At 67.7% G+C, this 53,854-nt stretch carries 62 protein-coding genes (2 of these 62 running past the window's edge); 46 read left to right on the top strand and 16 right to left on the bottom strand.

The genetic code is table 11. The annotated features are described in order from the left end of the window. Positions 1 to 358: the 5' portion of an SET domain-containing protein gene (locus VG556_RS04540; RefSeq protein ID WP_012479369.1), read on the bottom strand. It extends 110 nt beyond the left edge of the window; only the first 358 of its 468 coding nucleotides appear in the window; the start codon lies at positions 356 to 358; its stop codon lies off the left edge, out of view. A 209-nt stretch (positions 359 to 567) separates the two neighbouring features. Between VG556_RS04540 and VG556_RS04535 the strand changes: the two genes are divergently transcribed. From VG556_RS04535 to VG556_RS04515, 5 genes are all read left to right on the top strand, one after another. Beyond that, a complete protein-coding gene (locus VG556_RS04535; RefSeq protein ID WP_005408436.1) occupies positions 568 to 1,023 on the top strand; it encodes an SUF system Fe-S cluster assembly regulator in 456 nt (151 codons plus the stop codon). A 16-nt stretch (positions 1,024 to 1,039) separates the two neighbouring features. Further along, the gene (gene sufB / locus VG556_RS04530; RefSeq protein WP_014646271.1) at positions 1,040 to 2,515 is read left to right on the top strand and encodes a Fe-S cluster assembly protein SufB; all 1,476 of its coding nucleotides are present in this window, start codon (positions 1,040 to 1,042) and stop codon (positions 2,513 to 2,515) included. A gap of 74 nt (positions 2,516 to 2,589) precedes the next feature. Further along, entirely contained in the window at positions 2,590 to 3,354 is a 765-nt protein-coding gene (gene sufC, locus VG556_RS04525) for a Fe-S cluster assembly ATPase SufC (protein WP_014646270.1), read from the top strand. Continuing rightward, a complete protein-coding gene (sufD, locus tag VG556_RS04520) occupies positions 3,354 to 4,616 on the top strand; it encodes a Fe-S cluster assembly protein SufD (RefSeq protein ID WP_049405940.1) in 1,263 nt (420 codons plus the stop codon). The genes sufC and sufD overlap by 1 nt, the downstream gene beginning before the upstream one ends. After that, a complete protein-coding gene (locus VG556_RS04515; protein ID WP_032957821.1) occupies positions 4,613 to 5,869 on the top strand; it encodes a cysteine desulfurase in 1,257 nt (418 codons plus the stop codon). Before sufD ends, VG556_RS04515 begins: the two co-directional genes overlap by 4 nt. 269 nt (positions 5,870 to 6,138) lie before the next feature. Here the strand turns inward: VG556_RS04515 and VG556_RS04510 are convergent, their stop codons facing one another. Together VG556_RS04510 and VG556_RS04505 are read right to left on the bottom strand one after the other, a co-directional pair. Next, entirely contained in the window at positions 6,139 to 6,303 is a 165-nt protein-coding gene (locus tag VG556_RS04510) for a hypothetical protein (RefSeq protein ID WP_238381419.1), read from the bottom strand. Then, a complete protein-coding gene (locus VG556_RS04505; protein ID WP_238381418.1) occupies positions 6,303 to 6,788 on the bottom strand; it encodes a transposase in 486 nt (161 codons plus the stop codon). The genes VG556_RS04510 and VG556_RS04505 overlap by 1 nt, the downstream gene beginning before the upstream one ends. Before the next feature lie 208 nt (positions 6,789 to 6,996). Between VG556_RS04505 and VG556_RS04500 the strand changes: the two genes are divergently transcribed. The 13 genes from VG556_RS04500 (at position 6,997) to VG556_RS04440 (ending at position 20,446) form a co-directional block, all read left to right on the top strand. Continuing rightward, complete coding sequence (locus VG556_RS04500; protein WP_014646266.1) at positions 6,997 to 7,536, top strand: GNAT family N-acetyltransferase; 540 nt, start codon at positions 6,997 to 6,999, stop codon at positions 7,534 to 7,536. Continuing rightward, on the top strand, positions 7,533 to 7,865 hold the full coding sequence (locus VG556_RS04495) for a non-heme iron oxygenase ferredoxin subunit (RefSeq protein ID WP_100449580.1): 333 nt from the start codon (positions 7,533 to 7,535) through the stop codon (positions 7,863 to 7,865). Before VG556_RS04500 ends, VG556_RS04495 begins: the two co-directional genes overlap by 4 nt. A gap of 202 nt (positions 7,866 to 8,067) precedes the next feature. Next, positions 8,068 to 8,469: a hypothetical protein gene (locus tag VG556_RS04490; RefSeq protein WP_100449579.1), complete on the top strand. Its 402-nt coding sequence runs from the start codon at positions 8,068 to 8,070 to the stop codon at positions 8,467 to 8,469. Positions 8,470 to 8,620: 151 nt separating this feature from the next. Beyond that, complete coding sequence (locus VG556_RS04485; RefSeq protein WP_423179978.1) at positions 8,621 to 10,915, top strand: TonB-dependent receptor; 2,295 nt, start codon at positions 8,621 to 8,623, stop codon at positions 10,913 to 10,915. Between the two features lie 68 nt (positions 10,916 to 10,983). After that, entirely contained in the window at positions 10,984 to 11,703 is a 720-nt protein-coding gene (locus tag VG556_RS04480; RefSeq protein ID WP_014646262.1) for a tetratricopeptide repeat protein, read from the top strand. 10 nt (positions 11,704 to 11,713) lie between these two features. Further along, positions 11,714 to 12,391, top strand: coding sequence for a Fe2+-dependent dioxygenase (locus tag VG556_RS04475; RefSeq protein ID WP_100449577.1), 678 nt, complete (start codon positions 11,714 to 11,716; stop codon positions 12,389 to 12,391). Between the two features lie 161 nt (positions 12,392 to 12,552). Next, positions 12,553 to 12,954: a hypothetical protein gene (locus VG556_RS04470; RefSeq protein ID WP_100449576.1), complete on the top strand. Its 402-nt coding sequence runs from the start codon at positions 12,553 to 12,555 to the stop codon at positions 12,952 to 12,954. A 145-nt stretch (positions 12,955 to 13,099) separates the two neighbouring features. Then, positions 13,100 to 15,520, top strand: coding sequence for a TonB-dependent receptor domain-containing protein (locus VG556_RS04465; RefSeq protein WP_100449575.1), 2,421 nt, complete (start codon positions 13,100 to 13,102; stop codon positions 15,518 to 15,520). Between the two features lie 191 nt (positions 15,521 to 15,711). Then, positions 15,712 to 16,350: a PepSY-associated TM helix domain-containing protein gene (locus VG556_RS04460; RefSeq protein ID WP_014646258.1), complete on the top strand. Its 639-nt coding sequence runs from the start codon at positions 15,712 to 15,714 to the stop codon at positions 16,348 to 16,350. 26 nt (positions 16,351 to 16,376) lie between these two features. After that, positions 16,377 to 16,895: a DUF2271 domain-containing protein gene (locus VG556_RS04455; protein ID WP_100449574.1), complete on the top strand. Its 519-nt coding sequence runs from the start codon at positions 16,377 to 16,379 to the stop codon at positions 16,893 to 16,895. A gap of 122 nt (positions 16,896 to 17,017) precedes the next feature. After that, positions 17,018 to 17,821 (top strand): DUF4198 domain-containing protein, encoded by an 804-nt coding sequence (locus tag VG556_RS04450; RefSeq protein ID WP_014646257.1) that lies wholly within the window; start codon positions 17,018 to 17,020, stop codon positions 17,819 to 17,821. Positions 17,822 to 17,873: 52 nt separating this feature from the next. Next, positions 17,874 to 18,845: an FAD:protein FMN transferase gene (locus tag VG556_RS04445; RefSeq protein WP_049405604.1), complete on the top strand. Its 972-nt coding sequence runs from the start codon at positions 17,874 to 17,876 to the stop codon at positions 18,843 to 18,845. Further along, on the top strand, positions 18,842 to 20,446 hold the full coding sequence (locus VG556_RS04440) for a sulfite reductase subunit alpha (RefSeq protein WP_100449573.1): 1,605 nt from the start codon (positions 18,842 to 18,844) through the stop codon (positions 20,444 to 20,446). The genes VG556_RS04445 and VG556_RS04440 overlap by 4 nt, the downstream gene beginning before the upstream one ends. 147 nt (positions 20,447 to 20,593) lie before the next feature. Here the strand turns inward: VG556_RS04440 and VG556_RS04435 are convergent, their stop codons facing one another. From VG556_RS04435 to VG556_RS04420, 4 genes are all read right to left on the bottom strand, one after another. Then, positions 20,594 to 21,202, bottom strand: coding sequence for a HutD family protein (locus VG556_RS04435; protein WP_100449572.1), 609 nt, complete (start codon positions 21,200 to 21,202; stop codon positions 20,594 to 20,596). A 34-nt stretch (positions 21,203 to 21,236) separates the two neighbouring features. Beyond that, on the bottom strand, positions 21,237 to 21,962 hold the full coding sequence (locus VG556_RS04430; protein WP_032957373.1) for a murein L,D-transpeptidase catalytic domain family protein: 726 nt from the start codon (positions 21,960 to 21,962) through the stop codon (positions 21,237 to 21,239). A 17-nt stretch (positions 21,963 to 21,979) separates the two neighbouring features. Next, on the bottom strand, positions 21,980 to 23,062 hold the full coding sequence (locus VG556_RS04425) for a L,D-transpeptidase (protein ID WP_041863141.1): 1,083 nt from the start codon (positions 23,060 to 23,062) through the stop codon (positions 21,980 to 21,982). Between the two features lie 351 nt (positions 23,063 to 23,413). Continuing rightward, positions 23,414 to 23,740 (bottom strand): ComEA family DNA-binding protein, encoded by a 327-nt coding sequence (locus VG556_RS04420; protein WP_024958219.1) that lies wholly within the window; start codon positions 23,738 to 23,740, stop codon positions 23,414 to 23,416. Between the two features lie 199 nt (positions 23,741 to 23,939). On the opposite strand from VG556_RS04420, the gene VG556_RS04415 reads away from it, so the two are divergent. The 4 genes from VG556_RS04415 (at position 23,940) to murU (ending at position 27,569) form a co-directional block, all read left to right on the top strand. Beyond that, positions 23,940 to 25,433, top strand: a complete 1,494-nt coding sequence (locus VG556_RS04415; RefSeq protein WP_032957377.1) for a M20 family metallopeptidase — start codon at positions 23,940 to 23,942, stop codon at positions 25,431 to 25,433. Between the two features lie 69 nt (positions 25,434 to 25,502). Further along, positions 25,503 to 25,772, top strand: coding sequence for a GlsB/YeaQ/YmgE family stress response membrane protein (locus VG556_RS04410; RefSeq protein WP_005415577.1), 270 nt, complete (start codon positions 25,503 to 25,505; stop codon positions 25,770 to 25,772). Between the two features lie 64 nt (positions 25,773 to 25,836). Then, the gene (locus VG556_RS04405) at positions 25,837 to 26,862 is read left to right on the top strand and encodes an aminoglycoside phosphotransferase family protein (RefSeq protein WP_014646249.1); all 1,026 of its coding nucleotides are present in this window, start codon (positions 25,837 to 25,839) and stop codon (positions 26,860 to 26,862) included. Further along, a complete protein-coding gene (gene murU / locus VG556_RS04400) occupies positions 26,859 to 27,569 on the top strand; it encodes an N-acetylmuramate alpha-1-phosphate uridylyltransferase MurU (RefSeq protein ID WP_049408158.1) in 711 nt (236 codons plus the stop codon). The genes VG556_RS04405 and murU overlap by 4 nt, the downstream gene beginning before the upstream one ends. A gap of 528 nt (positions 27,570 to 28,097) precedes the next feature. Here murU and hda read toward each other — a convergent pair. From hda to VG556_RS04385, 3 genes are read right to left on the bottom strand one after another with little or no spacing between them, the layout of a single operon-like run. Beyond that, the gene (gene hda, locus VG556_RS04395) at positions 28,098 to 28,805 is read right to left on the bottom strand and encodes a DnaA regulatory inactivator Hda (protein ID WP_014646247.1); all 708 of its coding nucleotides are present in this window, start codon (positions 28,803 to 28,805) and stop codon (positions 28,098 to 28,100) included. Beyond that, on the bottom strand, positions 28,805 to 29,974 hold the full coding sequence (locus tag VG556_RS04390) for an AI-2E family transporter (protein ID WP_053496371.1): 1,170 nt from the start codon (positions 29,972 to 29,974) through the stop codon (positions 28,805 to 28,807). Before VG556_RS04390 ends, hda begins: the two co-directional genes overlap by 1 nt. After that, positions 29,971 to 31,110, bottom strand: coding sequence for a DUF2066 domain-containing protein (locus VG556_RS04385; RefSeq protein ID WP_100449571.1), 1,140 nt, complete (start codon positions 31,108 to 31,110; stop codon positions 29,971 to 29,973). The genes VG556_RS04390 and VG556_RS04385 overlap by 4 nt, the downstream gene beginning before the upstream one ends. Before the next feature lie 99 nt (positions 31,111 to 31,209). Here VG556_RS04385 and purM point away from each other — a divergent pair, with 99 nt between their 5' ends. From purM to VG556_RS04350, 7 genes are all read left to right on the top strand, one after another. Further along, positions 31,210 to 32,268, top strand: coding sequence for a phosphoribosylformylglycinamidine cyclo-ligase (gene purM / locus VG556_RS04380; RefSeq protein ID WP_057495024.1), 1,059 nt, complete (start codon positions 31,210 to 31,212; stop codon positions 32,266 to 32,268). Between the two features lie 21 nt (positions 32,269 to 32,289). Then, positions 32,290 to 32,778, top strand: coding sequence for a hypothetical protein (locus VG556_RS04375; RefSeq protein WP_032957615.1), 489 nt, complete (start codon positions 32,290 to 32,292; stop codon positions 32,776 to 32,778). After that, positions 32,775 to 33,197, top strand: coding sequence for a hypothetical protein (locus tag VG556_RS04370; protein ID WP_049405380.1), 423 nt, complete (start codon positions 32,775 to 32,777; stop codon positions 33,195 to 33,197). The genes VG556_RS04375 and VG556_RS04370 overlap by 4 nt, the downstream gene beginning before the upstream one ends. Before the next feature lie 41 nt (positions 33,198 to 33,238). Further along, positions 33,239 to 33,901, top strand: coding sequence for a DUF2238 domain-containing protein (locus tag VG556_RS04365; protein ID WP_100449570.1), 663 nt, complete (start codon positions 33,239 to 33,241; stop codon positions 33,899 to 33,901). Further along, positions 33,898 to 34,557, top strand: a complete 660-nt coding sequence (purN, locus tag VG556_RS04360; RefSeq protein WP_014646240.1) for a phosphoribosylglycinamide formyltransferase — start codon at positions 33,898 to 33,900, stop codon at positions 34,555 to 34,557. Before VG556_RS04365 ends, purN begins: the two co-directional genes overlap by 4 nt. A 68-nt stretch (positions 34,558 to 34,625) precedes the next feature. Next, positions 34,626 to 35,459 (top strand): DUF3108 domain-containing protein, encoded by an 834-nt coding sequence (locus VG556_RS04355; protein ID WP_100449569.1) that lies wholly within the window; start codon positions 34,626 to 34,628, stop codon positions 35,457 to 35,459. Between the two features lie 2 nt (positions 35,460 to 35,461). Beyond that, complete coding sequence (locus VG556_RS04350) at positions 35,462 to 36,145, top strand: DUF3108 domain-containing protein (RefSeq protein ID WP_014036249.1); 684 nt, start codon at positions 35,462 to 35,464, stop codon at positions 36,143 to 36,145. 139 nt (positions 36,146 to 36,284) lie between these two features. Here VG556_RS04350 and VG556_RS04345 read toward each other — a convergent pair whose 3' ends face one another. From VG556_RS04345 to VG556_RS04335, 3 genes are read right to left on the bottom strand one after another with little or no spacing between them, the layout of a single operon-like run. Then, entirely contained in the window at positions 36,285 to 36,602 is a 318-nt protein-coding gene (locus VG556_RS04345; RefSeq protein ID WP_032957609.1) for a hypothetical protein, read from the bottom strand. Beyond that, entirely contained in the window at positions 36,599 to 37,870 is a 1,272-nt protein-coding gene (gene murA, locus VG556_RS04340) for a UDP-N-acetylglucosamine 1-carboxyvinyltransferase (protein WP_423179977.1), read from the bottom strand. The genes VG556_RS04345 and murA overlap by 4 nt, the downstream gene beginning before the upstream one ends. A gap of 21 nt (positions 37,871 to 37,891) precedes the next feature. Beyond that, positions 37,892 to 38,122 (bottom strand): BolA family protein, encoded by a 231-nt coding sequence (locus VG556_RS04335; protein ID WP_005408396.1) that lies wholly within the window; start codon positions 38,120 to 38,122, stop codon positions 37,892 to 37,894. 54 nt (positions 38,123 to 38,176) lie between these two features. On the opposite strand from VG556_RS04335, the gene VG556_RS04330 reads away from it, so the two are divergent. From VG556_RS04330 to VG556_RS04250, 17 genes are all read left to right on the top strand, one after another. Further along, positions 38,177 to 39,178, top strand: coding sequence for a KpsF/GutQ family sugar-phosphate isomerase (locus VG556_RS04330; RefSeq protein ID WP_014646236.1), 1,002 nt, complete (start codon positions 38,177 to 38,179; stop codon positions 39,176 to 39,178). A gap of 67 nt (positions 39,179 to 39,245) precedes the next feature. Beyond that, a complete protein-coding gene (locus VG556_RS04325; protein ID WP_014036245.1) occupies positions 39,246 to 39,794 on the top strand; it encodes a KdsC family phosphatase in 549 nt (182 codons plus the stop codon). Next, a complete protein-coding gene (gene lptC / locus VG556_RS04320) occupies positions 39,791 to 40,366 on the top strand; it encodes an LPS export ABC transporter periplasmic protein LptC (RefSeq protein ID WP_100449568.1) in 576 nt (191 codons plus the stop codon). Before VG556_RS04325 ends, lptC begins: the two co-directional genes overlap by 4 nt. A 101-nt stretch (positions 40,367 to 40,467) precedes the next feature. Continuing rightward, positions 40,468 to 41,034 carry a lipopolysaccharide transport periplasmic protein LptA gene (gene lptA / locus VG556_RS04315; RefSeq protein ID WP_032959333.1) on the top strand — a complete coding sequence of 189 codons (567 nt, stop codon included), beginning with the start codon at positions 40,468 to 40,470 and terminating at the stop codon, positions 41,032 to 41,034. Further along, positions 41,034 to 41,753 (top strand): LPS export ABC transporter ATP-binding protein, encoded by a 720-nt coding sequence (gene lptB / locus VG556_RS04310; protein WP_005415558.1) that lies wholly within the window; start codon positions 41,034 to 41,036, stop codon positions 41,751 to 41,753. Before lptA ends, lptB begins: the two co-directional genes overlap by 1 nt. A 40-nt stretch (positions 41,754 to 41,793) precedes the next feature. After that, a complete protein-coding gene (locus tag VG556_RS04305) occupies positions 41,794 to 43,215 on the top strand; it encodes an RNA polymerase factor sigma-54 (RefSeq protein ID WP_100449567.1) in 1,422 nt (473 codons plus the stop codon). 58 nt (positions 43,216 to 43,273) lie between these two features. Next, entirely contained in the window at positions 43,274 to 43,591 is a 318-nt protein-coding gene (hpf, locus tag VG556_RS04300) for a ribosome hibernation-promoting factor, HPF/YfiA family (RefSeq protein ID WP_005415556.1), read from the top strand. Positions 43,592 to 43,612: 21 nt separating this feature from the next. Then, the gene (locus VG556_RS04295) at positions 43,613 to 44,065 is read left to right on the top strand and encodes a PTS sugar transporter subunit IIA (RefSeq protein ID WP_032130191.1); all 453 of its coding nucleotides are present in this window, start codon (positions 43,613 to 43,615) and stop codon (positions 44,063 to 44,065) included. Continuing rightward, the gene (gene hprK, locus VG556_RS04290) at positions 44,062 to 45,012 is read left to right on the top strand and encodes an HPr(Ser) kinase/phosphatase (protein ID WP_005408388.1); all 951 of its coding nucleotides are present in this window, start codon (positions 44,062 to 44,064) and stop codon (positions 45,010 to 45,012) included. Before VG556_RS04295 ends, hprK begins: the two co-directional genes overlap by 4 nt. Positions 45,013 to 45,039: 27 nt before the next feature. Then, the gene (rapZ, locus tag VG556_RS04285) at positions 45,040 to 45,924 is read left to right on the top strand and encodes an RNase adapter RapZ (RefSeq protein WP_014646231.1); all 885 of its coding nucleotides are present in this window, start codon (positions 45,040 to 45,042) and stop codon (positions 45,922 to 45,924) included. Positions 45,925 to 46,229: 305 nt separating this feature from the next. Then, positions 46,230 to 46,622, top strand: coding sequence for a PTS sugar transporter subunit IIA (locus VG556_RS04280; RefSeq protein WP_032958481.1), 393 nt, complete (start codon positions 46,230 to 46,232; stop codon positions 46,620 to 46,622). Beyond that, on the top strand, positions 46,615 to 46,884 hold the full coding sequence (locus tag VG556_RS04275) for an HPr family phosphocarrier protein (RefSeq protein ID WP_005408385.1): 270 nt from the start codon (positions 46,615 to 46,617) through the stop codon (positions 46,882 to 46,884). The genes VG556_RS04280 and VG556_RS04275 overlap by 8 nt, the downstream gene beginning before the upstream one ends. Before the next feature lie 2 nt (positions 46,885 to 46,886). After that, complete coding sequence (gene ptsP, locus VG556_RS04270) at positions 46,887 to 48,656, top strand: phosphoenolpyruvate--protein phosphotransferase (protein ID WP_100449566.1); 1,770 nt, start codon at positions 46,887 to 46,889, stop codon at positions 48,654 to 48,656. Positions 48,657 to 48,884: 228 nt separating this feature from the next. Beyond that, positions 48,885 to 50,246, top strand: coding sequence for a magnesium transporter (gene mgtE / locus VG556_RS04265; RefSeq protein ID WP_008266103.1), 1,362 nt, complete (start codon positions 48,885 to 48,887; stop codon positions 50,244 to 50,246). A gap of 105 nt (positions 50,247 to 50,351) precedes the next feature. Next, complete coding sequence (locus tag VG556_RS04260) at positions 50,352 to 50,618, top strand: hypothetical protein (RefSeq protein ID WP_049405333.1); 267 nt, start codon at positions 50,352 to 50,354, stop codon at positions 50,616 to 50,618. A gap of 71 nt (positions 50,619 to 50,689) precedes the next feature. Continuing rightward, positions 50,690 to 51,490, top strand: coding sequence for a prolyl oligopeptidase family serine peptidase (locus VG556_RS04255; protein ID WP_080354503.1), 801 nt, complete (start codon positions 50,690 to 50,692; stop codon positions 51,488 to 51,490). A 171-nt stretch (positions 51,491 to 51,661) separates the two neighbouring features. Beyond that, the gene (locus VG556_RS04250) at positions 51,662 to 52,153 is read left to right on the top strand and encodes an REP-associated tyrosine transposase (RefSeq protein ID WP_423179976.1); all 492 of its coding nucleotides are present in this window, start codon (positions 51,662 to 51,664) and stop codon (positions 52,151 to 52,153) included. 92 nt (positions 52,154 to 52,245) lie between these two features. Here VG556_RS04250 and VG556_RS04245 read toward each other — a convergent pair whose 3' ends face one another. The 3 genes in view from VG556_RS04245 to VG556_RS04235 are tightly spaced (at most 15 nt apart) and all read right to left on the bottom strand, a layout consistent with a single transcriptional unit that may run on beyond the window. Then, positions 52,246 to 53,196: an aspartate carbamoyltransferase catalytic subunit gene (locus VG556_RS04245; protein WP_014646226.1), complete on the bottom strand. Its 951-nt coding sequence runs from the start codon at positions 53,194 to 53,196 to the stop codon at positions 52,246 to 52,248. Between the two features lie 15 nt (positions 53,197 to 53,211). Then, positions 53,212 to 53,706: a Holliday junction resolvase RuvX gene (gene ruvX, locus VG556_RS04240; protein ID WP_046429259.1), complete on the bottom strand. Its 495-nt coding sequence runs from the start codon at positions 53,704 to 53,706 to the stop codon at positions 53,212 to 53,214. Then, a protein-coding gene (locus tag VG556_RS04235) for a YqgE/AlgH family protein (RefSeq protein WP_014646224.1) crosses the window boundary here: on the bottom strand, positions 53,699 to 53,854 show its 3' portion. Its footprint extends 411 nt past the window's final position; 156 of the gene's 567 nt are visible here — the last part of the coding sequence; its start codon lies beyond the right edge, outside the window — the gene reads right to left on this strand; its stop codon occupies positions 53,699 to 53,701. The genes ruvX and VG556_RS04235 overlap by 8 nt, the downstream gene beginning before the upstream one ends.

Below are 53,854 nucleotides of genomic sequence, written 5' to 3'. Positions count from 1 at the left end.
TGTAGGTCAGCTCCTCGCCGGCCTTGATATCACGCAGTGCCTCGATGAACACCTTGTCGCCCCGGCTGTCGCCGTCCTCGTCCTCCTCGATCACCGCCTCGCAGTTCGGGTCGCAGCTGTGGTTTATCCACCGCGCGTCGTTGCCCTTGTAGTTGGCGTCGATCACCCAGTCATCGTTGAGGGTGAACAGGAAGGTATGGCCACTTTCGACGTCGCCGCTGTCATCGGCATCGACATCACCGTGGCTGCGCAGCAGGCCCTTGTACTGGATCACGCGCTCGCCCTGCTTGATCGGGGCCACGGCGAACACGCCGTTGCCATGGATGGCGGACTTGCGGGCTTGGATCTTCTTCGGCATCGGCGCGGGCTGTTTGCAGCGAATGGAATGGGGATTCTCGCCCATTCCGGGTGATTGCGAAAATCACCCCGTTGGCGCAGCATTGCGCCCCGGCAACGGCCGCGGTGTGTCCTCCCGGCCTGGCCCAAGCGCCGGCTGAATGCCCGGGTTGGATGGTGGCGAATAAAAGCGTACAATTTCAGTCCGCTTTAAGAACCACTCGCATCCCCATGTTGCGCGTCACCAAACTCACCGATTACGCCACCGTCGTGCTGACCGTGCTCGCCGCCCGTCCGGGCGAAGTGCTCAGTGCCACCGAGCTGGCCGAATTCACCGGTCTGGAGCCGCCCACCGTCAGCAAGGTGCTCAAGCCACTGGCCCAGGCCGGCCTGGTCGAAGGCCTGCGTGGCGTCCGTGGCGGCTACCGCCTGACCCGCCCGGCCATCGAGATCTCGCTGTTCGAAGTGGTCGAAGCGATGGAAGGGCCACTGGCCCTGACCGAATGCAGCCACGACCACCACCAGTGCGGCATGGCGCCCAAGTGCGGCGCGCGCAGCAGCTGGCGGCTGATCAACGACGTGGTCTCCGAGGCCCTGCGCGATGTCACCCTCGCGCAGATCCTGCCCCCTCTCCCCCTTGCCGATGACGAACAGCGCCGCACCATCGCTGTCGACGTCGTCTCCTGATCCGTAGGCAGCCCCCATGGCCACCGAAACCATCGAAAACGTCGCCCACGACGACACCCCCAACCGCGAGATCCACGAGCAGCTCGGCCGCAAGTATTCGGCCGGCTTCATCACCGAGATCGAGTCGGACTCCCTGCCGCCGGGCCTGGACGAGGACACCATCCGTGCCCTGTCGGCCAAGAAGGACGAGCCGGAGTGGATGACGCAGTGGCGCCTGGATGCCTACCGCCACTTCCTGACCCTGCCGATGCCGGACTGGGCCAAGCTGGAGATCGCGCCGATCGACCTGCAGGCGCTCAGCTACTACTCCGCGCCGAAGGGCCCGAAGTACGCCTCGCTGGATGATGTGCCGAAGGAACTGCTCGACACCTACGACAAGCTGGGCGTGCCGCTGCACGAGCGCGCCAAGCTGGCCGGCGTGGCGGTGGATGCGGTGTTCGACTCGGTATCCGTGGGCACCACCTTCCGCAAGGAACTGGCCGAGAAGGGCGTGATCTTCTGCTCGATGTCCGAGGCCATCAAGGAACACCCGGCGCTGGTGCGCCAGTACCTGGGCACCGTGGTGCCGGTCGGTGACAACTACTTCGCCGCGCTCAACTCGGCGGTGTTCTCCGATGGCAGCTTCGTGTTCATTCCCAAGGGCGTGCGCTGCCCGATGGAACTGAGCACCTATTTCCGCATCAACGCCGGCCACACCGGCCAGTTCGAGCGCACCCTGATCGTGTGCGAGGACAAGGCCTACGTCTCCTACCTGGAAGGCTGCACCGCGCCGATGCGCGATGAGAACCAGCTGCACGCCGCGGTGGTCGAGCTGGTCGCGCTGGAAGATGCGGAGATCAAGTACTCCACGGTGCAGAACTGGTACCCGGGCGACGAGAACGGCGTCGGTGGCATCTACAACTTCGTGACCAAGCGTGCCGAATGCCGTGGCGCGCGCAGCAAGGTCACCTGGACCCAGGTCGAGACCGGCTCGGCGATCACCTGGAAGTACCCGTCCTGCGTGCTGCTGGGCGACGATTCGGTCGGTGAGTTCCACTCGGTCGCGCTGACCCATCACCGCCAGCAGGCCGACACCGGCACCAAGATGATCCATGTCGGCAAGCGCACCAAGAGCAAGATCGTCAGCAAGGGCATCAGCGCCGGCCGTGGCCAGAACACCTACCGCGGCCTGGTGCGGGTGGACCGCAACGCCGAGGGCGCGCGCAACTACACCCAGTGCGACTCGCTGCTGATCGGCAAGCAGTGCGGCGCGCACACCTTCCCCTACATCGAGGTGAAGAACCCGGGCGCCACCGTCGAGCACGAGGCGACCACTTCCAAGATCTCCGATGACCAGCTGTTCTACTGCCGCGCCCGTGGCATCAGCCAGGAAGACGCGGTGTCGATGATCGTCGACGGCTTCTGCAAGCAGGTGTTCCGCGAACTGCCGATGGAGTTCGCGGTGGAAGCCAAGAAGCTGCTGGAAGTCTCGCTGGAAGGTTCGGTGGGCTGACCGCCCGCCCCTGCCCCTCGCAAACGCATTCTCTTTACCGGCGGGCCCTGGCCCGCCCCACGGAAACCCCCACCATGCTGAAGATCGAAAACCTCCACGCCCGCATCGGCGACAAGGAAATCCTCAAGGGCCTGTCGCTGGATGTGAAGCCCGGCCAGGTGCACGCCATCATGGGCCCGAACGGCGCCGGCAAGTCCACCCTGGGTAACGTCCTGGCCGGCCGCGACGGCTACGAAGTGACCGAAGGCAGCGTGCAGTTCGACGGCGTCGACCTGCTGGAGCAGGACCCGGAAGCACGTGCCGCCGCCGGCCTGTTCCTGGCGTTCCAGTACCCGGTGGAAATCCCGGGCGTGAACAACACCTACTTCCTGCGCGCGGCACTGAACGCCCAGCGCAAGGCGCGCGGCGAAGAAGAACTCGATTCCATGCAGTTCCTCAAGCTGGTGCGGCAGAAGCTGGCCGTGCTGCACCTGAAGGACGAACTGCTGCACCGTGGCGTCAACGAAGGCTTCTCCGGCGGCGAGAAGAAGCGCAACGAGATCTTCCAGCTGGCCGTGCTGGAACCGAAGCTGGCGATCCTGGACGAGACCGACTCGGGCCTGGACATCGACGCGCTGAAGAGCGTGGCCGACGGCGTCAACGCACTGCGCGGCGCCGAGCGTTCGTTCCTGGTCATCACCCACTACCAGCGCCTGCTGGACTACATCAAGCCGGACGTGGTGCACGTGCTGGCCGATGGTCGCATCGTCAAGAGCGGCGGCCCCGAGCTGGCGCTGGAGCTGGAAGCGCACGGCTACGATTTCCTGAAGGACCGGGTCGTGCCCGAGGCGGCGGTCTGATGAGCGCCCTGCTTGACTCCATGGCCCAGGCCTTCTGTGGCAGCGATGCGCGCCGCGAAGTGCTGGATGCGGCCCTGCGCGACGGCCTGCCCGCCGCCCGCAATGAAGCCTGGAAGTACACCTCGCTGCGCCAGCTGGAACGCCGTGCGTTCGCTGCAGCGCCGCTGCAGGGCCCGGCGCTGGACGCCGCGCTGCTGGACGACATCCCGGCGCCGCGCCTGGTGTTCGTCAACGGCCGCCTGGATGCCGCGCTGAGCGATGTGCAGGCCCTGCCGTCCGGCGTGCAGCTGCAGCCGCTGTCGGCCGCGCTGGCCGCTGGCGAAGACGCCGTGCGTTTCCTTGGCCGTCGCTACGAGCGCAGCGAAGAGATCTTCGCCCGGCTCAACGCCGCGCTGGCCGATGAAGGCGTGGTGCTGCGCGTGGATGAAGGCGTGCAGGTCGAAACGCCGCTGCAGCTGGTATTCGCCAGCGTCGCCGGGGAAGCCGACCTGGCCTGGCACCATCGCCACCTGATCGAACTGCGCGCCGGCGCCAGCCTCGGCGTGGTCGAGCATCGCTTCAGCGTGGGTGACTCCGCCCACCTGGACAACACCGTGCTGCATGCCCACGTCGCCCGCGATGGCGTACTCAAGCACGCCCGCGTGCAGGCCGGCAGCGCCCGCCAGACCAGCTTCCTGCGTACGGACGCGGTGCTGGCCCGCGACGCGCAGTACCACCGCGTGGACCTGGAACTGGGCGCCGCGCTCAGCCGCCACGAACTGAACGTGCGCCTGGAAGGCGACAACGCCCGGCTGACCGCCAACGGCGTGCTGCTCGGCAATGGCCGCCGCCACGTCGAGACCCGCCTGGGCATCGACCACATCGCGCGCGATACCGCCTGCGAGCTGCTGTGGCGCGGCGTTGCCGCCAACCGCAGCCGCGTGGTGTTCCATGGCGGCATCCAGATCCGCGAAGGCGCCGACGGCACCGACGCGAACCTGTCCAACAAGAACCTGCTGCTGTCGGCCGATGCCGAGATCGATACCCAGCCGACGCTGGTGATCGACGCCGATGAAGTGAAGGCCGCGCACGGCGCGACCGTCGGCCAGCTCGATGCCAATGCGCTGTTCTACCTGCGCTCGCGTGGCCTGCCCCAGGTCCAGGCGCAGGCACTGCTGAGCGCTGCGTTCTGCCATGAACCGCTGAAGATCCTGCCGGACGCGTTGCGCGAGCAGCTGGCACGCCGCCTGGACAAGGCCCTGGCCGAGGCGGGTGTGGCATGAACCTGTCCACGCCACGCCCGATCGAAGAACGCACCGGCGCCCCGGACTGGGATCGCGTCCGCCTCGACTTCCCGCTGCTGATGCGTGAAGTGCACGGCAAGCCGCTGGTCTATTTCGACAACGCCAACACCGGCCAGAAGCCGGTACAGGTGATCGGCGCGGTGGATGAGTTCTACCGCCGCTACAACGCCAACGTCAGCCGCGCGGTGCATGCACTGGGCAGCGAAGCGACCGACGCCTACGAAGGCGCACGCAACAAGCTGGCACGCTTCCTCAACGTGCGCGCCAGCGACCTGGTGCTGTGCAGCGGCACCACCTTCGCCATCAACCTGGTGGCCTACTCGTGGGCGCTGCCGCGATTGAAGGCCGGCGACGTGATCCTGATCACGCGCATGGAACACCATGCCAACATCGTGCCGTGGCAGCTGGTCGCGCAACGTACCGGCGCCACCATCCGCGTGGCCGAGATCACGCCCGATGGCGCGCTGGACCTGGATGCGCTGCGCGCGGCGATGACCCCGGAGGTCAAGCTGCTGGCGGTCACCCATGTCTCCAACGTGCTGGGCACGGTCAATCCGGTGCGCGAGATCTGCCGTGAAGCGCGCAAGCGCGGCATCATCACCGTGGTCGATGGCTCGCAGGCGGTGCCGCACCGCAAGGTCGACGTCGCCGCGATCGGCTGCGACTTCTACGCCATCACCGGCCACAAGATGTGCGGTCCGACCGGCACTGGTGCGCTGTGGGCGCGCCGCGAGCACCTGGACGCGATGCCGCCGTTCCTCGGCGGCGGCGAGATGATCAAGGAAGTCAGCTTCGACGGCACCGTGTTCAACGATGCCCCGCACAAGTTCGAAGCCGGCACCCCGAACATCGCCGGTTTCATCGGCCTGGGCGTGGCTGCCGACTACCTGCAGCAGCTCGGCCAGGAGAACGTGGAAGCCCGCGAAGCCGAACTGCTGGCGCACTTCACCGAGGAGCTGCGCCGCGTCGACGGCCTGCGCATCATCGGCGAAGCGCCGGAGAAGGCCGCCGTGGTCTCGTTCCTGATCGATGGCGCGCATGCGCACGATCTGGCCACCCTGCTCGACCTGGAAGGGGTGGCCGTGCGCTCGGGGCAGCACTGCGCACACCCGCTGCTGCAGTACTTCGGCGTCGCCGCCACCTGCCGTGCCTCGCTGGCGTTCTACAACACGCACGCCGAGATCGAGCGCTTCATGACCGCGCTGACCAAGGTGCGCAAGCTTCTGGGCTGAGCCGGCACACCGGGGTCAGATCCCTTTCGCGACGCGAAAGGGATCTGACCCCACCAGTATTCCCGACAGCCGCCGCTGCGACCGCAATGCCCGCCGGATCGCGACCAGATGAACGCGGCATACCGCCCGCAGCACACCGGGGTCAGATCCCTTTCGCCACGCGAAAGGGATCTGACCCCACCAGCATTCCCGACAACCGCCGTTGCGACCGCAATGCCCGCCGGATCGCGACCAGATGAACGCGGCATACCGCCCGCAGCACACCGGGGTCAGATCCCTTTCGCCACGCGAAAGGGATCTGACCCCACCAGCATTCCCGACAGCCGCCGTTGCGACTGCAATGCCCGCCGGATCGCCAGCAGATCCCCCGCCGGAATACCCGCCTCGATGAACTCCACATAGCGCCTGCACCGTTCATCCGCATCAGAACCCATCAGCTCAAATGCCGAATGCGGCTCGAGCAGCGCATTGGGCCTGCCACGCGCATTGCACGATAGCTCGACCAGCGATAGTCACCGGGATGCGCCACCTTCCCCGCCCGAACCGGGTTGAGCTCGATGTAGCGCTGGCAGGCCAGCAGATAGCGATCCGTATCCACCACCGTGGAGTGGAAGCGCCCTTCCCATAACGTGCCGGTGCGGCCCTGCCGATCATTCACCCGACGTACGTAGGTCCGGTTCACGGCCTGCATCATCCGCGACAGCCCGCCGCAGAGATCAGGCGTTGCCAGAAGATGGACGTGATTGTCCATCAGCACATAAGCGTGGACCCGGCAGTGCTGCTGGTCTGCGTGATGACACAGCAGACGCAGGTAGGCCACGCGGTCGTCATCCGTGAAGAACACGGGCTGGCGATTGTTGCCGCGCTGGACGACATGTTGCGGATATCCGGGCGCATCGATGCGCCGTGGCCTTGGCATGGGCTGCTCCTGGTAGCAGGGGGTCAGGGCCCTTCGCTGCGCAAAGGGATCTGACCCCGAGCATCTGCCGATTCCGGGCCCGTGCCAGTCGGTCCATGGCCTGCCGTTGAGTCAGTAGATGCCGGGGTCAGATCCCTTTCGCGTTGCGAAAGGGATCTGACCCCACTCCCCCATTTGCGCCCGCCCACGCCCCACCTAGAATGGGGCCATGAGCACCCTGACCTTCCGCGCCGCCACGCCGGCCGACATCCCCGCCCTGATCGCCCTCGTCACCTCGGCCTACCGTGGCGACGCCAGCCGCGTTGGCTGGACCACCGAAGCCGACCTGCTGGATGGCGCCCGCATCGACGCCGAAGGCATCCAGGCCGACCTCGACCGCCCGCGCTCCACGATCCTGCTGGCCGAGCGCGAGGGCCAGCTGGTGGCCTGCGCCCACGTTGCCGACGTCGACGGCAACGGCTACTTCGGCATGTTCTCGGTCGATCCGGCCCAGCAGGGCGGCGGCGTCGGCAAGCAGCTGATGGACGCCGCCGAAGCGCACGCCGCACGCGAATGGAAGGTGCCGGTGATGCAGATGACGGTGATCGACGTACGCGACGAACTGATCGCCTTCTACGAGCGCCGCGGCTACCAGCGTACCGGCATCAAGAAGCCGTTCCCGTATGGCGACGAACGCTTCGGAATCCCCAAGCGCGACGACCTGCGCTTCGAGGTCCTGGAAAAGCCACTGGCCGGAGCCGCCGCGTGAGCGATACCTGGACCTTCGTGTGTACCGGCAACGAGCTGCTGCCCGGTGAAATGAAGAGCGTGTTCGACGAAGTGACCGGCACGCCGATCGTGGTGTTCAACCTCGACGGCGAGCTGTACGCGCTGGAAGACCAGTGCACGCATGAGGAGTTCGAGCTGTCCTCGGGCGAGTTCAACACCGACGAAGGCAGTGTGGAATGCGTGCTGCACGGCGCGCGCTTCGACGTGCGCGATGGCCGCGCCCTGTGCGCCCCGGCCTATACCCCGGTACCCAAGTTCCCGGTGAAGCGCGAACACGACGCCGTCTGGACCCGCGACGACCGCGATTGAGGCGGCGTTCGGCCTGCAGGGGCGCCCTCGGCGTCCCTGGCGAAGAGCATCCCGTTCATGAGGTGGATCTACCGAAGCGCCCCCAGCGGCGCGCCAAGGCCCTTTCGGGCCATCCAGATGGCCCGCCCGATTGCGCATATGCGAATCATTATCGTTGATGTTATTCTATGTAACACCTTCGTAACGACGCCGCCCCTGCGCCATGGCTTCGCCCGCGCCCACCGCCACGCTGTGCCAGCTCGCCCGCCAAGGGTGGCCGCTGCTCGCGGCCGCGCTGCTGACGCTGCTGCTGGGCTGGTCGGCCCTGCACGAAGGGCGCGATGGACCCGCCACCTACGGCTGGCAGGCACACGCTGAAGATCTTCAGCAGGCCATGCCGATGCCGGCCCCGCCGGCGGACGAGTGCCCGCGCCATGCGGTGCCAGTACCGGAGCCGCCGCTGGATGGCGAGGGCACAACGCCCTGTACCGGACTGGCTCCCCCGCGCGCCGCCCTGGTCGCGCATGTTCCGCTGTGGCGCTCTGATGCCCTGCACTGGCAGCTGCACGATCCCGCACTGCGGTTGAACCCCGGCCACGCACCGCCCGCACCGCACGCCAGCTGAGGCGCCCTGCGGCCATTGCCGTGCGCCTGGAGTCGTCCGCCGCGCAGCCGAGCATCGGCTCGGCTCTACAGAAGACGCCCTCTACATGCCGTCGCGCTGTCTGCGCTTCGGCCGTCGCCCCTTTCCGATCCCAGCCACTACCACCCAAGCCATGACCCACATCACGTCCCGCAAGCGCGCCCCGCGCGTTTCCCTGCTCGCCACCGCCACCCTGGCCGCCGGCTTCGCGCCGTTGGCCGCACAGGCGGCCGACAGCGCTGACGCAGCCTCCTCCCGCAAGGCCACCGACCTGGACAAGGTGCAGGTGCGCGGCAGCTGGTTCAATCCGTCCTCGCCGAAGTTCACCGCTGAACTGCTGGACACCCCGAAGTCGGTGTCGATCGTCTCGGAGAAGCTGATCGCCGAAACCGGTGCGACCAACCTGCAGGATGCGCTGCGCATGGTGCCGGGCATCACCTTCGGTGCCGGCGAAGGCGGCAACCCCACCGGCGACCGTCCCTTCATCCGTGGCTTCGATTCGCAGAGCAACGTCTTCGTCGATGGCCTGCGCGACGTCGGCTCGCAGACCCGCGAGATCTTCGACCTGGAGCAGGTGGAAGTGGTCAAGGGCCCGAGCTCGGCCTACGGCGGCCGTGATTCCGGCGGTGGCAGCCTGAACTTGGTCAGCAAGACGCCGAAGCTGAAGAACGAGACCAGCGCCAGCATGGGCATCGGCACCGACAGCTACGCGCGCGGCACCGTGGACGCCAACTACGTGCTGGGCGATGGCATCGCCGCGCGCTTGAACCTGATGAAGCACGAATCGGACATCGCTGGCCGTGACGCCGCCAATGTCAGCCGCTGGGGTATCGCGCCGTCGATCGCGTTCGGCCTGAACGGCCCGGCCCAGCTGATCGTCAGCCACTACCACATGCAGAGCGATGACCTGCCGGACGCGGGTGGCTTCCCGTATGGCAACCCGAACGGTGCGCCGGCCTCGAAGTGGGTCGACGGCCGCCCGATGGTGCCGGACCGCAACAACTACTACGGCCTGGTCGACCGTGACTTCCAGCGTACCCGCGCCGACATCAGCACCCTGGATGCCAGCTACGACTTCGGCGGCCACAAGCTGCGCAACATCGCGCGCCTGGGCAACACCAGCAACGACTACCTGTGGACCCAGCCGGACGACAGCCAGGGCAACCCGAACAACTACGGCACCCTGTGGCGCCGGACCAACAGCCGTGCCGTCGACGTCAAGAGCTTCGCCGACCAGCTGGGCCTGACCGGTGCCTTCCAGACCGGTGCGCTCAAGCACAGCTACAGCGCGGGCGTGGAATACAGCGACGAGAAGATGACCCGCGGCAGCTATCTGATGACCCCGGGCACCAGCAACCCGCTCACCGGCAACAGCAAGTGCCCGACCACCGGCGCGGCCACCGGCTACAACTGCACCGATTTCGCCAATCCGAACCCGCGCGATCCGTGGGCGGCCACCCATTCAGTGTACCGCAGCGACAAGGCACTGGACGTAGAGCAGCGCACCAGGACCACCTCGGCCTACGTGTTCGACACCATTGAGTTCAATGAGCAGTGGATGATCAACCTCGGCCTGCGCTACGACGACTTCCGCACCACCCTGACCACCCCGGTGGCCGGCAAGGCACCGACCCGCCTGCGCAACAGCAACGACTTCCTGAACTACCAGGCCGGCGTGGTGTTCAAGCCGGCCGCCAACGGCAGCATCTACCTGTCGTGGGGCACCTCCTCGACTCCGCCGGGCATGGACGGTGGTGATGGTTCGGACGGCCTGAGCGCCGCCGTGGCCGACCTCAAGCCGCAGGATACGAAGAACCTCGAGCTGGGCACCAAGTGGGACCTGTTCGACCAGCGCCTGAACCTCACCGCGGCGATCTTCCACACGGTGATGAACAACGCGCGCGTGACGGTCGACAACGGCACCAGCCAGAATGCCGGCAAGAAGGAAATCAACGGCTTCGAGCTGGGCTTCACCGGCCAGCTGACCGACGCCTGGAGCCTGTACGGCGGCTACACCTACCTGGACTCGGAACTGAAGGACAACGGCTTCGTCTGTGGTGCACCGGTCGGCCGCACCTGCCCGTCCAACGTCTACGTGCCCTCGCCGTACAACGGCAACGTATTCCCGAACACCGCCAAGCACAGCGCCAACCTGTGGACCACCTACCGCTTCCCCATCGGCCTGACCGTCGGTGCCGGTGCGTTCTACTCGGACAAGCAGTACGGTGACGTCGCCAACACCAAGTGGATCGCCAGCTACACCCGCTTCGACGCGATGGCCAGCTACGCGATCCAGGACAACATCAGCCTGCAGCTCAACGTGCAGAACCTGACCGACAAGACCTACTTCACCAAGGCCTATGCCTCGCACTACGCGAGCATCGCCCCGGGTCGCTCGACCACCCTGGCACTGAACGTGAAGTTCTGATGTAGCTTCGCTCCACCACGGCGGCAGGCTCTCCTGCCGCCGTTTTTGTTTCCGGCGATACTCACCCCATGGCAACCCGTACCCCCATCGACAGCGACGCCCTGGCCGAGCTGCTGCAGCACGATCCGCAGGCCGCGTTCGCACGCGTGCGCGACGCTGCGCAGGCTGGGCAGGTCGATGCACAGCTGCTGCTCGCGCAGATGCACATGGAAGGCAAAGGCACCGCACAGGACGCCTCGGCGGCGCTGCTCTGGTACGAAACCGCCGCCAACAACGGCGCGCCGATGGCGATGAACATGCTCGGCCGCTGCCATGAGCTGGGCCACGGCACGGCGGTCAACCTGGCGCTGGCGGCGGTGTGGTACCGGCGCGCGGCCGACACCGGCCTGGACTGGGGCCTGTACAACCTGGCCAACCTGCTGGCCACCGGCCGCGGCATTGCGCAGGACCGCGCGCAGGCACTGGCCCTGTACACCCGTGCCGCGCACCTGGGCCACGCCAAATCGATGAACCTGCTGGCCCGCCACCTCGAAGACGGGCTGGATACCGCACCCGATCCGCAGGCGGCGCTGGCCTGGTACCAGCGCGCGGCCGAGGCCGGTGATTTCCGCGGCCAGGCCAACTACGCCTCGATCCTGCTGCAGGCCGGCCAGGTCGAGCAGGCCGTGCACTGGCTGCGGCTCGCACTGGCCCACGGCAGCCCCGCGTTCATGGCGCACATCGTGCCGGAGCTGGCCGCGTCACCGCATCCACAGGTGCGCGCCCTGGTCGCACCGCCGTCCCTCTGAGGAGTCCCGCATGCTGCTGCACATCCCCGACATTCTCAGCGCCGACCAGGTCGCCGACTTCCGCCGCCGCCTCGACGCCGCCGACTGGACCGATGGCCGCGAAACCGTGGGGCATCTGGGCGCACAGGCCAAGCACAACCAGCAGCTGCCCGAGGCTTCGCCGCTGCGCCGCGAACTGGGCGAGATCATCCTCGTCGCGCTGGCCCGGCACCCGCTGTTCTTCAGTGCCGCGCTGCCGCTGAAGTACCTGCCACCACGCTTCAACCGCTACAGCGGTGGCGGCACCTATGGCTACCACGTCGATGGTGCGGTGATGAACCTGGCCAATGGCGAGCAGCTGCGCTCGGACATCTCCTGCACCCTGTTCCTGTCCGCGCCCGAGGAGTACGAAGGCGGCGAGCTGATCATCAGCGACACCTACGGCGAGCACGAAGTGAAGCTGCCGGCCGGCGACCTGGTCGTGTACCCGTCCAGCAGCCTGCACCAGGTGCGGCCGGTCACCCGCGGCGCGCGCGTGGCCTCGTTCTTCTGGGTACAGAGCATGATCCGCGACGATGTGCAGCGCCGCCTGCTGTGGGAAATGGATGGCGCGATCGAGCGCCTGCGGCAGACCGGCGGCGACGCCGAGGCGATCCTGCAGCTGACCGGCGTGTACCACAACCTGCTGCGGCGCTGGAGCGAAGTCTGAGCCTTGCCGGGCCGGTCTGCGACATTTGGCAATCATTCTCATTTGCAACGGCTAACAGCTCTCATTACAATCACGCCCCATTGATGCCGGCCGCTGCCGGCAGCCCCAGGGGACCCCGCTTGCTGCGCCCGCTTCGCCCTCGTCCACTCATCCATCGCAAGATGGGCACCGCCATGCGCGGCCAGCGTCCCGCGCTGGCCAGCCTGCTGGCGTGGGTGGCGATGCTGGCGTTGCTGCTGGGCACCCTGCCGCTGCTGCCACAGGCCCAGGCCGGAATGGCCGTGCAGATGCCACTGGAAGAACGTGGCGGCGAAACACCCCTGCAGGAAGAGGCGCCGGCCAAGCTGCGCCGCTGCGCCTCCGCTCCGGTGAAGTCGGCCGAGAAGGCACGCCCGCCGTTGCTGCTGGCCAGCCACTGGCTGCGCACTGAGCTCGACCTCGTACCCGCCATGCCGGCCATGCCCGGCGTGCGCGCGGACTGGCCGCTGGCCGCTCCGGACACGCCCTGGGCCGATGCGCCCGGGCGCCGTCAGCAACGCGGCCAGGCGCCGCCGCTCGCCTGATCCACGGCCCGACGTGACCGCCTGCGCGGTCGCGCCTGCACGCCGCTGCCTGCTTCATCCCTGCCGCCCCTGACCGGCCCTTCCGTGCCTGCCGCGCCCTTCGCGCACGGCACCGCGCCACCCTGCATCCTTCGAGGTAACTGCCATGGCCCAGCGCCATCGTGTCCGTTCGTCCCTGTCCCGTACCCTGCTGACCAGCGCCGTGCTGGCGGCTTTCGCCAGCCCCGCCTTCGCCCACGGTGACGCCGCAGGCGCGCCGCAGACGCTGGACAAGGTGGTGGTCACCGCCGCCGGCTTCGAGCAGAAGGTGATCGATGCCCCGGCCAGCATCAGCGTGGTCAGCCGCGAGGAACTGAGCAAGCGCCCGTACACCAGCCTGGTCGATGCGCTGCGCGACGTCGAAGGCATCGACGTCGGCCTGGAAGCGACCGACAAGAACGGCCGCGCCACCGTGTCGATGCGCGGCCTGCCGTCCGAGTACACCCTGGTGCTGATCGACGGCCGCCGCCAGAGCAATGTCGGCCAGATCTATCCGAACAACTTCGGTGGCGGCCAGTTCGCCTACCTGCCCCCGCTGGACGCGATCGAACGCATCGAAGTCGTGCGCGGGCCGATGTCCACGCTGTACGGTTCGGACGCGATGGGCGGTGTCATCAACATCATCACCCGCCGCGACCAGGACAGCTGGCACGGTTCGGTCAGCCAGGGCTTCACCGTGCAGCAGGACGACCAGTTCGGCGATGCACGCACCACCGACCTCTACCTCAGCGGCCCTTTGCTGAAGGAGCGCCTCAGCCTGGCAGTACGCGGCAGCTACTACGACGCGAAGGCTTCCAACCCGGAATGGGATGCGTTGTCCCTGCCCGACGGCACCCTGTGGGAGCGCAGCATCGGCTTCGGCGGTGGTGGCAAGTCGGTGGCCAACACCAACTGGAACAGCGGCGTGCGGTTGGACGTCCGCATCAACGACGATCACGAACTGTGGCTGGACTACGACGTGTCGCGGCAGAAGTTCGACAACAGCGAAGGCCAGACCGGCACCCTCGACAGCCTGGCCAGCCTGTGGCGCGTCGGCAATGCCGTCATTCCCAACCCGAACGGCAGCGGTACCGTCACCCGTCGCGTGGTGCAGCCGCGCGTGGGCTACACCGCCTACCAGCGCTACGAACGCGACCAGTTGTCGCTGACCCATCAGGGCCGCTACAGCTTCGGTACCTGGCAGACCTCGCTGACCCACAGCAAGAGCAGCAACCTGGGCCGTTCGCTGCCGCTGACCCTGGAAGAGCGCGCCAACCTGCAGACGCTTTGGAATGACGTCTGCCGCCGCACCGGTGCTGCCAACAACTGTGCGGCCGGCCGCGGCAACGCCCTGGTTGCCCTCAACCCGAGCGAGATGGCGCGCCTGCAGGCGTTCCTGCCGCGCCCGCTGCGCACCATGGAACTGGAAGGCTACGTGCTCGACACGATGCTCGACCTGGACTTCGGCGCGCACACGCTGACCGTGGGCGGCCAGTACAACGACACTGACATGGTCGACGGTGTGTTCGGCATGGATGGCGCCGGCTACCGCAGCAACGTCAAGCAGACGCACCGCATGTGGGCGCTGTTCGCCGAGGACAACTGGGCGCTGACCGACACCCTCACCGCCACCTTCGGCCTGCGCTACGACAACCACAACGTATTCGGCAGCCATGTCAGTCCGCGTGGCTACCTGGTGTGGAATGCCAGCGATGCGTGGACCTTCAAGGGCGGCGTCAGCACCGGCTACAAGACCCCGCGTCCGGACCAGCTGTTCCCGGGCATCACCGGCTTCGGTGGCCAGGGCGTGCTGCCACTGGTCGGTTCGCCGAACCTCAAGCCGGAAACCAGCACCAACTACGAGCTGGCCGCTTACTACGAAGGCCAGCGCTGGGGCTTCAACGTCACCGGCTTCTTCAACACGTTCGAGGACAAGATCGCCAGCGGCGGCACCTTTGCGAACTGCGAAGTGGCCCGCGCCGGCAGCGGCTACTGCGTGGACATCGGCCCGGGCTGGGCGGCACTGGGCTACAGCACGTTCACCCAGAGCGTGAACATCGACAAGGCCGAGACCCGCGGTGCCGAACTGGCCGCGCATGTCGACCTGCTCGACACCCTGCAGCTGCGCGGCAACTACACCTGGACCAGGAGCGAGCAGACCAGCGGCGCGCAGAAGGGCCTGCCGATCAGCGGCACGATGCCGGCCAGGCACATGGCCAATGCAAGCCTCAACTGGCAGGTCAACGAAGCGATCAGCCTGTCGCTGATCGGCGAAGGCCGCTACGACCGCTACCGCGACACGCTGCTGGACGCCAACGGCGCCAGCCACACCCGCTACTACGAGGACTACACCATCTTCCATCTCGGTGGCAGCTGGAAGGCCACGCCATGGCTGACGGTGAACGCGCGGGTCAACAACCTGTTCGACAAGGACTTCGTTTCGCAGTCGTGCCTCCTGATCAGCCAGAGCGAGTTCAACTGCGTGGACGACTACGCGACCAAGGACCAGCGCCGCAGCTACTGGATCTCGTTGAACGCGAAGTTCTGATCGCCGCGCCCGGCCCCGGTGGGTGCCGACCTTGGTCGGCACCGCTTCATCCACGCGTGGCGTGGATCTACCGATCGGTAGTGCCGGCCGCTGGCCGGCAATCGCCCTCCAGCGATACAGAACGACACGCAATTGCGAGCTATTCTCATCAATGATGTAATGGGCAGTCCCCGTCCGCCTCGAACCGTGCCGTGAGCCGTCCTGCCTCTTCCACCGTGGCGCAGCAACAGAACCGTGGCTTCTGGCTGCGGACGCTGCACCAGTGGCACTGGATCAGCTCGGCGGTGTGCCTGATCGGCATGCTGCTGTTCGCGGTGACCGGCCTGACCCTCAACCACGCGGCGAAGATCGAAGCCAAACCCCAGGTGCAGAACCAGCATCTGGAACTGCCGGCCGATCTGCTCGGCCAGCTCGGCACGCGCGAAAACGGCAATGCACCGATTCCGCGCCCGGCCCGGCACTGGCTGGACACGCAGCTGGGCATCGCCATCGGCGGGCGCCCGGCCGAGTGGTCGGCCGAGGAGATCTACCTGTCGCTGCCGCGCCCCGGCGGCGACGCCTGGCTGAGCATCGATCGCGGGACCGGCGCGGTGGAGTACGAATCAACCTCGCGCGGCGCGGTGTCCTACCTCAACGACCTGCACAAGGGCCGCAACGCGGGCCCGGCGTGGGGCTGGTTCCTGGACCTGTTCGCCGTGGCCTGCCTGGTGTTCTGCATCACCGGCCTGTTCCTGCTGCACCTGCATGCACGGCAGCGGCGCATGACCTGGCCGCTGGTCGGCCTGGGCCTGATGATTCCGCTGCTGATCGCCCTGCTGCTGATCCACTGACTTTCCTTCGTTTCCGGAGCCGCCCCATGCGCGTCACCCTGACCATCGCCCTCAGCGGCCTGCTGGCCACCTCGCCGGCGTACGCCACCACCCTCGACATCAACGTCGAAGTGCCCAAGCTCAACGTGGCCGAGTACCACCGCCCGTACGTGGCGGTGTGGCTGGAAGGCGCCGACCAGAAGGTCGCGGCCAACCTGTCGGTCTGGTACCAGCAGACCAGCAACAGCGAAGGCCACGGCACCAAATGGCTGCCGGACCTGCGCCAGTGGTGGCGCAAGAGCGGCCGCACCCTGCAGGTGCCGGTGGACGGCGTGACCGGCCCGACCCGCCCGGCCGGCAAGCACGCGCTGTCGTTCAACGACAGGCAGCCGGCACTGAAGCAGCTGCCCCCAGGCAACTACACCCTGGTGGTGGAAGCGGTGCGCGAAGTCGGTGGCCGCGAACTGCTGAAGATCCCCTTCACCTGGCCGGCCACCGCCGCGCAGAACGGCAAGGCGCAGGGCGCCACCGAACTGGGCCAGGTCACCCTCGCCGTCAAACCATAACTGCCTGAGCCGGGGTCGGATCCCTTCCGCAGGAAGGGCTCTGACCCCATCGCCCTATCCCTCGGGGTCAGAGCCCTTTCCGCTGGAAAGGGATCCGACCCCTTCCAACTGGAGTCTTCCGCATGAAGCGCACGCTCGTCCTCGCCGCCGCCCTGGCCGCTGCCCTTCCCTTCTCCGCCCTGGCCCACAAGGCCTGGCTGCTGCCCTCGCAGACCGTGATCGCCGGCAACGCGCCGTGGATCACCGTCGACGGTGCGGTCTCCAACGATCTGTTCTACTTCAACCACGTGCCGCTGCGCCTGGAATCGCTGGTGATCACCGCGCCGGACGGCAGCACCGTGCAGCCGCAGAACGCGTCGACCGGCAAGTACCGCAGCGTGTTCGACATCGAACTGAAGCAGTCGGGCACTTACCGCATCGCGTCGGTCAATGACGGCCTGTTCGCCACGTACGAGCAGAACGGCGAGCGCAAGCGCTGGCGCGGCAGCGCGGCTACCTTCGGTGAATTGCCGAAGGACGCGAAGAAGCTGGAAGTGAGCCAGTCGATCGGCCGCGTGGAGACCTTTGTCACCAACGGTGCGCCGAACGACACCGCGCTGAAGCCGACCAACCGTGGCATCGAGCTGGTCGCCGTCGGCCACCCGAATGACCTGTTCGCCGGCGAGGAAGCCACGTTCCGCGTGCTGGTCGATGGCAAGCCGACCGCCGGCCTGCAGTTCGAGATCGTGCGTGGCGCCACCCGCTACCGCAACGCGCAGGACGAGCTGAAGCTGACCAGCGATGCCAAGGGCGAGATCAAGGTGACCTGGCCGGAAGCCGGCATGTACTGGCTGGAGACCGGCACCGAGGACAACAAGACGTCGGTGAAGCAGGCCGCCAAGCGCCGCCTGAGCTACGTCGCCACGCTGGAAGTGCTGCCGCAGTAATGTGGACCGCGATGCCGGGCATTCCCCGGCATCGCCACCGCAACGCATCACCATGACCGATTCCCATCTCGACATCGCCCGCCTCGGTGGCACCACCATGGGCACCACCTGGAGCGTGTCGCTGGTCGCGTCGCGCCAGCGCGACCTGCACCCGCTGCACGCCGGCATCCAGGCGCGGTTGGACGACGTGGTCGCGCAGATGAGCACCTGGGAGCCCGGCTCGGATCTGAGCCGCTACAACCGCGCCGACGCTGGCCAATGGTGCGTGCTGCCGGCGGAGACCCGCCACGTTCTGGCCTCTGCACAGGCCATCGCTGCCGCCAGTGACGGCGCCTTCGATCCCACCATCGGTCCGCTGGTTGCACTGTGGGGCTTCGGTGCACATGCCGGCGAACGCCGCCAGCCCGACGCCGCTACCCTGCAGGCCACCCGTGAGCGTTGCGGTTGGCAGCGCCTGCAGTGGCAGGATGATGCGCTGCTGCAACCGGGCCGGCTGGAACTGGATCTCTCTGCGATCGCCAAGGGCTTCGGCGTCGATCACGTAGCCGCCTGGTTGCGTGGACAAGGCATTGCTGCAGCGCTGATCGAAGTGGGTGGCGAACTGGCCGGCTACGGCAGAAAACCGGACGGCCAACCGTGGCGCGTGCTGGTGGAATCCGCACCGGAAGAGGATGTGCACACCGAAACCCCGCCACGGGTGCTGGCGCTGGACGGCAAGGCGGTGGCCACTTCGGGCGATCGCTGGCACCAGTACCAGGCCGATGGCGAGGCCTACAGCCACAGCCTCGACCCGCGTACGGGCAGGCCGGTGCAGCAGGTCGCCGCAGCGGTCACCGTCGTGGCCGACGACGCCATGCACGCCGATGCCTGGGCTACCGCACTGACCGTGCTGGGTCGCGAACAGGGCATGGCGCTGGCCGAGCGCGAAGGACTGGCCGCGCGCTACCTGCAACGCACCGCAGACGGCCCGCAGGAATTTCTCAGCAGCGCCTTCCAGCGCCTGCTCGACGGGCAGGACGCATGAGCACTCGGCCATCGCGTGCGTGGCTCGGCAACACACTTGTACTGATCGTACTGGCGCTGATCGCCTGGGCGCTGCTGCGCCTGCACCTCGGCGACGCCTGGTGGCAGGGCGCACCGCCGGCACGGCAATCGCAGATCGCCATCATCGCCACCGCGCTGTACGCGCTGGCCTGCGCGGCCCTGTGGTGGCGCACTCGTCCGCGCGATGATGCGGCGTCCGCCGATACCGCACCGCTCCTGCTGGTCTGGTCCAGCCAGACCGGCTTTGCCCGCGAACTGGCCGAACGCAGTGCCGAGGCCCTGCGTGGTGCCGGCGTGCCGGTGCGTGTGCGCGGGCTGCATGAGGTCGACGCCGCATTGCTGGCCGACAGCCAGCGCGCGCTGTTCATTGCCAGCACCACCGGCGAAGGCGATCCGCCCGACCACGCCCTGCCGTTCCTGCGCGGGGTGATGGCCGCGCCGCCTCCGTTGCAGCATCTGCAGTACGGCGTGCTAGCGCTGGGCGACCGCAGCTATGGCCACTTCTGCGGATTCGGCCACCAGCTGGACCAGTGGCTGCGCCAGCACGGCGCGCACCCGCTGTTCGATGCGATCGAGGTCGACAATGCCGATCCGGCGGCGCTGCGACATTGGCAGCAGCTGCTGGGACAACTTGGCGGAGGCGCCACCGAACTGCCCGACTGGAGCCCGGCCGAGTATCAGCCGTGGACGTTGCTGCAACGCCAGCATCTGAATCCGGGCAGCCCCGGCGGCCCGGTGTACCGGGTGCGCCTGCAGCCACCGCCTGGCGTCGATGTGCAGTGGCAGGCCGGCGACATCGCCGAGATCGGCCCGCAGCACCCACGCCACAGCGCGCGCGCCTGGCTCGATGCACAGGGCTTCAATGCAGACACCATGCTGGATGACGGGCAGGCGTTGCTGGCCCGTATCGAGCGCTCGCATCTGCCATCGCTGGTTCCCCCGGGTGATCTGCCCGCATTGCTGGCAACCCTGCAACCGCTGCCGCATCGCGAGTACTCGATCGCCTCGGTGATGGCCGACGGCGCGGTGGAGCTGCTGGTGCGCCGCCAACTGCGCGCCGACGGTACACCCGGCATCGGCAGCGGCTGGCTGTGCGACCACGCGGCCATCGGCGAACCGGTGCAACTGCGGCTGCGCCGCAACGACAATTTCCATGGCGTGCCCGCCGATGTACCGCTGCTGCTGATCGGCAACGGCACCGGCATCGCCGGCCTGCGCGCGCACCTGCACGAACGTGCCCAGCGTGGCGCGCGCCGCACCTGGCTGCTGTTCGGCGAGCGCACCGCCGCGCACGACTTCCATTTCGGCGAAGAACTGCAGGCGATGCTGGCCAGTGGCACGCTGGCACGGCTGGATGCAGTGTTCAGCCGCGACGGCGGCGCGCATCGCTATGTGCAGGACCGGCTGCAGGCCGAAGCGGCGACGCTGCGGCAGTGGGTCGATGAAGGCGCGACGATCCTGGTCTGCGGCAGCCTGCAGGGCATGGCCCCGGGCGTGGATGCAGTGATCGAGCGGGTGCTGGGTACCGCAGGCAAGGAAGCGCTGCTGCTGGCCGGTCGTTACCGGCGCGATGTGTATTGAACGAACCGTCGGGGTCGGTTCCCTTTCCGCAGGAAAGGGCTCTGACCCCAACCACAGCCGCACCATGACGGCGTGCCCAGGCATGGTGGCAACCGCACAGCAGTAGATCCACGCCATGCGTGGATGGCGCCCACCGGCGCCCAGGAATCATGCCCCCGCCGCGCTCACCCGTATCGCCAACAACTCGCCACCACCGCTGAGCGCATGCCGTTGCCTCTCGCCCCCCGCCAACCACGCGGTGTCCCCCGCCTGCAGCGCCGGCAGGCCACTATCGGCACCGAACTGCGCCTGTCCGGCCAGCAGATGCAGCGCCCACGCAACGCCCGGTTCGCAGAAGAAGAACATCGACCCCACCAGCGGCCGGTGCAGCAGTTCGGCCTGCAGCAGCTCGCGCTTCCACATCAGGTTGAAGTCGTGGGTGGTGCCATCGACCAGTTCACCGTGCAGCGTTTCCTCACCGGCAAAGCGCGCCCGCCCGTGTGGCGGCAGCACCTGGGCCACGCGGCCATCCTCGAAACGCAGGCGCACGCCATTGCCCTGCAGCAGCACCAGTTCGCGCTCCACGCCGGGGAAGGTGGAGAACGCAGCGTCCTGCTCGATCTCGGCCACCGACAGGCGCAGCGCCCAGTCATCACCCTGCGCAGGAAGGCGCAGGATCTCGCGGGTCCAGCCAAGTCCATTCCGCCAGCGTTCGCGGCGATAGTCCAGGTGGGAGATCACCTGGCTCGGAGTGTGCAACAGGGAGTCGACGTTCATCGGCGCATTGCATCACGCCACGCGCCATCATGCATCACCGCGTAGCGAGCGTGCCCTGGCCACCGCATCCGCCGGCCAGCAGCTGCGAGTGCTTCAGCCAATCCTGGTCAGGGTAGTAAGCAAACACCATCGTGCCGCCACGCAACGCATCGATCAGCGGCTTGGCCACCGAAAGGCGCACCGCCGGGCAACCCAGGCTGCGACCCAAGCGCCCCTGCAGCTGAGCGGTGGCCGGGTTCACGTACGGCGCACCATGGATGACGATCGCGCGTTCGCGCGCACGGTCGTTGAAGCCCGGCTCCAGCCCGGCCAGGCGCAGCGAATATCCATTACCGCCCATGTAGGTCTCCTGCGCGGTGAACGCGCCGAGGCTGGACATGAAACTCCCATCGCGGTTGGAGAAGTGCTGGGTGCGGTTCTCGCCGCTGTTGCGGCCATGCGCCACCCATTCCTCGAACAGCAGGCGCTGGTGGGCCAGGTCGAACACCCACAGGCGCGGCTCGGTGGACGGCCGCGAATAATCGATCACGCTGAGACGATCACCGTTGATGCCCAGCTCCGGACGCTGCAACGCACAGCGCATGGCGTGCGCCGCCAGCTGCAACACGTGGCGGTCAGCCTTGGGCGCACTGCGCGACAGCAAGGCAGCCAGATCATCAGCGCTGGTGGCAAGGGCGGGCGTCTGTGCCAGCGCCGGGGCGCTGGCCGAGGTCGCCAGCAGGCCGAACGCGGCCAGCCGGCACAGGCGGGATGCAGTCATGGGCACAACGAGGGAACTCAGTTGCCTTTGAGGGTGGACCCTGGCGGCTCGGATTCCAAGACCGGCTGCATTCCGGATTCAGCCGGGCTTGGGCGGACCGCCGGCAACGAGGTCACCAGCAGGGTCGTGCCCGGCACCAGCACCTGGTACAGCTGGCGGGCAAAATCGGCCGGCAGCGCCATTGGCAACGAGGGCGTGGCCAGCAGGTCCGGGGTGGCCTGGGCACGATCCTGGCCCAGCAGCGGATAGGCCGTCCACTGGTGCAGGCGCTGGTTCACGTCCAGCGGGCTGGGCGTATCGCTGTAGCCCTGCCCCATCACGAACAGCGTGGTGCCCTGGAATGCCGGCAGGGCGTCGGCCTTCAGCGGCGACTCGCCGATCATCACGCCATCGCGCAGCACGTACAGGCGCTGGTCATGCAGGCTGACCAGGATGCCGACCTGCCCGGCCGGGGCTGCGCTGTCGTCCCACCAGGCCTGCGCCGGGGCCCCGCCCTCGGTTTCCGGCAAAGCCTGGCCGCGCGCGTTGACCGGGGCCAGCACCGAAGGATAGGCCAGGGTCATCGGCGAACTCTTGGCGTCGGCCACCACCACCGTATCGCCGCGCTGGGTTTCGCTGAACAGCTTCTGCGCGAACGCCTGCGGCAGGCGCACGCAGCCATGCGAGGCCGGATGCCCGGGCAGGCTGCCGCCATGCAGGGCGATGCCATCCCAGGTCAGCCGCTGCATGTAGGGCATCGGCGCGCTGTTGTAGAGGTTGGACCTGTGGTCCTTGTCCTTCTGCAGGATGGTGAACACGCCGGTCGGCGTCTCGTGCCCGGCCTTGCCCGAGCTGATCGTGGTCAGGCCGATGGCGATGCCGTTGCGGTAAACGTAGGCACGCTGCTCATCGAGGCTGACCACCAGCACGATCGGGCCGGTCGGCGAGATTTCCGGATGCCACAGGTACTCGCCCGGTTTCAGGTCGGTCGGCCCGCGCACGTCGGCGGTGCTGGCTTCGGCCGCAGGCTTGGCTGTCGGCGTCGGCGCAGCGGCATGGGCCAGCAGTGGCAGGGTCAGTGCCAGGGCGAGCATCAGGGTCGTGGGGCGGTGCACAAGCATCCAGCGGGGTCCTTTCCATGCGGAGCGGCCACCGTACACCATCGGCCCGTGGTGGCCGCGGCAAAACCAGGCGCCGGAAATGAAATTGCCCGGCGACACAGCCATGTGTCGTACCGGGCAATCGTTACGTCCTTGTCGGCCTGCTGCCGCCCCCTCGCATCCTGCGCTGTGGGGGTAGCGTTGCATCCTGCACGCGGCCGCGTCTGTCCTGTTTGTATCTCAGCCCCTTCCACAGGTCTGTGATGCCACCATCCTGGTGATTGGTGCCGCGTCCTGCGGCGGTCGGTGGTCACGGCCTTCCTGTCCGTGACCGGTGAACCAGCCTCCTGCCGGTTCCGACGATTCCTGCTGTCAGCGCCTGGGTACGGTCCGCACCGGTACCGATCCGGGTACCGGATCCGCCGGCAACAACCTGTTGCCTACGGTGATCCGCTGTCGATTCCGTTCGACGATCGCTTTCCCTATCCCCTTCACCTGCGTCAGGTCCTCGACGCGATGAAATGGGCCGTGTCTGCGCCGGTGCTCGACGATCGCCTCGGCCTTGGCGGCTCCGACCATCGTCAATCCCTGCTGCAGCGCCTGGGCATCGGCGCGGTTGATGTCGATCGGTTCGGCGGCATGCGCCCCAGCGATCCCCATTACCAGCACCAGCGCCCTCAACACGACAAACCAAGGCACGACGTGTATCTCCCTGTGATTCTGGCCGCCCCGACCGGCAATCCCGTCGGCAGGAACAGTGTCCGTCACCACATGTGCACAGCCTATCGGTTTCCCGGATTTCCGTAAGCCAGCCAAATACCCGACGTGATGTAGGAAAAACCCTACCCGCGGCACAGGCGTAGAATGGCCGGATCAGCCCATGCAACCGGAGTTTCAGATGGACAGCGCCAAGCTCGGCCAATTCGTCAATGACAAGTGGGACAGCGAAATCGTCCCGCAGTTGGTCGACTACATCCGCATTCCCAACAAGTCGCCGATGTTCGACGCCAATTGGGTGCAGAACGGCTACATGGAACAGGCGGTCACCCTGATGGAGAACTGGGCCAAGGCCCAGCAGCTGCCCGGCCTGAAGGTTGAGGTGGTGCGCCTGGAAGGCCGTACCCCGCTGATCTTCCTGGAAATTCCGGCTACCGGCGCCGAAACCGGCGACGACACCATCCTGCTCTATGGCCACCTGGACAAGCAGCCGGAAATGACCGGCTGGGACGACGACCTCGGCCCGTGGACCCCGGTCCTGCGCGGCGACAAGCTGTACGGCCGCGGCGGTGCGGACGACGGCTACGCGATCTTCGGCTCGCTGGCTGCGGTACTGGCACTGCAGGCCCAGGGCCTGCCGCACGCCCGCTGCGTGGTGCTGATCGAAGCGTGTGAAGAGTCCGGCAGCTATGACCTGCCGGCCTACGTCGACCACCTGGCCGACCGCATCGGCAAGCCGTCGCTGGTGGTCTGCCTGGATTCGGGCTGCGCCAACTACGACCAGCTGTGGTGCACCACCTCGCTGCGCGGCCTGACCGGCGGCAATTTCACCGTGAAGGTGCTCAACGAAGGCGTGCATTCCGGCGATGCCTCCGGCGTGATCCCGTCCAGCTTCCGCCTGCTGCGCCAGATCCTTTCGCGCATCGAAGACCAGGACACCGGCCGCATCCTGATCGACGGCATGAACGTGGAGATCCCGGCCGAGCGCCTGGAACAGGCCAAGCGTGCCGCCGAAGTGGTGGATACCGAGATCTTCGAGAAGTTCCCGATGGTCGACGGCCTGCGCCCCATGAACGAGGACCTGACCGAGCTGGTGCTCAACCGCACCTGGCGCCCGGCGCTGTCGGTCACCGGCGTCGGTGGCATGCCGCCGCTGGAATCGGCCGGCAACGTGCTGCGTCCGCAGACCTCGGTGAAGCTGTCGCTGCGCCTGCCGCCGACCGCCGATGGCAAGACCTGCGGCGAGCTGCTGAAGGAAGCACTGCTGCGCGACCCGCCGAACGGCGCGCAGGTCACCCTGGACCTGGAAAAGGCCTCCACCGGCTGGAATGCCCCGGCGATGGCGCCGTGGCTGACCCAGGCCATCGACGACGCCAGCCAGGCCTTCTTCGGCAAGCCGGCGATGTACATGGGCGAAGGCGGCTCGATCCCGTTCATGGGCATGCTGGGCGAGAAGTTCCCGGGCGCGCAGTTCATGATCACCGGCGTGCTCGGCCCGCACTCCAATGCGCATGGCCCGAACGAGTTCCTGCACATCCCGATGGGCAAGAAGGTCACCGCCTGCGTGTCCAAGGTGATCAGCGAGCACTACGCCGCCAGCCTGCGCGGCGAGACCAGCGGCTCGCCGGTGGCTGCCGACAGCGGCACCCGCCACGGCGACCACGGCTGCTGCTGATCCGGCACTCGTGACGGACGCAGCCTGGCCTTGCTAGGCTGCGTCCACACTCAAGCGGAATCCGCGCGCATGAATGGTCTGTTCGGCAGCAGCAGCTGGCTGTACATCCTGCTGGTCGGCTTCTTCGTCGGCCTGCTCGGGCGTTTCTTCATGCCCGGCAACAACCGCATGGGCTGCCTGCTGACCATCGTGCTGGGCATCCTTGGTGCCCTGCTGGCCGGTTGGTTCGGCCAGTACATGGGCTGGTACGCCCCCGGCGAACCGGCCGGTTTCCTCGGCGCGGTGGTGGGCGCGGTGGCCGTGCTGGCCGTCCTGCGCCTGTTCAGCGGTCGCCGCTGACGCCGCTCCCCCTTCCCTTCCTGTTGCCGACGTTGGCGCGCCCGGCGCGCCCGGATATGCCCGCATGACCGAACCCGCCTCCGATCCCCAGCGCAGCGCGCAGCGCCTGCAGTGGGCCCGTACCCAGCTCGATGATGCCAACGCGGTGGTCGAACGCGCTTCGGTTGACGCCGGCATGCGCAGCTACTGGCGCACCACCAGCACGCGCGGCAGCCACATCGTGATGGACGCCCCGCCGGGGCTGGAAGATCCGCGGCCGTGGCTGCGCATGCGCGGCCTGCTGCACGACAACGGTCTGCGCGTGCCCATGCTGCTCGCGCAGGACCTGGATGCCGGCTTCCTGCTGCTGGAAGATCTCGGCGGCCCGACCCTGGCCAGGATCCTCGACGAGCGCAACGCTGACGAATGGTTCGGTCGTTCGATCGAGCAGCTGCTGCGCCTGCAGGCGATCCCGGTGCCGGCCGACTTCGGCCAGTTCGGCGAAGCACTGCTGCAGCGCGATGCCGGCCTGTTCGACGAATGGTTCCTGCAGCGCCACCTGAACCTTGAACTGGACTGCGGCGAGATCGAAGGCCTGCAGCTGGTGCATCGCCGCCTGATGGACAACGCGCTGGGCCAGGCCCAGCTGATGACCCACCGCGACTACATGCCGCGCAACCTGATGCCGGTCGACGACGGCCCCGCAGTGCTGGATTTCCAGGACCTGGTGCGCGGCCCGATCGCCTACGATGCGGTGAGCCTGTTCAAGGACGCCTTCCTGAGCTGGCCACTGCAACGCGTGGACGAATGGCTGGCGCAGTATCACGAGCGCGCCCGCGACACCGGCCTGCCGGTGCCCGACCGCGCCACCTTCCTGCGCGATGCCGACTGGATGGGCATCCAGCGCCACGTGAAGATCCTGGGCCTGTTCTGCCGGCTGCGTTACCGCGACAACAAGGGCCATTACCTCGACGACGCACCGCGCTTCATCACCTATCTGGATGAAGTGCTGCCGCGCTACCGCGAGCTGGCACCGCTGCAGCAGCTGCTGGACGACCGCATCAAGCCGGCGCTGGCCGAGCTGGGTGCACCGATGCGCGTAGCCCGATGAAGGCACTGGTCTTTGCCGCCGGCCTCGGCGAGCGCATGCGCCCTTTGACCCTGCACACGCCCAAGCCGCTGCTGGAAGTGGCTGGCAAGCCGTTGATCGTCTGGCACCTGGAACGCCTGGCCGCACTCGGCGTGCGCGAGGTGGTGGTCAACACCGCATGGCTGGCCGAACAGTTCCCGGCGACGCTTGGCGATGGCAGCCAGTGGGGCCTGCGCCTGCATTTCCTGTACGAAGGGCAGACCCCGCTGGAAACCGGCGGCGGCATCCTCAACGCCCTGCCGGTGCTGGGCGATGCCCCGTTCCTGGTAGTGAACGGCGACATCTGGACCGATTTCGATTTCGCCACGCTGCCGCGCGAGCCGCAGGGCCAGGCGCACCTGGTGCTGGTCGACAATCCGGTTCAGCACCCGAATGGTGACTACCGCCTGGATGCACAGGGGTTCCTGCACCACGACCGCGAAGGACCATGCCTGACCTATGCCGGCATCGGCGTGTACCGTCCTTCGATCGTGGCCGACTGGCGCGCGGTGATCGGCGATGCGCCGGGCAGCGAGCGACTGCCACCGAAGTTCTCGGTGGTGCCGCTGCAGAAGCACTTCATGGCGCAGGGGTTGATGACCGGGCAGCACCATCGCGGGCGCTGGACCGACGTCGGCACCGTGGATCGCCTGCGCGCGCTGGATGCGGAGTTGGCGGCGAACGGCTGAGCCCCTCGTGGTTGGACGTTTTGAGAGCAGTAGCCTTGCTTGGCCGGGCGGGGTGGATTCGCGGGGGACGCCGTGAACCCGTCCCTGGGGGCTTGGCCGCGGCATCCATGCCGCGGACACCCCCGCGAACCCACCCCGCCCGGCCTCAGACAGTTTCCGTGGGCGTCCAGCCACGGAAGAAAGAAAGAAAAGCAAAAGCGGGTCGCTTCGCTCTGGTGACGACCAACGGTCGTCACCCACCATAAGCAAGACACGTATCGACCAAGGTCGACACCCACCAACAGCAGTGCAGTACAGAGACCAGGCAGATCGCGGGAACCTGTCGAAGGCGGGGTGGCTCAGGTTGCGGGGGCGTGAGCGCCATGGATGGCGCGATCGAGGCTACAGGGACGTACTTGCGCCGTCCCCCGCAACCTGAGCCACCCCGCCTCCCCTCAGGAAGCCAGCTTTTGACGTTGCTGTTGAAGTTGCCGGCCAGCGGCCGGCACTACCGCGGGTGCAGGGCGCAGCCCTGCCGAACAACATCCCTCAGTAACGAGGCCGGCCTTCTTCCAGCACCTGGCGCAGGAACGGCACGGTGATCCGCCGCTTCGCCGCCAGCGATTCGCGGTCCAGCCAGTCCAGCAGGGTGATCAATCCACCCAGCTCACGGCCGGTGTGCGACAGCAGCCACTCGATGGCCGCTTCGTCGATGGCCAGGCCGCGTCGCAGTGCACGCTCGCGCAGCACGGCCGCCCGCCCTTCCTCATCCAGCGGCTGCAGCAGCACGCGCACGCACTGGCCCAGCCGCGAGCGCAGGTCCGGCAGCACCAGGCCCAGTTCGCCCGGCGCCTTCTGTGCCGTGTACAGCACGGTCACGCCCGCAGCGCGCGCACGGTTGTGGAAATCGAACAGCGCGATCTCATCCTCGCGGTTGCCGGCAACCTCGTCCAGGCCGTCCAGCGCCACCAGTTCGCGCGCTTCCAGCCCATCAAGCGCCGCACGGACACGGCCGGCGGCGCTGGCCAGCGGCACGTACGTCGGCAACCGTCCGGCCTGCTCGGCGCTGGAGCACATCGCCAGCGCCTGGTGGGTCTTGCCGGTTCCCGCCGCACCTTCCAGGTAGACCCAGTCGTGGCTGGCGCCAACTGCGATCGCGCGCAGCTGCGCCAGCGCGCCATCCGGCGCGCCGATGAAGGTCTCCAGGCGCTGGTCCCGCGGGTAATGCAGGGCCAGCGGCAGTTGCGGCACACCCATCACTTCAGGTCGGGGCCCTTGTCGTCCGGAACGATGATATGGGGCGCGTCGACCACGCCATCAAGCACGATCGCCGGCTTCTCGCCCACGTACAGTTCGCTCTGCCGATAGCGCTGGTGGGCATAGCGCAGCAGCACGTTGGTCACCGCCGCTACCGGCAGCGCCAGCAGCATGCCGAGGAAGCCGAACAGCTGGCCGCCGGCCATCACCGCGAAGATCACCGCCACCGGGTGCAGGCCGATCTTGTCGCCGACGATGCGCGGGGTCAGCACGTAGCTTTCCAGCAGCTGGCCCACGGTGAACACCACGCCGACCAGGATCAGCAGCTTCAGGTCGAAGCCCTGCGCCTGCACCAGCGCGGCGATCACCGCCATCAGCACGCCGGTGGTCGCGCCCAGGTACGGGATGAAGCTGATCAGGCCGGCAATCAGGCCGATCAGCAGGCCCAGCTTGAGGCCGACCAGCGACAGGCCACCGGCGTAGATCACGCCCAATGCCAGCATCACCAGGAACTGGCCGCGGATGAACGCCCCCAGCACTTCGTTGGACTCACGCGCCAGCGCGCTGATGGTGCCGATGTGGTTGCGCGGGATCACCGAGGCCACCCGCTCGACCAGCTTGTCCCAGTCGCGCAGGAAGTAGAACGCCAGGATCGGCAGCAGCAGGATGTTGACCACCCAGGTCACCATCGCAAAGCCCGAACGCGAGACGTAGCCCATGAACGTGGTGGCGAAGCCGCCGGCCTGCTGCCAATGGCTGCGCACCCATTCGATCAGGCGGTCCGGGTCCAGCCACTGCATCACTTCCAGGCCGGTCTTGTGCTCGAACCAGGGGATGCCGGTCTGCATCAGCCACGCCTGCGCCTGCGGCGCGGCCGCGATCAGGGTGGTGATCTGGCGCTCGATCATCGGCACCAGCACCAGCAGCAGTGCCACGATCACCAGCACCATCGCTGCGAACACCAGCACCACGCCGGTCATGCGCGAGCGGCCGGTGGCCTCGATGCGGTCCACCAGCGGGTCACCCAGCCAGGCCAGCGCCAGTGCCAGCACGAACGGGGTCAGGATCGGCGCCAGCAGCCACACCACCCAGCCGATCAGGCCGGCGAACAGGATGTACTTCAGCCGGCGCAGGAACTGCGCGATTTCAGCTTCCGGGCTCAGGATCATCGCAGGCGGTACTCGTTGCTGACCGGCGCGGCCACCGGGGCACCGGTGGTGTCATCGATCGGGGTCGGCAGGGCCGGCAGCGGCGCGCTTGGCACCAGCACGCCATTGTCGCCAAGCATGCGGTTGAAGCCGGCCAGGCCGGTGGTCATCTCCACGCTCAGCTCCAGTTGGCCGGCCGTGGCGTGCAGCGGGGTGACGTTGCGCACCACCGGCACCTCGCGCAGGCCAGCGGCCAGCCGCAGGTAGTCATCGGCGCTGTTGATGCCGGTCACCACCAGGCGGTAGGTGCCGGCCTGGCCGACGGCCACGCCGGCCTTGGCATAGCGCTTGACCAGCGCATCGGCGGCACCGTCGGCACCGGCGGCCATCGCGCGCATGGCGTTGGCGTCCTTGCTGGTCCACTTGTTCAGTTCGCGGCCGTTGTCGACGAACACCCAGTCCGCCTGCCAGCCACCGTTGGCGCGGTACAGCTTGCCGATCAGCTGCATCGGCGGCGAGTAGCGCGAGGAGGCACGGGCCACGGCCGCGCTGTCCTGGCGCCAGATGGCACCGGCCAGGGCCTGTTCGGCAGCACCGCCGCTGGGCAGGCCCAGCTTGTAACCCCGCTCGATGGCGCGGTTCAGCAGCGGGCGGGCGGCATTGGCCTGCTGCACGCTGACCAGGCGCGGGCCACTGCCGTCGTCGACGGCCAGCCACAGCACCGGCTTCGGTCGCGGCTGCGGCCACAGCGGCAGGCCCAGCGCCGAGACCAGCGAATCGACATCGTCCTCGCGGAAGCGGGCCACCAGCAGGGTCCGGAAGCTCGGTGCGCCGCTGGCACCCACGCTCTGGTCCTGCTTGTAGTCGTAGCTGGCCACGTAGTCCTTGGCATTGCGCAGCGCCTGCACCACGCCGGGGCGTGACATCACGTTGCGGTCGCCGGACAGCTTGCCCAGCACCACGCTCAGGGCACGGGCCAGGGCACCGTTGCGATCGGCCTCGGCCTGGCTGTTGACGGGCACTTCGGCCTCGTAGGCCCCCGAAGCGGTGGCGACATCTCCCTCGGTGCGCAGGCCGCTCTGGGCCATCGTGGCCACCGGCAGGCTCAGTGCAAGGAGCAGGGTCAGAATCAGGCTGCGGCGCATCAGGACATCCATTGGCTCGACGAATCCGGGGGAATTGTTGCCCGAATACGGCCTTTGCGCCAATGCGGCCTGTTAAAATCGCTCATTCAACCCCTGCCAGCGCCGACGCCCGTGACCAACACCCCGTCTTCCGCCCCTTCCCCCCTCACCTACCGTGACGCGGGTGTCGACATCGACGCCGGCAACGCGCTGGTCGAGCGGATCAAGCCCCTGGTCAAGCGCAGCTTCCGCCCGGAAGTGATGGGCGGCCTGGGCGGCTTCGGCGCCCTGTTCGACCTGTCCAACAAGTACCGCGAGCCGGTGCTGGTGTCGGGTACCGATGGCGTGGGCACCAAGCTGAAGCTGGCCCACCAGCTGAACCGCCACGATACGATCGGCATCGACCTGGTCGCCATGTGCGTGAACGACGTGCTGGTGCAGGGTGCCGAGCCGCTGTTCTTCCTGGACTACTTCGCCACCGGCAAGCTGGACATCGACACCGCCGCAGCGGTCGTGGGCGGCATCGCCAACGGCTGCACCGAGGCCGGCTGCGCGCTGATCGGCGGCGAAACCGCTGAAATGCCCGACATGTATGCCCCGGGCGAGTACGACCTGGCCGGCTTCACCGTCGCCGCGGTCGAGAAGAGCGAGCTGAAGGACGGCGCCAGCGTGGCCGCCGGCGACGTGCTGATCGGCATCGCCTCGTCCGGTCCGCACTCCAACGGCTACTCGCTGGTGCGCCGCATCTACGACCGCGCCGGCCGCCCGGCCGACCTGGAGCTGGAGGGCGGCGTGAAGCTGGTCGACGCGCTGATGGCACCGACCCGCCTGTACGTGAAGCCGATCCTGGCGCTGCTGAAGTCGCACGGTGCCGCCATCCACGGCATGGCCCACATCACCGGTGGCGGCCTGACCGAGAACATCATCCGCGTGGTGCCCGACGGCCTCGGCCTGGACATCCAGGCCTCGTCCTGGACCCTGCCGCCGGTGTTCCAGTGGCTGCAGAAGGAAGGTGCCGTGGCCGATAGCGAGATGTGGCGCACCTTCAACTGCGGCATCGGCTTCGTGCTGATCGTGGCAGCCGACCAGGTCGCCGCCGTGTCCGAGGCGGTCAAGGCGCAGGGCCTGGACCACTGGACCATCGGCCAGGTGGTCACTGCTGAAGGCGCCGAGCGCGTCCACATCGGCTGAACCCGGCCCCGAGGAGCCCGCATGGACGCAATGCCCCCGCTGCCCCCTACCCCCGTGCCGCCGCCAACGACGGCGGTACCGGCGTTCAGCCCCCAGGACGCCGACCACCTGCGCATGCTGTCAATCGCGCACTACGTGGTCGGCGGCCTGATCGCGCTGTTCTCGCTGATCTTCATCGTCCACATCGTGCTCGGCGTCACCGCGCTCACCGGCAACCTGCCGATGAACTCCGGCGGCCAGCCCTCGTCGCCGGCCGAACAGCGCGTGTTCGGCTGGATGTTCGTCGTGATCGGCTGTGTCATCGTGTTCGGTGGCGTCACCCTGGGCGCGTTCGTGGCCTACGCCGGCCGTTGCCTGGCCCGCCGCCGCCGCTACCTGCTGTGCCTGATCGTGGCCGGGCTGGCCTGTCTGTTCACGCCGATCGGTACCGTGCTGGGAGTACTCAGCCTGATCACGCTGCTGCGTCCGCAGGTCAAGGCCGCGTTCGACACAGCGGGCACGGCGGCATGACGAGCCCGGGCGCACCGCCGCCGCTGCCGCAGCAGACCCTGGCGCACCTTCAGCTGGGCAGCCACCTGCAGACGCTGAAGGTGCTGTTCTACGCGCTGGCGGTTTTCCACTGGATGGCCGCGCTGGCCTTCCTCGGTTTCATCGGCCTGGTTGCCAGCTCGCGCGGGCTGGACGATGGCGCGGTACTGGCCACCGTGTACGGCGTCGTTTCAGTGCTGGCTGCCGCGCTGGGCTTCGTGCAGCTGCACACCGCGCGCCTGCTGTCGCGCCGCACCGGGCTGGCCTGGTGCCAGCGCGCGGCCTGGCTGGCGGTGCTGGCCGGCCCGCTGGGCATGGCCCTGACCGCCTATGCCTGGGTGTTCCTGTCCAAGCCTGACATGGCCGCCCTGTTCGACCGCGGCGACCATCTCCGCGTCTGAACTTGCCGGCAGACGCCCCGCCCTTTCCTGATCGACTTCCCATGTCCGCGCCTGCCCTCCCCACGACCGCTTCGCCCAGCGCCTTCCGTTTCTCGCGCCCCAAGAAGCTGGCCTTCGCTGCCGTACTGGCGGTATTCGCGGTCAGCTGGATCCAGCCGCTGTGGCCCACCGAGCAGGCGCTGCACAGCACGCTGACCGTGATCGGCCTGGGCGCCCTGCTGTGGGTCGACCGCCGGGGTGGCTGGCTGGGCAACGGTGCCTTCATCGCGATCTGCGGCTTCATCGCGCTGCACTGTGTGGCCGCCCGCTGGCTGTACTCGAACGTTCCCTACGACGCGTGGACGCAGGCGCTGATCGGCTGGTCGCCGAATGCGGCGTTCGGCTGGCAGCGCAATCATTTCGACCGCCTCATCCACTTCCTGTTCGGCGTCTGTTTCACGCCGGCACTGCTGCAGCTGGCACGTCACGCCTGGCCGGCGCTGCGCCGCGGCCAGGCCTTCACCCTGGCGGTGATGACGGTGATGTGCGCCAGCCTGGTCTACGAGTGGTTCGAATGGGCCATCGCGCTCGCCCTGTCGCCGGACGCCGCCGAGGCCTACAACGGGCAGCAGGGCGACATGTGGGACGCCCATGCCGACATGCTGATGGCCACCGTGGGCAGCGTGCTGACCTGGCCGCTGATCCGCCGGAGTACCCCGCAATGACCGCGCCCACCCGCATTGCCGTGCTTGCCTCCGGCCGCGGCAGCAACCTGCAGGCCATCCTCGATGCCATCGCTGCGGGACGCCTGCGCGCCGAGGTCGTCGGCGTATTTTCCGACCGCCCGGCCGCCGCCGCGCTGCAGCGGGTCAGCGCCAACCTGCGCTGGGCGCATGCGCCGAAGGAATTCCAGGACCGCGCCGCCTACGAGCAGGCACTGGGCGACGCACTGGCCGCGGTCGCACCGGACTGGATCGTCTGCGCCGGCTACATGCGCATACTCGGCGCCGCCTTCGTGCAGCGCTTCAATGGCCGCCTGGTCAACATCCACCCGTCACTGCTGCCGCTGCACAAGGGGCTGGACACGCATGCGCGGGCACTGGATGCAGGCGATGCCGAGCACGGTGCCAGCGTGCACCTGGTCGTACCCGAGCTGGACGCCGGCGCCGTGCTGGCCCAGGTGCGGGTACCGGTGCTGCCCGGCGATGACGCCGACACCCTGGCCGCGCGTGTGCTGGCGGTGGAGCATCCCCTGCTGATCGCCACGCTGCAGCTGCTGTGCGCCGGCCGCCTGACTGAACGGGAGGGCCAGCCGCAACTGGACGGTCACCCCCTGTTTAGCCCGCTGGCCCTAGATTCCGCCGGGAACCTGAACCGGTAACGCCCACGCACACGCCCCGCTGACTGCGGGGCTGGCATCCTGCCCACCTCCTGCGGCTCCTCTCTTCCATGAAGATCACGACCCTGCTGTCCACTTCACTGCTGCTGTCGCTTGTCGTGCTTCCCGGCGTGGGTTGGGGTCAGGCGCAGGCGCCTGCCGCCTCGCCGGCTCCGGCTCCGGCGCCGCTGCCAGCGGTGCAACCGCCGGCCGAAGCGGCGGCCCCGGCCCTGCCGGCCTTGGCGTGGGAACCGCCGCCGCTGCAGCCGTTCAGCGCCACCTACCAGGCCTTCTACAAAGGCAAGGAGGCCGGCGACGCCAGCATGCAGGTCACCCATACCGGCGGCAACCAGTGGCGGGTCGACATGCAGGTGGTCGGCCGCCGCGGCTTTGCCAGCGTGCTGGGCCTGAACATCGAGCAGAGCACGGTGTTCGAGGAGCGCGCCGGCGCCTATGCACCGCTGAGCCAGAGCACGGTGCGCAAGGGCCTGTTCCTGGGCAAGAAGGCGGTCGGCACGTACAACTGGCAGGCCGGTACCGCGCAGTGGACCGGCGACGTCGAGAAGAAGCGTGCGCAGCCGATTCCGCTGCAGCCGGGCGACCAGAGCGCCCTGCTGATCAACCTGGCGATCATGCGGGATGCCCGTCCGGGTGCCACCATGCACTACCGCTACGTGGACATGGGCAAGGTCCGCCAGCACGACTACCAGGCCGCGCCGCAGACCGAGAACGTCGAGGTCGGCGACCTGTCCTACAACGCGCTGCGGGTCTACCGGACCAACGGCGGCAACAACGAAACCATCCTCTGGATCGCCAACGGTGTCCCCACCCCGGTGCGCATCCTGCAACGCGAAGACGGCGAAGACCGCGTCGATCTGCGCCTGATCGAATACCAAGGAGTCTGAGCATGAGCACCCTGACCCGCCCCCTCACCTGGATCGCTGCAGCCGCGCTGTCGGTGGCCAGCCTGCCGGCCATGGCCCTGCAGCCGTTCAAGGCCGATTACCTGGCCAGCTACATGGGCATGCAGGCCAATGGCAGCATGACGCTGAGCAGCGAGGGTGCCAACAAGTGGCGCTACACGCTGCAGGTGAAGAACCAGCTGGCCGACCTGAGCCAGAGCACCGTGTTCGAAGAAGTGCGCGGCCAGCTGCGTCCGCTCAGCAGCCAGGACCGTTCGGCGCTGCTGGTGAAGAAGCGCAACGTGCAGGCCAACTACAACTGGACCAGCAACCAGGCCACCTGGACCGGCGACATCAAGCCGGACCGCGCTGGACCTATCGCACTGAAATCCGGTGACATGGACGCGCTGCTGATCAACCTGGCGATCGCCCGTGACCTCGCCGCCGGCAAGCCGCTGACCTATCGCATGGTCGACGAAGGCCGCATCAAGAACATGACCTACCGCGTGATCGGCAAGGAGTCGATCACCGTGGGCGGCAAGAGCTACGAAGCGACCAAGGTCTCGCGTGCCGACGGCAACAAGGAGCTGATCGCCTGGATCGTGCCGGAGTTCCCGGTGCCGGCGCGCATGCTGCAGCGGGAGAACGACCGCGATGCCCTGGACCTGACCATCAAGGCGATGAACTGAGTGCCGGGGTCGGATCCCATCCCCTCGGGGATGGGCTCTGACCCCGGTTGTGTGGCTGGGGTCGGAGCCCTTTCCGATGGAAAGGGATCCGACCCCGGGCCCCGCGAAAAGAAAACGCCCGCTTTCGCGGGCGTTTTTCTTACTTCTTTTCTTCGGCCGCCGCCGGCTTGAACTCGGTACGGCAGTCCACGCGGATCTGCTCGCCGGTGCTGCGCCAGACGAAGGTGCGGCAATGGCGGTTGCCATCCTGGCTGTCATTCACCGCAACCGCATAGAACGACTCGATGATCTCGTCGCGCGAGACCGTGCCATCGCCATTCCAGTCCATGTCCTTCTGCTCGATGCCCTGGGTGATGGCGATGTTGGCGTACCAGGCGTAGCCCAGCCACGCCAGCACGATCAGCACCAGCGCCAGCAGCGCCTTGCGACGCGGGCTGAACTTGCCGCGCAGGATCATGGCACGCGCCGGATGGTGGCACCGAGCGAAGACAGCTTCTCTTCGATGTTCTCGTAGCCACGGTCAAGGTGGTAGATGCGGTCGATGGTGGTCTCGCCGCTGGCCATCAGGCCGGCCAGGATCAGCGAGGCCGAGGCACGCAGGTCGGTGGCCATCACCGGTGCGCCACTCAGGTGCTCGCTGCCCCGCACGATGGCGGTGTGGCCTTCGACCTGGATGTCCGCGCCCAGGCGCAGCAACTCGTTGACGTGCATGAAACGGTTTTCGAAGATCGTTTCGTTGATCACGCCGACGCCGTCGGCCACGCAGTTGAGCGCCATGAACTGCGCCTGCATGTCGGTCGGGAACGCCGGGTACGGTGCGGTGGTCAGGTTGACCGCCTTCGGCCGCTTGCCCTGCATGTCCAGGGTGATGGTGTCGTCGGTGGTCTCGATCTTCGCACCGGCTTCGACCAGCTTGGACAGCACCGCGTCCATGGTGTTCGGGCGCGCACGGTTGACCGTGACCTTGCCGCCGGTCATCGCCGCAGCCACCAGGAAGGTGCCGGTCTCGATGCGGTCGGGCAGCACTTCATGGCGGCCGCCGGACAGGCGCTCGACGCCTTCGATGACCAGGCGGGCAGTGCCCAGGCCTTCGATCTTCGCGCCCAGCGCGATCAGGCAATGCGCCAGATCGGTCACTTCCGGTTCCATCGCACAGTTGTCGAGGATGCTGGTGCCTTCGGCCAGCACCGCGCCCATCAGCACGTTCTCGGTGCCGGTAACGCTGACCATGTCGAAGGTGAAATGGCCGCCCTTCAGGCGCTTGGCCGTGGCCTTGATGAAGCCGTTCTCGACCACGATCTCGGCGCCCAGCGCCTGCAGGCCCTTGATGTGCTGGTCGACCGGACGCGAGCCGATCGCGCAGCCGCCGGGCAGCGACACTTCCGCCGCGCCGAAGCGGGCCAGTAGCGGGCCCAGCACCAGGATCGAGGCGCGCATGGTCTTGACCAGCTCGTACGGGGCAACATGCTGGTTGACCGGACGCGGGTCGACCACGATCGCACTGCCGCGCGACAGCGTGCCCTGGTCGATGGTGACCTTGGCACCCAGTTCGCCCAGCAGCTTCACCGTGGTGACCACATCGTGCAGGTGCGGCACGTTGGTGATCTCCACCGGCGCATCGGCCAGCAGGGTCGCGCAGAGAATGGGGAGGACGGCGTTCTTGGCGCCGGAGATGCTCACTTCACCGTGCAGCGCAGCGCCGCCGGTCACAACGATCTTGGCCATGTATTCGGGATCTTCTGCGGTTCAGCCGGCTTCGGCCGGGGTCACGGTTTTCAGCGCCAGCGCGTGGATCGCGCCGCCCATCAGGTCGCCCAGGGTGGCATAGACCATCCGGTGGCGGGCCAGCGGCATCTTGCCGGCAAAGGCCTCGCAGACCACGGTCGCTTCGAAATGCACGCCATCGTCGCCCTGCACGTCGGCGCGGGCGCCGGGCAGGCCGGTTTCGATCAGGTTGCGGATGGTGTCGGCGTCCAACGGGCTTTCCTAATAAAATGTGCCTCCATTCTACTTCCGCTGCGTGGCGTCCGCATGGCCGAATCCCTGTTGCCCCCCCGTTCCGTCGACCCTGCCGGCCTGGTCGCCAGCGGCCGCCGCGTCTTCGAGATCGAGCGGCAGGCGCTGGATGCCGTGGCCGACCGCCTCGGCGAGGCCTTCCAGCAGGCTTGCCAGGCGATCCTGGCCAGCCGCGGCCGGGTGGTCGCCACCGGCATGGGCAAGTCCGGGCACATCGCCCGCAAGATCGCCGCTACGCTGGCCTCCACCGGCACTCCCGCGTTCTACGTGCATCCGGGCGAAGCCGGCCATGGTGACCTGGGCATGATCACCGAGGCCGACGTGGTGCTGGCCCTGTCCTATTCGGGCGAATCGGACGAAGTGCTGATGCTGCTGCCGGTGCTCAAGCGCCAGGGCAACGTGCTGATTTCCATGACCGGCCGCCCGCAGTCCAGCCTGGCCACCGCCGCCGATATCCACCTGGACGTCAGCGTGCCGGCCGAGGCCTGCCCGCTGGCGCTGGCGCCGACCTCCAGCACCACCGCCTCGCTGGCGATGGGCGATGCGCTGGCCGTGGCCCTGCTCGACGCACGCGGCTTCACCGCCGACGATTTCGCCCGCTCGCACCCGGCCGGCAGCCTCGGCCGCCGCCTGCTGCTGCATATCACCGACGTCATGCACACCGGGGAGGACCTGCCCAGCGTGGGGGCCGACGCCAGCCTCAGCGAGGCGCTGGTCGAAATGAGCCGCAAGCGGCTGGGCATGACCGCCGTGGTCGATGCCGACGGTGTGCTGATCGGCCTGTTCACCGACGGTGACCTGCGCCGGGCGCTGGACAGCGCGCTGGACGTGCGCACCGCGAAGATCGCCGATGTGATGACCCGCAACCCACGTACCATCGGCGCCGACCAGCTGGCGGTGGAGGCTGCCCGGCTGATGGAGACCCACAAGATCACGGGCCTGATCGTGGTTGACGACCAGGGCCGGGCGGTCGGTGCCCTGAACATTCATGACCTGTTGCGGGCCCGGGTGGTTTAACCGACAGTCCGTAGACCCCATTCAGTCTGTACCGTCCCAACCCGAATCCACCGAGCCTGCCACCCTGATGCCCTGGTCCCCCCTGCCCGCCTTCCCCGCCCACCTGCATGCCGCCGCGGCCCGCGTCCGCCTGGCCTGCTTCGACGTGGACGGCACCCTCACCGACGGTCGGCTGTACTACGACAAGGACGGCAACGAGAGCAAGGCGTACTTCGTGCAGGATGGCCTGGGCCTGAAACTGCTGCAGCAGCACGGCATCCACCCCGTGCTGATCACCGCGCGCAACAGCCAGTCCGCGCTCAGGCGCGGCGCCGACCTCGGCATCGATACCCAGATCGCCGTGGGCGACAAGCTGGCCAGCGTGCAGGCGCTGTGTGCGCAGCACGGCATCGGCCTGGAGCAGGTGGCCTTCATGGGCGACGACCTGCCTGACCTGGCACCGCTGGGCGCGGTCGGCCTGGCGGTGGCGCCGGCCAACGCCCACCCGTGGATCGCCGAGCGCGTGCATTGGCAGACCCGCGCCGATGGCGGACGTGGTGCAGCCCGTGAGCTGTGTGACATCCTGCTGGCCGCGCAGGGCCATGTGGACGCGGTCCTGGCGAGGTTCGGCGCATGAACCTGCCGAGCCTGAACTGGCGCACCCTGCTCGGCATCGGCCTTCTGCTGGCGGCCCTGCTCAGCAGCTGGGCGGCCCTGCACAACCGCGACAAGGGTCCGGCCACTGCCGGCCAGGATGTCGGCGTGGACTACGTCCTGCACGACTTCCAGGTCGTCGCCCTGGATGAGCACGGCAAGGAATCGACCACCCTGCGCGCACCGTTGCTGGAGCGCCAGCGTGGCGACCAGACCATCAACATCGCCACGCCGCTGTTCGAGATGCCGGACAAGGATGGCAAGCACTGGACCCTGCGTGCCGAGACTGGCTGGCTCAGCGCCAAGGGCGACCAGATGAAGCTGCGCGGCAACGTCGCCGGCGACAGCCCGGCCGATCCGGGCGTGGTGCCGACCACCTTCCGCACCGACCACCTGGACGTGTTCCCGAAGGAGAACCGTGCCCGCACCGATGCGCTGGTCACCATGACCCGCCCCGGCATGGAACAGTCCGGCGTTGGCTTCGAGGTGGATTCGAAGAACAACACGTATCATTTCCTCAGCCAGTCCAAGGGCCGTTACACGCCCCGACGCTGATTCCGCCGCCCTCCTGCGACGTCCCCGGACAGGCGCAAGGCAGGCAGCCCACCCATCCGCCCCCGGTTTCCCGGGTGGCCCCACCGGTAGAACGGACCCCGATGAAGATTCCCTTTGCAGCCGTACTCGCGCTCGGTCTCCTTGTTCCCAGCGCTGCCTTTGCCAAGTCCACCGACCGCAACGAGAACATGAACATCGACTCCGGCGCGCAGTCGGGCGTGCTCACCGGCGATGGCAAGACCGTGCTCTCGCAGGGCGTGACCGTCACCCAGGGCTCGCTGGACATCCGCTCGTCCGAAGCCGAGATCTACCTGAAGGACGGCGAGGCCGTGCGTGCGGTGTTCACCGGCAAGCAGGCCACGATGAAGCAGCAGCTCGACGATGGCACCTGGATGGACGCGGTGGCTGATCGCATCGACTACGACATCAAGACCGAGATCATCACCCTGACCGGCAACTACAAGGTCACCAGCGCGCGCGGCACCAATGCCGGCCAGCGCATGGTCTACAACACCCGTAGCGGCGAAATGAATTCCGGTGGCGATGGCAGCCGCGTGCGCACCGTCATTCCGCCGAAGAACAAGAACGCGGCGGCACAGCCGGCGGCCACGCCCAAGGCGGCGGCGCCGGCCAGCACGTCGGCCAAGCCGGCCGGGAGCAAGAAGTAATGCTCGTCGCCAAGGGCCTGCGCAAGCGCTACAAGCAGCGCGAAGTCGTGAAGGACTTCGGGCTGACCCTCGACGCCGGTGAAGTGGTGGGCCTGCTCGGCCCCAACGGTGCCGGCAAGACCACCTGCTTCTACATGATCGTCGGCCTGGTCGCCGCCGATGCCGGCAGCATCGTGCTCGACGGCAAGGACATCACCAGCGATCCGATGTACACCCGTGCCAAGCAGGGCGTGGGCTACCTGCCGCAGGAGCCGTCGGTGTTCCGCAAGCTGACGGTGGCCGACAACCTCCGCCTGGTACTGGAGCTTCGCGAAGACCTGGATTCGGCCGGCCGCGAACGCGAATTGAACAGCCTGCTCGACGAGCTGCAGCTGGGCCATGTGGCCGACCAGCTCGGCGCCAGCCTGTCCGGTGGCGAACGTCGTCGCTGCGAGATCGCCCGCGCACTTGCCGCGCAGCCGCGCCTGATCCTGCTCGACGAACCTTTTGCCGGTGTCGACCCGATCTCGGTGGGTGAAATCCAGCGCATCGTCACCCATCTCAAGCAGCGTGGCATCGGCGTGCTGATCACCGACCACAACGTGCGCGAGACCTTGGGAATCTGCGACCGCGCGTATATCCTCGCCGAGGGCACCGTGCTGGCCCAGGGCTCGCCGGAGGCGATCCTGGACAACGCCGACGTACGTCGCGTCTACCTTGGGGACTCCTTCAAGCTGTGACCGCAGGCGCCGGGTCCCTTTCCTTCCGTTCGGCACAGGCATGAAGACTCGGCTGCAGACATCGTTGGGACAACAGCTGGTGCTCACGCCCCAGCTGCAGCAGGCGATCAAGCTGCTGCAGATGTCCACGACCGAGCTGGAGCTTGAAATCGCCCAGGCCGTGGAGAGCAATCCGCTGCTGGACTGGGCCGACAGCAACGACAGCAGTGCCGCCAATGAGGGCAGCGACAGCACCGAGGCCGACGCGCCCGCCGAACGCACCGACAACGGCGACGACTGGGCGCCGGCCGAACTCGACTGGAGTGCCGCCGGCAGTGGTGGCAGCTTCGACGATGACGATGACACCGGCAGTGCCGCCGAGCGCGTGGCGGAAACCGAAACGCTGGCCGACCACCTGCTGTGGCAGCTGCACCTGTCGCATCTTTCCACGCATGACCGCAGCATCGGCGCTGCACTGATCGATGCGCTGGACGACGATGGTTACCTGCGCGAACCGCTGGCCACCATCGCCGAAACCCTGCTGCCGGCGGTCCATGCCGGTGAGGATGAAATCCTCGCGGTGCTGCATCGCATCCAGCGTTTCGACCCGGTCGGCGTTGCCGCGCGCACGCTCGGCGAGTGCCTGCAGCTGCAGCTGGACGTGTTGCCTGCCGACACGCCGGGGCTGGCGCTGGCGCGACAGATTGCCGCAGGCCCGCTGGAACGGCTGCCGCGCAGTGGCGTCTCCGGGCTGGCGCATGAACTGAAACAGCCGCTGGACGAGGTCGAGACGGCGGTCGCGCTGCTGCGCTCGCTGGACCCGCGTCCGGGCACGCAGATCGCGCCGCTGTCGCAGGACACCTATGTGGTGCCCGACGTGGTGGTGTGGCGGCAGAACGGCATCTGGCGCGCAGCGCTGGCGGCCCATGCCGGGCCGAAGGTGGTGATCCACCGTGGCTACGAACAGCTGATCCGCCGCTGTGGCGAGGCCGACGCCGGCTACCTGCGCGGCCAGCTGCAGGAGGCGCGCTGGCTGCTGAAGGGCCTGCAGCAGCGCGGCGAAACCCTGCTGCGGGTGGTGCGCAGCCTGATCCTGCAACAGGCCGGCTTCCTCGAATTCGGCGAGCAGGCGCTGCGCCCGCTGACCCTGCGCGAGATCGCCGCCGAGCTGGGCCTGCACGAATCCACGGTGTCGCGCGCGATCGCCCGCAAGCACGTGCGCACGCCGCGCGGCACCCTGCCGCTGCGCGCCTTCTTCGCCTCGGGCATCGATACCGAAGGCGGTGGCGAGGCGTCCAGCACGGCCATCCAGGCGATGATCCGCCGCCTGATCGACGACGAGAACCCGCGCAAGCCGCTTTCTGACGCCAAGCTGGCTGACCTGCTCAAATCGTCGGGAATTCCAGTAGCGCGACGCACCGTGGCGAAGTATCGTGAAGCCATGAACATTTCCGCCTCGCACGAAAGGGTCAGAATCGCTTGACGCGCCGCCGCGCCCGGCGGAGAGGTTCATTGGCACATCCGAACACAGGAGAAACCCGATGCGCATCGAAACGTTTGGCAAAGACGTCGAAGTCACCCCGGCCCTGCAGTCCTATGTAGAGGAGAAGCTGGCCCGGATCGGAAAACACTTCGACCAGCACTGCGAAGCGCGGGTGACCCTCAAGCTGCAGAAGACCGAACACCACGTCGACGCCAGCCTCAACATTCCGGGGCAGACCCTGCACGCCGAGGCGGGCGGCCAGACCATGTATGCCGCGATCGACCTGCTTGCGGACAAGCTTGACCGCCTGGTCATCAAGCACAAGGAGAAAAAACAGCAGCACGCACCGCTGCCGGTGGGCGACAATGGTGGCTGATCGCCACCGTTCCCCGCAGACATGCCCCTGACTGACCTCCTGGCGGCCGTGCAGACCCAGCTCTGCACGGCCACCGACCGTGACAGCGTCCTGCAGGCCGCCGCCGGGTTGCTGGCCTGCCGCCAGGCCAACGCCGAACAGATCTATCTGAACCTGTGCCAGCGCGAAGCCCTGGGCAGCACCGCGATCGGCCACGGCATCGCCATCCCCCACGGCCGCGCGCCGACCCTGGACCGCCCCCGTGGCGCCCTGCTGCGACTGGCGACCCCGGTCGATTTCGGCGGCGACGAACCGGTGGACCTGGTGTTCGCGATGGCCGTCCCCGCCCACTACACCCACCAGCACCTGATGCTGCTGTCCGAGCTGGCCGAGCTGTTTTCCGCACCGGACATCCGCCAGGCCCTGCGCGAAGCCGGCGATGCCCGGGCGCTGCGCGAGGCGCTGGACATGACCCCACCTGCGAGTGCCGCATGAATACCAGCATCACCGCCCGTGAACTGTTCGAACAGCAGCGCGAGCGGCTGGGGCTGCGCTGGGCCGCTGGCAAATCCGGTGAGAAACGCGAGCTGGAGGCCGGCAACACGGTCTCGCGGCGTCCGTCGCTGGCCGGCTACCTCAATGCGATCTATCCCAACAAGGTGCAGATCCTGGGCACCGAGGAACTGTCCTGGCTGGACGCGCTGGAACCCCGCCAGCGTTGGGAGACCATCGAGAAGATCATGCAGTCGCATCCGCTGGCGCTGGTGCTGACCCGCAACCAGGCGTGCCCGGAAGACCTGCGCGCGGCCGCCGATGAATCCGGTACACCACTGTGGCTGTCGCCCAAGCGCGGCCACGAACTGCTCAACCACCTGTCCTACCACCTGGCGCGCACGCTGGCGCCGCGGGTGATCCTGCATGGCGTGTTCATGGAGATCTATTCCATCGGCGTGCTGATCACCGGTGAGGCCGGGTCGGGCAAGAGCGAGCTGGCGCTGGAGCTGCTAAGCCGCGGCCATCGCCTGGTGGCCGACGATGCGCCCGAATTCACCCAGATCGCCCCGGACGTGCTCGACGGCACCTGCCCCGAACTGCTGCAGGACCTGCTGGAAGTGCGCGGCCTGGGCGTGCTGAATGTGCGCGAGATGTTCGGCGACACGGCTGTAAAGAAGAACAAGTACCTTCGGCTGATCGTCCACCTGACCAAGCCGATGACCGAACCCACCCCGCATGGCTACGAGCGCCTGACCGGCGACTCGGGCACCCGCCATGTGCTGGACCTCGACGTTCCGCTGATCACCCTGCCGGTGATGCCCGGCCGCAACCTGGCCGTGCTGACCGAAGCCGCCACCCGCCTGCACATCCTGCGCACCAAGGGCATTGATCCGGCAGCGATGTTCATCGCCCGCCACAGCAATCTGCTGGAACGGCGAACACCCTGATTCCCCTGCCCCTCGAAGAGCCTGTCCATGAGCACCGCCACCCCCTCCGCCCCGACCCTGATCATCGTCAGCGGCCTGTCCGGCTCGGGTAAATCCGTCGCCCTGAAGACCTTCGAGGATCAGGACTACTACTGCTCGGACAACCTGCCGATCCACCTGCTGCCGGACTTCGTGCGCAGCCTGCTGGCCAACCACGACGGCAGCGCGCCGCGCCGGCTGGCGGTGGGCATCGACGTGCGCGGCCAGGCCGACCTGAGCCAGCTGGGCGACTGGCGGCAGCTGGCCACCGACGCCGGCGTGGAAGTGAAGGTGCTGTTCTTCGAGGCCAGCGACGAAACGGTGCTCAAGCGCTATGCCGACACCCGCCGCCGCCATCCGCTGAGCCAGCTGGGCCTGTCATTGCCCGAGGCGATCGCCCGCGAGCGCGAGCTGACCGCGCCATTGCGCCGCGAGGCCGATGCGGTGATCGATACCAGCAACCTCAACGTGCACCAACTGCGGCGGCGGATCATCACCGAGTTCGCGATGGACCATGCCACCGGCCTGTCGCTGCTGTTCGAATCATTCGCCTACAAGCGCGGTGTACCCGCCGAGGCGGACTTCGTGTTCGATGCGCGGGTGCTGCCCAATCCACACTGGGATCCGGACCTGCGTGCGCTCAGCGGCCGCGAACCGGGTGTACGCGACTACCTGGAAGCGCAACCGGACGTGCAGCGCTACCTGGCCCAGCTGATGGACTTCCTCGATACCTGGCTGCCGAAACTGGGTGATGGCACCCGCAGCTACGTGACCGTGGCGTTCGGCTGCACCGGCGGCAAGCACCGCTCGGTGTTCCTGGCCGAGCGCATGGCCCGGCATGCCCGCGAGATGGGCTGGCAGGACGTGGCGACGTACCACCGCGAACAGGATTGAGGGTGGCCGGCCGGGCTGCGCCCGGCACCCGTCGGTAGTGCCGGCCGCTGGCCGGCAACAGCAACAGCAACAGCAAAAGCGGCATTCCGTGGGATGGCGGGGCGGTGTGGGTAGGTGTCGACCTTGGTCGACACGATGGATCCACACCATGCGTGGATGAATCGCTGCCAGGCATCGAAAAACGCATGGGGTCGGATCCCTTTTCCAGGGGAAAAGGGCTCTGACCCCGATAACGCTGAATACGGGACACAGTGCCCCTCATCTGCTGCTATCGCCGATTCACCTTGACCTGTTAACGTGCAGTAATGACCTGTGGCATTCTCCTCGTAACACATCCCGGGGTCGGGACCGCCCTGCTTGACGTGGCGACCCGGCTCCTGCGGCAATTGCCGCTGAAAACCGAAGCTTTCGAAGTACCGTTCGACGCAGACATGGACGCCCTGCTCCCGCTCGCCTCGGCCGCCCTGCGGCGGGTCGACAGTGGTGAGGGCGTGCTGATCCTGACCGACCTGTACGGCGCCAGCCCCGCCAACCTTGCAGGGCAGCTGGCCCGGCTGGGAACCCCGGTTCGCCGGGTGTCGGCGCTGAGCCTGCCGATGTTGCTGCGGGTGATGAATTATCCGGAACAGGGACTGGATCAACTGCCCGCCACAGCCGCGGCGGGTACCCGTAATGGAGCGATAGTCGACGATGCTTGAACGAGAACTCACCGTCAGCAACCGCCTGGGCCTGCATGCCCGGGCCACCGCCAAGCTGGTGCAGACCCTGGCGCCGTTCCGCTGCAACGTGACCATGGCCGCCAAGGGCCGTGAGATCAACGCCAAGAGCATCATGGGCGTGATGCTGCTGGCCGCCGGCCAGGGCACTCCGGTCACCGTGCGCATCAACGGCGAAGATGAAGCCGCCGCGATGGAGGCGGTGGTGGGCCTGTTCGAACGCCGCTTCGACGAGGACAGCTGAGCGTGCCACGCGCACGCGCTGGCCAGCTCCCTTCCGGCCAACGGCCGGTACAGCTGTTGGCCGGCCATGGCGCGGCGCGCGGAACGGCGATGGGCCGGGCGCGCGTGCGGCTGCCGCATGCACTGGAAGTGGCCGAGCAACGCGTGGCCGCCCACCAGGTCGAGGCCGAACTGGCCCGCCTGCACCGTGCGCTGGATGCCGCGCGTACGGAAATGCACGAACTGCGTCAGCGCCTGCATGGCGCACTGAACCAGGAAGTGGGCGAGTTCCTCGACCTGCACGCGTTGCTGCTGGACGACCCCGAGCTGCTGTATGGCCTGGACGAACTGATCCGCAGCGGCCCGTACAGTGCCGGCTACGCGCTGCGCCTGCAGCGTGACCGCCTGGCCAAGGTCTTCGATGGCATGGACGATGCCTACCTGAAGAGCCGCATGGACGATCTCGACCATGTGATCGGCCGCATCCACGCCTTCCTGCAACCCGAACGCCCGCCGGTGATGAAGGGCCTGGCCGGCGAGATCCTGGTCTGCGACAACATCGCCCCATCCGAACTGGCGCAGCTGCAGGCGCAGGGCGTGGTCGGCATCGTCACCGCCGCCGGCAGCGCGCTGTCGCACAGCGCGATCCTGGCGCGCAGCCTGCACCTGCCCCTGATCGTCAATGTGCCGCAACTGCTCAGCCGCGTCGCCGACGGCGACGTGCTGATCATCGACGGTGCCGACGGCAGCATCACCGTCAACCCGCTGGCCGACAACCTGCGTGACTACCGCGCACGCCTGAAGGAACACGCGCGCGAGCTGCGCGAGCTTGGCCGCCTGCGCAGCAAGCCCAGCCGTACCCGCGACCAGGTCGACATTGCCTTGCTGGCCAATGCCGAATCGCTGGAGGACGTCACCCAGGCGCATGCGCTGGGCGCGCAGGGGCTGGGCCTGTACCGCACCGAATTCCTGTTCCTGCAGCGCAACGAGCTGCCGGACGAAGAAGAACAGTTCCAGACCTACCGTGATGCCGCACTGGGCATGAGCGGCCGGCCGGTGACCATCCGCACGCTCGACCTGGGTGCGGACAAGGCTGATCGTACCGGCCTGACCCTGAGCAACGAAGAGAACCCGGCACTGGGCCTGCGCGGCGTGCGCCTGTCGCTGGCACGGCCCAAGGTGGCCGACACCCAGCTGCGCGCGATCCTGCGCGCCTCGGCCTACGGCAAGCTGCGCGTGCTGGTGCCGATGGTCAGCACCCGCGAGGAACTGCTGGCGGTGCGCCGGCGCATGCTCAAGCTGAGCGAACAGCTGCGCAGCGAAGGCCATATGGTGTCCGAGCACGTGCCGCTGGGCGCGATGATCGAAGTCCCGGCGGCGGCATTGGCGCTGGAGAGCTTCATCGATCTGGTCGATTTCCTGTCGATCGGCACCAACGATCTGGTGCAGTACCTGCTGGCCGCCGACCGCAACAACGAGGCGCTGGGTGAGTTGTATTCACCGTTGCACCCGGCGGTGCTGCGGCTGTTGCAGATGGTGATCGAGACCGGCGCACGCCACCGCATTCCGGTGGCGGTCTGTGGCGAGATGGCCGGTGATGCGCGGATGACCCCGTTGCTGCTGGCGCTGGGCCTGAGCGAGTTCAGCCTGCATCCCGGTACGTTGCTGGAGGTGCGCCGCGCCATCCGCGAAGCCGATCTGGGTGCGCTGCGCGCCCGTGCCCCGAAGCTGCTGGCCGCGCGCGACCGCCGCGCCATCGAACGCTGGCTGGCGCTGGTGGCCGATACGCCCTGACACCACCCGCTCGCCGGGCATGCACGCCTGGGGTCAGATCCCTTTTCCGCGGGAAAAGGGATCTGGCCCCGTCTCGTTGAAGGCCAAGAGGTTGCCGGCCAGCGGCCGGCACTACCGCCACCCGGCGGCTATGCGCTGAAACATCCCCTTGCGATAATGACGCGCTGAACACCCCTGTTGCCGCATCCTTGCCGGGATCGCGGCTTTTCTTATCCCGCGGGAGCTGCGATGGCTGAAGCTGTACGCCACGACAAGACTGCGCGCCAACTGCGGATGTTGTCCGATGCACTGGACAGCGGCCGGCTGGGCCCGGTACGTCGGCTGGTCAACACCCTGGCCCCGGCCGAGATCGGCAACCTGCTTGAATCGCTGCCGCCGGGCAAGCGCGAGGTGGTGTGGGGCCTGGTTGATCCGGAAGATGACGGCGAGGTGCTGGTCCACGTCGGCGAAGACGTGCGCGAGAGCCTGCTCGCGGACATGGACCCGGACGAGATCATCGCCGCGGTCGAAGACCTGGACATCGACGACCTGGCCGACCTGGTCGAAGACCTGCCCGATACGGTCATCGACGAGGTCCTCAAGTCGATGGACCGCGAGAACCGCGAGCGCCTGGAGCAGGTGCTGTCCTATCCCGAGGACAGCGCCGGCCGCCTGATGAACCCGGACGTGGTGACCGTGCGCGCCGACGTCAATGTCGACGTGGTGCTGCGCTACCTGCGCCTGCGCGGCGAACTGCCGGACCATACCGATCACCTGTTCGTGGTCAGCCGGCGCCATCAGTACCTCGGCCGGGTGTCGCTGGCGGCACTGGTGACCCACGAGGACACCACCCCGATCAACCGCCTGATCGACGACGAGCAGCCGGCCATTGACGTCGGCGAGAGCGACCAGGAGGTCGCCCGCCAGTTCTCCGACCATGACTGGATCTCCGCGCCGGTGGTGGACGACAACAACATCCTGATCGGCCGCATCACCATCGATGACGTGGTCGACATCATCCGTGGCCAGGCCGAGCACCAGGCACTGGGCGCCGCCGGCCTGGACGAGGACGAAGACCTGTTCAGCCCGGTCTGGCGCGCCATGCGCCGACGCTTGATGTGGCTGTCGGTGAACCTGTGCACCGCCTTCCTGGCCTCCAGCGTGGTCGGCCACTTCGAAGGCACCATCGACAAGCTGGTGGCGCTGGCCGTGCTGATGCCGATCGTGGCGGGCCTGGGCGGCAATGCCGGTACCCAGGTGCTGGCGCTGATGGTGCGCGGCCTGGCACTGGGCCAGGTGGGCGCGTCCAACGCGCGCACGCTGCTGTGGAAGGAGGTGCGGGTCGCCTTGTTGAACGGCGTGATGCTGGGTTCCGTGCTGGGGCTGATCGTGCTGGCCTGGTTCCACTCACCCGGGCTGTCGGCGGTGATCGCCATCGCGCTGACCTGCAACCTGCTGTTCGCCGCACTGGCCGGCGTGCTGGTGCCACTGACCCTGAAACGCTTCGGCTTCGACCCGGCGCTGGCCAGCGGCATCTTCCTGACCGCCGTGACCGACTCGATGGGCTTCTTCACCTTCCTCGGCCTTGCCACGCTGGTGCTGCTGCACTGAACCCTGCAGGGTCCGATCCCCGCCGCGCGGAGTTCCGACCCACGCCAAAACCCAGGGTCGGATCTCCGCTGCGCGGGGCTCTGACCCGTTTCCAACTGGACACCCATGGCCACCACGATCGAAAACTATTTCCAGCCCGGCTGGCGCGACCAGCAGCACACCTGCCCGGCCTGCGAATGGAAGGGCAGCTCGCGTGCCATGGAGATGGAGCTGGACGAGGACGCCACCGAGTACGCCTGCCCGGTCTGCGAGAACCCGCTGCTGGTGGTGCTGCATCCGGACATCGCGCAGGTGCAGGCGGCCGCCGCCGACGGCAATGCCGAAGCGCAGGAGCAGCTGGACATCATTGCCAGTTTCCCGCGACCGGAGTGACGCGCCGCACGATGCCGCGTTGACCTGCGGCGGGCTAGGATGCAGCTGACCCTGCCGCCCCGGGAAATCCCATGGTCCGATCGATGTCGCGCTGGCTGCCGCTGCTGGCCTTTCTGATGATGAGCGGTTGCACTTCGCTGCCGGACAGCGCGCGCGGCCGCTTCGAGGGCCGCGCAGTGAAGGTGGACGGCGAGACCGCCTACTACCAGGTGTTCATTCCGGCCGGCGTTCAGGCCACCGCTCCCACCAGACTCCCGGTCATCCTGTTCCTGCACGGCTCCGGCGAGCGTGGCGGCGACGGTGTCAAGCAGACCCATGCGGGGCTGGGGCCGCACCTGCGCAGGCACGCGGCCGACTTCCCCGCATTGGCCGTCTTCCCCCAGGTGCCGGGCCACCAGGAATGGAGCGGGCGCAACAACCGCGTTGCGCTGGCCGCCCTGGACGCCACCATCGCCGAGTTCGGTGCCGATCCCTCACGGCAGTACCTGACCGGGATGTCGATGGGCGGCTATGGGAGCTGGAACATCGCGCTGGATGACCCCGGGCGCTTCGCCGCGATCGTGCCCGTGTGCGGCGCGGTGCTGGCGCCGCGCGCGGTGCGCCCGACCCTGTTCGTCGAGCAGGTCGCCCAGGAAACCGATCCGTATGCGGCCATCGCCCAGCGCCTGAGAGGCACGCCGATCTGGATCTTCCACGGTGCGCTGGATGATGTGGTGCCACCGGACGACGATCGCAGACTGCACGCCGCATTCCGGAGCGCCGCTGCACGCGACGTGCGCTACACCGAGTACCCGGACGGCAACCACAACGCCTGGGACGCCACCTATGCCGACCCGGCGATGTGGGCATGGCTGTTCGCGCAGAAGCGCTGAGCCGCAGCTTCAGTAGTTGCCAACCTTGGTTGGCATTGACTGCCCTGGTAGTTGCCAACCTTGGTTGGCACTGACTGCTCTGGTAGTTGCCAACCTTGGTTGGCACTGGCCTACCTGAAACCAACCCATTCCCCGATGTTCACTGGAAGCAGGCCCGTCCATGCTTGCTCCATGCAGAACACACGTCTCCTGCTCGGTCGTCGCTCCAGCACCGGCCTCAGCTATATCCTCACCACCGTCGTCCATGACCGCGCGCCGCTCTTCACCAACGCCGCAGCGGCCGCCTTGGCAGTCCGCGAATTCCAGCGACTGGATCAGGAAGGCTTCACCCGCTCGATTGCGTACGTGGTCATGCCCGACCACATCCACTGGCTGGTCGAACTACGTGCGGGAACGCTGGAAACCGTCATGAAGCGTTTCAAGTCGCGCACAGCCCAGCAGGCAAACCGGTTGCTGGGGCGAGTCGGGCGCTTCTGGCAGGCCTGCTATCACGATCATGCGATCCGCTCTGACGAATCGTTGCACCGGCATGCGATGTGCCTGATGGGAAATCCGATCAGGGCCGGACTGGCGACGCGGCTTGGGCAATATCCCCATGCATGGTGCGAATGGGAGCTTGGGGCTTCGTGTGATCCGCTCGACAACTTGGGCGCGGATGGATAGTGCCAACCAAGGTTGGCATCTACCAGAGCGGTGCGCGGACAAGCCGCGCGGCAAGTGTGTCAACCAAGGTTGACACCTACCAGAGCGGGTGGTCAGCCCAGCAGGGTTTCCAGCACGGCCATGCGCACGGCGACGCCGTTGGCGACCTGGCGCAGCACCCACGACTGCGGGCCGTCGGCCACGTCGTCGGTCACTTCCACGCCGCGGTTGATCGGGCCCGGGTGCAGCACCGCGGCATCCTTGCCGGCGCGCGCCAGGCGCTCGCGGGTCAGGCCGTACTGGGCGTGGTACTGCTCCAGCGACGGCACCAGGCCTTCTTCCATTCGCTCGCGCTGCAGGCGCAGCATCATCAGCGCGTCGACGCCTTCCAGCATCGCGTCGAAATCATCGCCGACCACGCAGCCCTTCAGGGTCTCATCGTCCGGCAGCAACGACTGCGGGCCGCACACGCGGATCTCACCCACGCCAAGCGTGCGCAGCGCATGCAGGTCGGTGCGGGCCACGCGCGAGTGCTTCACGTCGCCGACGATCACCACTTTCATCTTCGAGAAATCCGGGCCCTTGGCCTGGCGCAGGGTCAGCATGTCCAGCAGGCCCTGGGTCGGGTGCGCGCTGCGACCGTCACCGGCGTTGATCAGTGCGGTGCCCTCGCCCGCCGCTTCTGCCAGTGCGGCTACCGCGCCATCCTCCGGGTGGCGCACCACGAAGCCGCGCACGCCCATCGCTTCCAGGTTGCGCAGCGTATCGCAGGCGGTTTCGCCCTTGCGGGTGGACGAGGTCGAGGCATCGAAGTTGAGCACATCGGCGCCCAGGCGCTGCGCGGCCAGCTGGAACGAGCTGCGGGTGCGCGTGGACGGCTCGAAGAACAGCGTGCACACCGCCGAACCGGCCAGCACGTGGCGCTTGTTGCCGACGCGGCCGACTGCGGCATCGCGGATCTGACCTGCCCGGTCAAGCAGCTGCAGCAGGGTCCCGCGCGGCAGGCCCTCCAGGGTCAGCAGGTGGCGCAGGCGTCCGGAGGCATCGATTTGCTGGGCGGTCATGGCGGTGTCGGGCAGTCAGGGAATGGGGGTGGCGTCGTCGGGAGACGACAGCCAGCGGTCGATGATCACCGCCGCGGCCACGGCATCGAGGGCGGCCGCATCACGGCGGCGCTTGCGCCCTTCGGCGCGCTCGACGGCGAAGCGGCGGGCGGCCTCGACCGAGCTGGAACGCTCGTCGATCATCACCACCGGCAGTTTGAAACGTTCCCGCAGCTGGCGGGCGAAGCCCTGCGCGCGCTTGCGGTTGGGTTGGTCCTGGCCGTCCAGGGTCAGCGGGTCGCCGACCACCAGGCCGTCGGGCTTCCATTCCTTGAGCAGGCGTTCGATCGCGGTCCAGTCCGGGCCATTGCCGTGCACATCGACCACCGCCACCGCGCGCGCATGCGCAGCGAAGGCACTGCCGATGGCCACGCCGATCCGCCGCGAGCCGACGTCGAAACCCAGAACGGTGCCGTCACGGCGGATCGCCGGGACAGCAGGAGCCGGTACGGGCGTGGCCGGCTCAGACATGGCCGCTGTAGTCGGTCAGCCGGAACAGGTCCACGCCGATGCGCGAGGCCGCACCCTGCCAGCGCTGCTCCAGTGGCAGCTGGAACACCAGCTCGGCATCGGCCGGCACGGTCAGCCAGCTGTTCTCGGACAGCTCGCTTTCCAGCTG

This window comes from Stenotrophomonas sp. CASM106 (assembly GCF_049384825.1).
Lineage (GTDB): Bacteria > Pseudomonadota > Gammaproteobacteria > Xanthomonadales > Xanthomonadaceae > Stenotrophomonas > Stenotrophomonas muris.
Note: the sequence above shows the minus strand (reverse complement) of the source record. Positions and strands in the feature narration are given on the sequence as shown.

Excerpts from the sequence above, each read along its gene's own strand:
- VG556_RS04535 (WP_005408436.1), top strand. The coding sequence starts at position 568 with ATGTTGCGCGTCACCAAACTCACCGATTACGCCACCGTCGTGCTGACC.
- sufB (WP_014646271.1), top strand. The coding sequence starts at position 1,040 with ATGGCCACCGAAACCATCGAAAACGTCGCCCACGACGACACCCCCAAC.
- sufC (WP_014646270.1), top strand. The coding sequence starts at position 2,590 with ATGCTGAAGATCGAAAACCTCCACGCCCGCATCGGCGACAAGGAAATC.
- sufD (WP_049405940.1), top strand. The coding sequence starts at position 3,354 with ATGAGCGCCCTGCTTGACTCCATGGCCCAGGCCTTCTGTGGCAGCGAT.
- VG556_RS04515 (WP_032957821.1), top strand. The coding sequence starts at position 4,613 with ATGAACCTGTCCACGCCACGCCCGATCGAAGAACGCACCGGCGCCCCG.
- VG556_RS04510 (WP_238381419.1), bottom strand. The coding sequence starts at position 6,303 with ATGGGTTCTGATGCGGATGAACGGTGCAGGCGCTATGTGGAGTTCATC.
- VG556_RS04505 (WP_238381418.1), bottom strand. The coding sequence starts at position 6,788 with ATGCCAAGGCCACGGCGCATCGATGCGCCCGGATATCCGCAACATGTC.
- VG556_RS04500 (WP_014646266.1), top strand. The coding sequence starts at position 6,997 with ATGAGCACCCTGACCTTCCGCGCCGCCACGCCGGCCGACATCCCCGCC.
- VG556_RS04490 (WP_100449579.1), top strand. The coding sequence starts at position 8,068 with ATGGCTTCGCCCGCGCCCACCGCCACGCTGTGCCAGCTCGCCCGCCAA.
- VG556_RS04485 (WP_423179978.1), top strand. The coding sequence starts at position 8,621 with ATGACCCACATCACGTCCCGCAAGCGCGCCCCGCGCGTTTCCCTGCTC.
- VG556_RS04480 (WP_014646262.1), top strand. The coding sequence starts at position 10,984 with ATGGCAACCCGTACCCCCATCGACAGCGACGCCCTGGCCGAGCTGCTG.
- VG556_RS04475 (WP_100449577.1), top strand. The coding sequence starts at position 11,714 with ATGCTGCTGCACATCCCCGACATTCTCAGCGCCGACCAGGTCGCCGAC.
- VG556_RS04470 (WP_100449576.1), top strand. The coding sequence starts at position 12,553 with ATGGGCACCGCCATGCGCGGCCAGCGTCCCGCGCTGGCCAGCCTGCTG.
- VG556_RS04465 (WP_100449575.1), top strand. The coding sequence starts at position 13,100 with ATGGCCCAGCGCCATCGTGTCCGTTCGTCCCTGTCCCGTACCCTGCTG.
- VG556_RS04455 (WP_100449574.1), top strand. The coding sequence starts at position 16,377 with ATGCGCGTCACCCTGACCATCGCCCTCAGCGGCCTGCTGGCCACCTCG.
- VG556_RS04450 (WP_014646257.1), top strand. The coding sequence starts at position 17,018 with ATGAAGCGCACGCTCGTCCTCGCCGCCGCCCTGGCCGCTGCCCTTCCC.
- VG556_RS04445 (WP_049405604.1), top strand. The coding sequence starts at position 17,874 with ATGACCGATTCCCATCTCGACATCGCCCGCCTCGGTGGCACCACCATG.
- VG556_RS04440 (WP_100449573.1), top strand. The coding sequence starts at position 18,842 with ATGAGCACTCGGCCATCGCGTGCGTGGCTCGGCAACACACTTGTACTG.
- VG556_RS04435 (WP_100449572.1), bottom strand. The coding sequence starts at position 21,202 with ATGAACGTCGACTCCCTGTTGCACACTCCGAGCCAGGTGATCTCCCAC.
- VG556_RS04430 (WP_032957373.1), bottom strand. The coding sequence starts at position 21,962 with ATGACTGCATCCCGCCTGTGCCGGCTGGCCGCGTTCGGCCTGCTGGCG.
- VG556_RS04425 (WP_041863141.1), bottom strand. The coding sequence starts at position 23,062 with ATGCTTGTGCACCGCCCCACGACCCTGATGCTCGCCCTGGCACTGACC.
- VG556_RS04415 (WP_032957377.1), top strand. The coding sequence starts at position 23,940 with ATGGACAGCGCCAAGCTCGGCCAATTCGTCAATGACAAGTGGGACAGC.
- VG556_RS04410 (WP_005415577.1), top strand. The coding sequence starts at position 25,503 with ATGAATGGTCTGTTCGGCAGCAGCAGCTGGCTGTACATCCTGCTGGTC.
- VG556_RS04405 (WP_014646249.1), top strand. The coding sequence starts at position 25,837 with ATGACCGAACCCGCCTCCGATCCCCAGCGCAGCGCGCAGCGCCTGCAG.
- murU (WP_049408158.1), top strand. The coding sequence starts at position 26,859 with ATGAAGGCACTGGTCTTTGCCGCCGGCCTCGGCGAGCGCATGCGCCCT.
- hda (WP_014646247.1), bottom strand. The coding sequence starts at position 28,805 with ATGGGTGTGCCGCAACTGCCGCTGGCCCTGCATTACCCGCGGGACCAG.
- VG556_RS04390 (WP_053496371.1), bottom strand. The coding sequence starts at position 29,974 with ATGATCCTGAGCCCGGAAGCTGAAATCGCGCAGTTCCTGCGCCGGCTG.
- VG556_RS04385 (WP_100449571.1), bottom strand. The coding sequence starts at position 31,110 with ATGGATGTCCTGATGCGCCGCAGCCTGATTCTGACCCTGCTCCTTGCA.
- VG556_RS04375 (WP_032957615.1), top strand. The coding sequence starts at position 32,290 with ATGGACGCAATGCCCCCGCTGCCCCCTACCCCCGTGCCGCCGCCAACG.
- VG556_RS04370 (WP_049405380.1), top strand. The coding sequence starts at position 32,775 with ATGACGAGCCCGGGCGCACCGCCGCCGCTGCCGCAGCAGACCCTGGCG.
- VG556_RS04365 (WP_100449570.1), top strand. The coding sequence starts at position 33,239 with ATGTCCGCGCCTGCCCTCCCCACGACCGCTTCGCCCAGCGCCTTCCGT.
- purN (WP_014646240.1), top strand. The coding sequence starts at position 33,898 with ATGACCGCGCCCACCCGCATTGCCGTGCTTGCCTCCGGCCGCGGCAGC.
- VG556_RS04355 (WP_100449569.1), top strand. The coding sequence starts at position 34,626 with ATGAAGATCACGACCCTGCTGTCCACTTCACTGCTGCTGTCGCTTGTC.
- VG556_RS04350 (WP_014036249.1), top strand. The coding sequence starts at position 35,462 with ATGAGCACCCTGACCCGCCCCCTCACCTGGATCGCTGCAGCCGCGCTG.
- VG556_RS04345 (WP_032957609.1), bottom strand. The coding sequence starts at position 36,602 with ATGATCCTGCGCGGCAAGTTCAGCCCGCGTCGCAAGGCGCTGCTGGCG.
- murA (WP_423179977.1), bottom strand. The coding sequence starts at position 37,870 with ATGGCCAAGATCGTTGTGACCGGCGGCGCTGCGCTGCACGGTGAAGTG.
- VG556_RS04330 (WP_014646236.1), top strand. The coding sequence starts at position 38,177 with ATGGCCGAATCCCTGTTGCCCCCCCGTTCCGTCGACCCTGCCGGCCTG.
- VG556_RS04325 (WP_014036245.1), top strand. The coding sequence starts at position 39,246 with ATGCCCTGGTCCCCCCTGCCCGCCTTCCCCGCCCACCTGCATGCCGCC.
- lptC (WP_100449568.1), top strand. The coding sequence starts at position 39,791 with ATGAACCTGCCGAGCCTGAACTGGCGCACCCTGCTCGGCATCGGCCTT.
- lptA (WP_032959333.1), top strand. The coding sequence starts at position 40,468 with ATGAAGATTCCCTTTGCAGCCGTACTCGCGCTCGGTCTCCTTGTTCCC.
- lptB (WP_005415558.1), top strand. The coding sequence starts at position 41,034 with ATGCTCGTCGCCAAGGGCCTGCGCAAGCGCTACAAGCAGCGCGAAGTC.
- VG556_RS04305 (WP_100449567.1), top strand. The coding sequence starts at position 41,794 with ATGAAGACTCGGCTGCAGACATCGTTGGGACAACAGCTGGTGCTCACG.
- hpf (WP_005415556.1), top strand. The coding sequence starts at position 43,274 with ATGCGCATCGAAACGTTTGGCAAAGACGTCGAAGTCACCCCGGCCCTG.
- VG556_RS04295 (WP_032130191.1), top strand. The coding sequence starts at position 43,613 with ATGCCCCTGACTGACCTCCTGGCGGCCGTGCAGACCCAGCTCTGCACG.
- hprK (WP_005408388.1), top strand. The coding sequence starts at position 44,062 with ATGAATACCAGCATCACCGCCCGTGAACTGTTCGAACAGCAGCGCGAG.
- rapZ (WP_014646231.1), top strand. The coding sequence starts at position 45,040 with ATGAGCACCGCCACCCCCTCCGCCCCGACCCTGATCATCGTCAGCGGC.
- VG556_RS04280 (WP_032958481.1), top strand. The coding sequence starts at position 46,230 with ATGACCTGTGGCATTCTCCTCGTAACACATCCCGGGGTCGGGACCGCC.
- VG556_RS04275 (WP_005408385.1), top strand. The coding sequence starts at position 46,615 with ATGCTTGAACGAGAACTCACCGTCAGCAACCGCCTGGGCCTGCATGCC.
- mgtE (WP_008266103.1), top strand. The coding sequence starts at position 48,885 with ATGGCTGAAGCTGTACGCCACGACAAGACTGCGCGCCAACTGCGGATG.
- VG556_RS04260 (WP_049405333.1), top strand. The coding sequence starts at position 50,352 with ATGGCCACCACGATCGAAAACTATTTCCAGCCCGGCTGGCGCGACCAG.
- VG556_RS04255 (WP_080354503.1), top strand. The coding sequence starts at position 50,690 with ATGGTCCGATCGATGTCGCGCTGGCTGCCGCTGCTGGCCTTTCTGATG.
- VG556_RS04250 (WP_423179976.1), top strand. The coding sequence starts at position 51,662 with ATGCAGAACACACGTCTCCTGCTCGGTCGTCGCTCCAGCACCGGCCTC.
- VG556_RS04245 (WP_014646226.1), bottom strand. The coding sequence starts at position 53,196 with ATGACCGCCCAGCAAATCGATGCCTCCGGACGCCTGCGCCACCTGCTG.
- ruvX (WP_046429259.1), bottom strand. The coding sequence starts at position 53,706 with ATGTCTGAGCCGGCCACGCCCGTACCGGCTCCTGCTGTCCCGGCGATC.